General features: G+C 61.8%; 60 protein-coding genes (2 of these 60 running past the window's edge). 18 read left to right on the top strand and 42 right to left on the bottom strand.

Annotated features, from left to right (window positions below):
• The 11 genes from AB7813_RS03690 to AB7813_RS03640 form a co-directional block, all read right to left on the bottom strand.
• Positions 1-2,357: the 5' portion of a phage tail length tape measure family protein gene (locus tag AB7813_RS03690; RefSeq protein WP_441227893.1), read on the bottom strand. 580 nt of this gene lie to the left of the window's left edge; the window shows 2,357 of its 2,937 coding nt (coding positions 1-2,357); the start codon lies at positions 2,355-2,357; its stop codon lies off the left edge, out of view.
• A 265-nt stretch (positions 2,358-2,622) separates the two neighbouring features.
• Positions 2,623-3,579, bottom strand: coding sequence for a S49 family peptidase (locus AB7813_RS03685; protein ID WP_441227892.1), 957 nt, complete (start codon positions 3,577-3,579; stop codon positions 2,623-2,625).
• A complete protein-coding gene (locus tag AB7813_RS03680) occupies positions 3,576-4,607 on the bottom strand; it encodes a phage major capsid protein (protein WP_441227891.1) in 1,032 nt (343 codons plus the stop codon). The genes AB7813_RS03685 and AB7813_RS03680 overlap by 4 nt, the downstream gene beginning before the upstream one ends.
• Positions 4,604-5,200 carry a hypothetical protein gene (locus AB7813_RS03675; RefSeq protein ID WP_441227890.1) on the bottom strand — a complete coding sequence of 199 codons (597 nt, stop codon included), beginning with the start codon at positions 5,198-5,200 and terminating at the stop codon, positions 4,604-4,606. The genes AB7813_RS03680 and AB7813_RS03675 overlap by 4 nt, the downstream gene beginning before the upstream one ends.
• Positions 5,201-5,291: 91 nt before the next feature.
• Complete coding sequence (locus AB7813_RS03670) at positions 5,292-5,654, bottom strand: hypothetical protein (protein ID WP_441227889.1); 363 nt, start codon at positions 5,652-5,654, stop codon at positions 5,292-5,294.
• Between the two features lie 675 nt (positions 5,655-6,329).
• Positions 6,330-6,848: a hypothetical protein gene (locus tag AB7813_RS03665; RefSeq protein WP_441227888.1), complete on the bottom strand. Its 519-nt coding sequence runs from the start codon at positions 6,846-6,848 to the stop codon at positions 6,330-6,332.
• The gene (locus tag AB7813_RS03660; protein WP_441227887.1) at positions 6,845-7,648 is read right to left on the bottom strand and encodes a hypothetical protein; all 804 of its coding nucleotides are present in this window, start codon (positions 7,646-7,648) and stop codon (positions 6,845-6,847) included. Before AB7813_RS03660 ends, AB7813_RS03665 begins: the two co-directional genes overlap by 4 nt.
• A gap of 1 nt (position 7,649) precedes the next feature.
• A complete protein-coding gene (locus AB7813_RS03655) occupies positions 7,650-7,820 on the bottom strand; it encodes a hypothetical protein (RefSeq protein WP_175369076.1) in 171 nt (56 codons plus the stop codon).
• Positions 7,820-8,059 (bottom strand): helix-turn-helix transcriptional regulator, encoded by a 240-nt coding sequence (locus AB7813_RS03650; RefSeq protein ID WP_441227886.1) that lies wholly within the window; start codon positions 8,057-8,059, stop codon positions 7,820-7,822. The genes AB7813_RS03655 and AB7813_RS03650 overlap by 1 nt, the downstream gene beginning before the upstream one ends.
• 77 nt (positions 8,060-8,136) lie before the next feature.
• Complete coding sequence (locus AB7813_RS03645) at positions 8,137-8,736, bottom strand: hypothetical protein (protein WP_441227885.1); 600 nt, start codon at positions 8,734-8,736, stop codon at positions 8,137-8,139.
• Positions 8,733-10,010, bottom strand: coding sequence for a tyrosine-type recombinase/integrase (locus tag AB7813_RS03640; RefSeq protein WP_441227884.1), 1,278 nt, complete (start codon positions 10,008-10,010; stop codon positions 8,733-8,735). Before AB7813_RS03640 ends, AB7813_RS03645 begins: the two co-directional genes overlap by 4 nt.
• 181 nt (positions 10,011-10,191) lie before the next feature.
• On the opposite strand from AB7813_RS03640, the gene AB7813_RS03635 reads away from it, so the two are divergent.
• On the top strand, positions 10,192-10,434 hold the full coding sequence (locus AB7813_RS03635; RefSeq protein WP_439063860.1) for a hypothetical protein: 243 nt from the start codon (positions 10,192-10,194) through the stop codon (positions 10,432-10,434).
• A gap of 13 nt (positions 10,435-10,447) precedes the next feature.
• On the opposite strand, the gene AB7813_RS03630 is transcribed toward AB7813_RS03635, so the two are convergent.
• A complete protein-coding gene (locus AB7813_RS03630; RefSeq protein WP_439063859.1) occupies positions 10,448-11,038 on the bottom strand; it encodes a hypothetical protein in 591 nt (196 codons plus the stop codon).
• Positions 11,039-11,727: 689 nt separating this feature from the next.
• Between AB7813_RS03630 and AB7813_RS03625 the strand changes: the two genes are divergently transcribed.
• Positions 11,728-11,982, top strand: coding sequence for a hypothetical protein (locus tag AB7813_RS03625; RefSeq protein WP_068731748.1), 255 nt, complete (start codon positions 11,728-11,730; stop codon positions 11,980-11,982).
• Between the two features lie 167 nt (positions 11,983-12,149).
• Positions 12,150-12,953: an outer membrane protein gene (locus tag AB7813_RS03620; RefSeq protein WP_439063858.1), complete on the top strand. Its 804-nt coding sequence runs from the start codon at positions 12,150-12,152 to the stop codon at positions 12,951-12,953.
• Between the two features lie 70 nt (positions 12,954-13,023).
• On the opposite strand, the gene AB7813_RS03615 is transcribed toward AB7813_RS03620, so the two are convergent.
• Entirely contained in the window at positions 13,024-13,248 is a 225-nt protein-coding gene (locus tag AB7813_RS03615) for a hypothetical protein (RefSeq protein WP_068731744.1), read from the bottom strand.
• A gap of 201 nt (positions 13,249-13,449) precedes the next feature.
• Between AB7813_RS03615 and AB7813_RS03610 the strand changes: the two genes are divergently transcribed.
• A complete protein-coding gene (locus AB7813_RS03610) occupies positions 13,450-13,638 on the top strand; it encodes a hypothetical protein (protein WP_089264349.1) in 189 nt (62 codons plus the stop codon).
• 8 nt (positions 13,639-13,646) lie between these two features.
• Here the strand turns inward: AB7813_RS03610 and AB7813_RS03605 are convergent, their stop codons facing one another.
• Positions 13,647-13,877: a hypothetical protein gene (locus AB7813_RS03605; protein ID WP_439083462.1), complete on the bottom strand. Its 231-nt coding sequence runs from the start codon at positions 13,875-13,877 to the stop codon at positions 13,647-13,649.
• Positions 13,878-14,164: 287 nt separating this feature from the next.
• Between AB7813_RS03605 and AB7813_RS03600 the strand changes: the two genes are divergently transcribed.
• Entirely contained in the window at positions 14,165-15,040 is an 876-nt protein-coding gene (locus AB7813_RS03600; RefSeq protein WP_439077122.1) for a LysR family transcriptional regulator, read from the top strand.
• A 42-nt stretch (positions 15,041-15,082) separates the two neighbouring features.
• On the opposite strand, the gene AB7813_RS03595 is transcribed toward AB7813_RS03600, so the two are convergent.
• From AB7813_RS03595 to AB7813_RS03580, 4 genes are all read right to left on the bottom strand, one after another.
• Positions 15,083-15,466 carry a DUF930 domain-containing protein gene (locus tag AB7813_RS03595; protein ID WP_244628510.1) on the bottom strand — a complete coding sequence of 128 codons (384 nt, stop codon included), beginning with the start codon at positions 15,464-15,466 and terminating at the stop codon, positions 15,083-15,085.
• 128 nt (positions 15,467-15,594) lie between these two features.
• Positions 15,595-15,852 carry a hypothetical protein gene (locus AB7813_RS03590; protein ID WP_439083463.1) on the bottom strand — a complete coding sequence of 86 codons (258 nt, stop codon included), beginning with the start codon at positions 15,850-15,852 and terminating at the stop codon, positions 15,595-15,597.
• An 83-nt stretch (positions 15,853-15,935) separates the two neighbouring features.
• On the bottom strand, positions 15,936-16,157 hold the full coding sequence (locus AB7813_RS03585; RefSeq protein ID WP_089264703.1) for a hypothetical protein: 222 nt from the start codon (positions 16,155-16,157) through the stop codon (positions 15,936-15,938).
• 65 nt (positions 16,158-16,222) lie between these two features.
• Complete coding sequence (locus AB7813_RS03580; RefSeq protein ID WP_184519486.1) at positions 16,223-16,906, bottom strand: Spy/CpxP family protein refolding chaperone; 684 nt, start codon at positions 16,904-16,906, stop codon at positions 16,223-16,225.
• A 203-nt stretch (positions 16,907-17,109) separates the two neighbouring features.
• Between AB7813_RS03580 and AB7813_RS03575 the strand changes: the two genes are divergently transcribed.
• From AB7813_RS03575 to AB7813_RS03555, 5 genes are all read left to right on the top strand, one after another.
• A complete protein-coding gene (locus AB7813_RS03575; RefSeq protein WP_089264355.1) occupies positions 17,110-18,099 on the top strand; it encodes a hydroxyacid dehydrogenase in 990 nt (329 codons plus the stop codon).
• Between the two features lie 70 nt (positions 18,100-18,169).
• On the top strand, positions 18,170-19,594 hold the full coding sequence (locus AB7813_RS03570) for an amidase (RefSeq protein WP_439083464.1): 1,425 nt from the start codon (positions 18,170-18,172) through the stop codon (positions 19,592-19,594).
• A gap of 90 nt (positions 19,595-19,684) precedes the next feature.
• On the top strand, positions 19,685-20,170 hold the full coding sequence (locus tag AB7813_RS03565) for a hypothetical protein (RefSeq protein WP_093758593.1): 486 nt from the start codon (positions 19,685-19,687) through the stop codon (positions 20,168-20,170).
• A 217-nt stretch (positions 20,171-20,387) separates the two neighbouring features.
• Entirely contained in the window at positions 20,388-21,146 is a 759-nt protein-coding gene (locus tag AB7813_RS03560; RefSeq protein ID WP_439083465.1) for a DUF2147 domain-containing protein, read from the top strand.
• 109 nt (positions 21,147-21,255) lie between these two features.
• On the top strand, positions 21,256-22,050 hold the full coding sequence (locus tag AB7813_RS03555; protein ID WP_439083466.1) for a transporter substrate-binding domain-containing protein: 795 nt from the start codon (positions 21,256-21,258) through the stop codon (positions 22,048-22,050).
• A gap of 54 nt (positions 22,051-22,104) precedes the next feature.
• Here the strand turns inward: AB7813_RS03555 and AB7813_RS03550 are convergent, their stop codons facing one another.
• The gene (locus AB7813_RS03550; protein ID WP_068731723.1) at positions 22,105-23,118 is read right to left on the bottom strand and encodes a 1-aminocyclopropane-1-carboxylate deaminase; all 1,014 of its coding nucleotides are present in this window, start codon (positions 23,116-23,118) and stop codon (positions 22,105-22,107) included.
• A 156-nt stretch (positions 23,119-23,274) separates the two neighbouring features.
• Between AB7813_RS03550 and AB7813_RS03545 the strand changes: the two genes are divergently transcribed.
• Positions 23,275-23,739 carry an Lrp/AsnC family transcriptional regulator gene (locus AB7813_RS03545; protein WP_439064623.1) on the top strand — a complete coding sequence of 155 codons (465 nt, stop codon included), beginning with the start codon at positions 23,275-23,277 and terminating at the stop codon, positions 23,737-23,739.
• Positions 23,740-23,778: 39 nt separating this feature from the next.
• Here the strand turns inward: AB7813_RS03545 and AB7813_RS03540 are convergent, their stop codons facing one another.
• Both AB7813_RS03540 and AB7813_RS03535 read right to left on the bottom strand, forming a co-directional pair.
• Complete coding sequence (locus AB7813_RS03540) at positions 23,779-24,183, bottom strand: (R)-mandelonitrile lyase (RefSeq protein WP_439083467.1); 405 nt, start codon at positions 24,181-24,183, stop codon at positions 23,779-23,781.
• Positions 24,184-24,321: 138 nt separating this feature from the next.
• Positions 24,322-25,020 (bottom strand): ribonuclease activity regulator RraA, encoded by a 699-nt coding sequence (locus AB7813_RS03535; protein WP_089264363.1) that lies wholly within the window; start codon positions 25,018-25,020, stop codon positions 24,322-24,324.
• Positions 25,021-25,272: 252 nt separating this feature from the next.
• On the opposite strand from AB7813_RS03535, the gene pxpB reads away from it, so the two are divergent.
• From pxpB to AB7813_RS03520, 3 genes are read left to right on the top strand one after another with little or no spacing between them, the layout of a single operon-like run.
• A complete protein-coding gene (pxpB, locus tag AB7813_RS03530) occupies positions 25,273-26,004 on the top strand; it encodes a 5-oxoprolinase subunit PxpB (RefSeq protein ID WP_439063850.1) in 732 nt (243 codons plus the stop codon).
• Positions 26,001-27,047, top strand: coding sequence for a biotin-dependent carboxyltransferase family protein (locus AB7813_RS03525; RefSeq protein ID WP_439063849.1), 1,047 nt, complete (start codon positions 26,001-26,003; stop codon positions 27,045-27,047). The genes pxpB and AB7813_RS03525 overlap by 4 nt, the downstream gene beginning before the upstream one ends.
• 31 nt (positions 27,048-27,078) lie before the next feature.
• Complete coding sequence (locus AB7813_RS03520; protein WP_068731711.1) at positions 27,079-27,849, top strand: LamB/YcsF family protein; 771 nt, start codon at positions 27,079-27,081, stop codon at positions 27,847-27,849.
• A gap of 163 nt (positions 27,850-28,012) precedes the next feature.
• Here the strand turns inward: AB7813_RS03520 and AB7813_RS03515 are convergent, their stop codons facing one another.
• The 14 genes from AB7813_RS03515 to cysD form a co-directional block, all read right to left on the bottom strand.
• The gene (locus AB7813_RS03515) at positions 28,013-29,053 is read right to left on the bottom strand and encodes an aliphatic amidase (protein WP_439063848.1); all 1,041 of its coding nucleotides are present in this window, start codon (positions 29,051-29,053) and stop codon (positions 28,013-28,015) included.
• A 242-nt stretch (positions 29,054-29,295) separates the two neighbouring features.
• Positions 29,296-30,240: an ABC transporter substrate-binding protein gene (locus AB7813_RS03510; RefSeq protein WP_439063847.1), complete on the bottom strand. Its 945-nt coding sequence runs from the start codon at positions 30,238-30,240 to the stop codon at positions 29,296-29,298.
• Positions 30,237-31,331 (bottom strand): LLM class flavin-dependent oxidoreductase, encoded by a 1,095-nt coding sequence (locus AB7813_RS03505; protein WP_439063846.1) that lies wholly within the window; start codon positions 31,329-31,331, stop codon positions 30,237-30,239. Before AB7813_RS03505 ends, AB7813_RS03510 begins: the two co-directional genes overlap by 4 nt.
• Before the next feature lie 25 nt (positions 31,332-31,356).
• Positions 31,357-32,499 (bottom strand): acyl-CoA dehydrogenase family protein, encoded by a 1,143-nt coding sequence (locus AB7813_RS03500; protein ID WP_439083468.1) that lies wholly within the window; start codon positions 32,497-32,499, stop codon positions 31,357-31,359.
• A 168-nt stretch (positions 32,500-32,667) separates the two neighbouring features.
• On the bottom strand, positions 32,668-33,474 hold the full coding sequence (locus AB7813_RS03495; protein WP_439083469.1) for an ABC transporter ATP-binding protein: 807 nt from the start codon (positions 33,472-33,474) through the stop codon (positions 32,668-32,670).
• The gene (locus tag AB7813_RS03490) at positions 33,467-34,330 is read right to left on the bottom strand and encodes an ABC transporter permease (protein ID WP_439064622.1); all 864 of its coding nucleotides are present in this window, start codon (positions 34,328-34,330) and stop codon (positions 33,467-33,469) included. Before AB7813_RS03490 ends, AB7813_RS03495 begins: the two co-directional genes overlap by 8 nt.
• Before the next feature lie 25 nt (positions 34,331-34,355).
• Entirely contained in the window at positions 34,356-35,312 is a 957-nt protein-coding gene (locus tag AB7813_RS03485) for an ABC transporter substrate-binding protein (RefSeq protein WP_175369094.1), read from the bottom strand.
• 116 nt (positions 35,313-35,428) lie between these two features.
• Entirely contained in the window at positions 35,429-36,220 is a 792-nt protein-coding gene (locus AB7813_RS03480; RefSeq protein ID WP_175369095.1) for an ABC transporter ATP-binding protein, read from the bottom strand.
• On the bottom strand, positions 36,214-37,254 hold the full coding sequence (locus tag AB7813_RS03475; protein WP_175369096.1) for an ABC transporter permease: 1,041 nt from the start codon (positions 37,252-37,254) through the stop codon (positions 36,214-36,216). Before AB7813_RS03475 ends, AB7813_RS03480 begins: the two co-directional genes overlap by 7 nt.
• The gene (locus tag AB7813_RS03470) at positions 37,232-38,329 is read right to left on the bottom strand and encodes an ABC transporter substrate-binding protein (RefSeq protein ID WP_175369097.1); all 1,098 of its coding nucleotides are present in this window, start codon (positions 38,327-38,329) and stop codon (positions 37,232-37,234) included. The genes AB7813_RS03475 and AB7813_RS03470 overlap by 23 nt, the downstream gene beginning before the upstream one ends.
• 438 nt (positions 38,330-38,767) lie before the next feature.
• A complete protein-coding gene (locus AB7813_RS03465; RefSeq protein WP_439063843.1) occupies positions 38,768-40,372 on the bottom strand; it encodes a sulfite reductase subunit alpha in 1,605 nt (534 codons plus the stop codon).
• Entirely contained in the window at positions 40,369-42,156 is a 1,788-nt protein-coding gene (locus tag AB7813_RS03460) for a NirA family protein (RefSeq protein ID WP_439063842.1), read from the bottom strand. Before AB7813_RS03460 ends, AB7813_RS03465 begins: the two co-directional genes overlap by 4 nt.
• A 475-nt stretch (positions 42,157-42,631) precedes the next feature.
• Complete coding sequence (gene cysC / locus AB7813_RS03455; protein WP_439063841.1) at positions 42,632-44,554, bottom strand: adenylyl-sulfate kinase; 1,923 nt, start codon at positions 44,552-44,554, stop codon at positions 42,632-42,634.
• A 10-nt stretch (positions 44,555-44,564) separates the two neighbouring features.
• Complete coding sequence (gene cysD, locus AB7813_RS03450) at positions 44,565-45,404, bottom strand: sulfate adenylyltransferase subunit CysD (protein WP_068731681.1); 840 nt, start codon at positions 45,402-45,404, stop codon at positions 44,565-44,567.
• A 216-nt stretch (positions 45,405-45,620) separates the two neighbouring features.
• Here cysD and AB7813_RS03445 point away from each other — a divergent pair, with 216 nt between their 5' ends.
• Positions 45,621-46,322 (top strand): phosphoadenylyl-sulfate reductase, encoded by a 702-nt coding sequence (locus AB7813_RS03445; protein WP_439083470.1) that lies wholly within the window; start codon positions 45,621-45,623, stop codon positions 46,320-46,322.
• An 8-nt stretch (positions 46,323-46,330) separates the two neighbouring features.
• On the opposite strand, the gene AB7813_RS03440 is transcribed toward AB7813_RS03445, so the two are convergent.
• Complete coding sequence (locus tag AB7813_RS03440) at positions 46,331-47,500, bottom strand: CmpA/NrtA family ABC transporter substrate-binding protein (protein ID WP_439064621.1); 1,170 nt, start codon at positions 47,498-47,500, stop codon at positions 46,331-46,333.
• Positions 47,500-48,090: an ANTAR domain-containing response regulator gene (locus AB7813_RS03435; protein ID WP_089264382.1), complete on the bottom strand. Its 591-nt coding sequence runs from the start codon at positions 48,088-48,090 to the stop codon at positions 47,500-47,502. Before AB7813_RS03435 ends, AB7813_RS03440 begins: the two co-directional genes overlap by 1 nt.
• Positions 48,091-48,201: 111 nt before the next feature.
• Here AB7813_RS03435 and rimO point away from each other — a divergent pair, with 111 nt between their 5' ends.
• A complete protein-coding gene (rimO, locus tag AB7813_RS03430; protein WP_439083471.1) occupies positions 48,202-49,530 on the top strand; it encodes a 30S ribosomal protein S12 methylthiotransferase RimO in 1,329 nt (442 codons plus the stop codon).
• 107 nt (positions 49,531-49,637) lie between these two features.
• Here the strand turns inward: rimO and AB7813_RS03425 are convergent, their stop codons facing one another.
• The 3 genes from AB7813_RS03425 to pcsA are packed head-to-tail and all read right to left on the bottom strand — an operon-like array spanning position 49,638 to position 52,137.
• Positions 49,638-50,612 (bottom strand): quinone oxidoreductase family protein, encoded by a 975-nt coding sequence (locus tag AB7813_RS03425; protein WP_068731670.1) that lies wholly within the window; start codon positions 50,610-50,612, stop codon positions 49,638-49,640.
• Positions 50,613-50,668: 56 nt separating this feature from the next.
• On the bottom strand, positions 50,669-51,406 hold the full coding sequence (locus AB7813_RS03420; protein ID WP_089264384.1) for a TerC family protein: 738 nt from the start codon (positions 51,404-51,406) through the stop codon (positions 50,669-50,671).
• On the bottom strand, positions 51,403-52,137 hold the full coding sequence (gene pcsA, locus AB7813_RS03415) for a phosphatidylcholine synthase (protein WP_175369102.1): 735 nt from the start codon (positions 52,135-52,137) through the stop codon (positions 51,403-51,405). Before pcsA ends, AB7813_RS03420 begins: the two co-directional genes overlap by 4 nt.
• A 136-nt stretch (positions 52,138-52,273) precedes the next feature.
• On the opposite strand from pcsA, the gene AB7813_RS03410 reads away from it, so the two are divergent.
• Positions 52,274-53,470 carry a UbiH/UbiF family hydroxylase gene (locus AB7813_RS03410; protein ID WP_439083472.1) on the top strand — a complete coding sequence of 399 codons (1,197 nt, stop codon included), beginning with the start codon at positions 52,274-52,276 and terminating at the stop codon, positions 53,468-53,470.
• A gap of 126 nt (positions 53,471-53,596) precedes the next feature.
• Here AB7813_RS03410 and AB7813_RS03405 read toward each other — a convergent pair whose 3' ends face one another.
• Positions 53,597-54,550, bottom strand: coding sequence for an AEC family transporter (locus AB7813_RS03405; RefSeq protein ID WP_439083473.1), 954 nt, complete (start codon positions 54,548-54,550; stop codon positions 53,597-53,599).
• A 121-nt stretch (positions 54,551-54,671) separates the two neighbouring features.
• On the opposite strand from AB7813_RS03405, the gene hspQ reads away from it, so the two are divergent.
• Positions 54,672-55,004 (top strand): heat shock protein HspQ, encoded by a 333-nt coding sequence (gene hspQ, locus AB7813_RS03400; RefSeq protein WP_089264388.1) that lies wholly within the window; start codon positions 54,672-54,674, stop codon positions 55,002-55,004.
• 184 nt (positions 55,005-55,188) lie between these two features.
• On the opposite strand, the gene AB7813_RS03395 is transcribed toward hspQ, so the two are convergent.
• A protein-coding gene (locus tag AB7813_RS03395; RefSeq protein ID WP_093758618.1) for an invasion associated locus B family protein crosses the window boundary here: on the bottom strand, positions 55,189-55,535 show its end. It continues 472 nt past the right edge of the window; only the last 347 of its 819 coding nucleotides appear in the window; its start codon lies off the right edge, out of view; it ends in the stop codon at positions 55,189-55,191.

Here is a 55,535-nt window from a genome sequence, read left to right as displayed (position 1 = left end):
TCCAGCACGTCCGCGATTCCTGTGTTGAGTGTCCCAGACATGGAGTTCGCGAGCCCGCTCAAGGCCGTGTTCGTTCTCAACCCCGATGCCTCGACGCTGGCCAATGCCGTCGCGACGTCCGGATAAAGCCCTCGCAATTGTGTGGCGATCTGCACGTCCTCTGCTGAAAGGAGTGATGTGCGCCCGCCAAAGCTCACCTGGTCCGCGATACGCTTTCGTTCGGCCGCCATGGTCGCGTCGCCGAGCGCCGCTGCCTGGGCGCGGATCTGCTCGATGTCCTGCGCAGTCAGCGATTGCTTGTTACGAAGAGCCTCAGCCAGCCGAGTCTGCACAGCGGTGAATTCAGCGGCGGCACCGACCGACATTCCGATCGTTTCAGTCTGAATGCGCGTCGCATCCGTCTGCTGCTTTAGAACCGTGATCCCTAGCGCTTGCTCTCGCGCGAGGGCCAACACTGCGGCACGCTGCTTCTCGGAGATATCGACTCCGGCTAGGTGAGCCTGATCGAGGGCGATCTCTGCTGCACGAACCTGCTGGCTGGTGGTTGCTGTGACACCCAGTAGCCCGATGCGCTGCGACTCTATGCCGAGAAGTTTGGCGGTGTCGGCTGTGAGCTTCGTTCGGTTGCCGGATGCGACGCGGTCGTTCTCCGCCGTGACTAGGCTGAAGGATCCCTCGAGACGTCGCTGCGGATCGTTTGCGGCCGCGCCTGGCGCCCCGATGTTGGCGACCGTTCGGCCAAGCCCGATCAGCGGGCCGACCAATGGCAGGAATGTGCCGATCGTCAGCAGCTTCGAAAACAGCGGACTGTCGCTCAGCCGGCCGAAGCCGTCTAAGCTCTCGGCAATCCATGATCTGAACTTCAGCGAGATGTTGGTGGATGCGACGGACCAGCGCTCGTCGAATTGGGCCGCAGATCGAATGAGCTTGTCGTCAATGACGCCGCCGGCGAGTCTGGCATCTTCCATCGCCAGCTTCAGGGCCGCGCCGCCTTGCTCGAGATACTTGACCATCTCTCGCGTCGGCGAAAGTCCAAGCTGCTGCACGATCAAGAATTTGTCCTGCTCGGTCCGCGCGTTCCGGACTAGGTCCGCACCTTGGGCAAGGATGTCGGTCAAGCCCTTCGCGTTGCCGGCCTGCGTTCTCAGCGAGACGCCGTTTGAGGCGAAGAGCTGCGAGAGATCCGTAGAATATTTGAGCGCCTGGTTTAGCCCGGCGGCGAGCCCCTGAGCCGCGTTAGCGCCATCATCGGCCGAGAGCCCCTTATAGCGACCGGCGGCCAAGATCAGTTGCAGGTCGCCGCTTGACGTATTGGTGCGTCGCGCAGTATCGCCGAGATCACCCATTTCCTTGCGCAGGTTGCCGATCGCTTGGGCTGCGGCGATGACACCCGCGACAACTGTGACGCCGCCGATCGCGGCCAGTGCGCCACCGACGGTTCGGGCACCCGAGGTGAAAATTTGGCTGACCTGGGTTCCTTGTTGCGCGAGGATTGTCAGCGGGCTCTGCCCGCTCACAAGGCCACCCATTATGTCGTTGACCTGATACGAAAGCTGTCCAAGCTTCTGGGCGGCCGAGCTCCCGGATTTGCCGAGCTGATCCGTCTGATTTCCGGCGTTGCGTATCGCCACAACTTGCGAGGCGAAAGCATCCTTGGTTCGTTGCAGCGCCGCGGCCCGCTCTGTCTCGGTTAGCGCGGTTCGCGCCTCAATCGAATTCAGGTCTTTTAAGGTCGTCAGATATTGCTGCTGAGCGGCATACAGCGGAGCATATTTAGCGCGCAAATTGTTCAGGGAGACGCCAAGTGCCTCGATGTCTGCCGCGCGGGATGCTGAATTGTCGTTTGCTGAAGCTCCAATCCCGAACTGTGACTCGATACGTATCTGGACCTGCTGCACTGCCGTTAGACGTTTTACGGCGGACTCGAGGTCCGCGGCAAAACGTGCCTGGGCCTCGAGGCGCGAATTGGCCTGGTCGACCGCAGGGGCGATGGAGACGAAGCCTCTTTCCGCTAGCGCGATGGCATCGGCGGTTAACCCGAATTTCTTGTATGCCGCGTCGAGGAGCACGTTGGCCCGATCGAGTCCCATGCCGCGATCGACGGCATTGCCGATCTGCCGGATTGTCAGATCAAACTTCGAACCGGCGCTATACCCGTCAAGCAGTGAAGCGCTAAGCTTCGACATGCCGGGGACGACCTTCGCCACCGCGGCGTCGACCTGAGCCAGCGAAGCATTGCGCGCCTTGTCGGCCGCGATCATCTGCTGATCGGCGGCAACCTTCTGAGCAGCGCCGCGAACATAGCCGGCGGCGTCGAAATCAGAGGTGACCCTGAGCGAGGAAAGCGCGACTGTCATCGGGGTTGTCTCAACGACGGGAGTGCCAGCGGCCGTAGATCGAACGCTTCCGGCTTATGCGTTCTCCGGTGTGACCTGACCTTGAACTCAAAGCGGTCCCCGCGGCTGGGTAGCGAAAGTCCCGCGCCGGTGAATGTGCCTAAATGGCAAAACACGTCACGCGACCGATCAACCGCACCGTCTGGACGGATGTATCCAGAGCACTTCTCGTCGTTCCAATGGCAGATGTAACCCGCCTTCGTCGATTGTGGCTCAACGGACATTGTCACGACTGCTCCAGGATTTTGAGCCGGCGGAGCCGGTCCGCAGATTCGCGTTCCTGCGGTGTCATCGCCTCGAGCTCGAGTCGCCGGCGACGAAATGCAATCCGGTCGGCGTCGATAATCTGTGCCGTGGCGCTCGTCGACGACGATCCGCTGAGTCCGACCGCGTCTCTTAGCGTGCCGATGCGATCGACCATGCCGGCCGCGCGAGCGGCGTCTGCCCTAAGTGTACGCCCTTTGCCGAAATTGCTGCGTACAGTGGCTGCGCTGACGCGGCGCCCGCTTGCGACTGCGGAGATAAACCGGTCTGCGACTTTATCGACTCCATCTTGCATATGGGCTCGCGCAACAGCGCTGAGCGGCTCGAAGGAATTGGCTTCCACCTTGAATGGGCTGGCCCTGCTGACGATGAATGTGGGCTGGATGCCGGCGACGCCGAGTGCGCGGGAAACATCGGTGTGCAGGCACAGCACTCCAATGCTTCCAACTTCGCCGGATGTGGTCATTGTAATCTGAGGTGCTTGAGACGCGAGCCAGTATCCGGCACTTGCCGCCAGGCCATCGACAAATGCCGCCATCGGCTTGACCTTGGCCGCCGCTGCAATATCTGCACCCAGTTCGTCGCAGCCAGTAGCAGCACCACCGGGAGAGTCGACATACAACAAGATTTTGGAGACAGATCGATCGGACAGCGCTTCATACAGTTTTCCGCGAATTGCGGCGTAGTTGGAGAAGCCAAAGTAATCCGACATCATCCCGCCATTTCGCATCAGCGGACCTGTAATCCCGACGACGGCGATCCCAGCTGGGGCGCCGTTGGAATTGTGTGCCGGTGCTGCCATGCGCTCGCCCCGCGCCATTAGCGCGACCATGCCGCTAAGCCGTGTCGGCTCAATTGCCCAGGCCTGGGACTCGGCACGGAGCATCGCCCAGACATCGCCGTGGTCGCGCGGGCTCATGGACGCGCCCCCAATGCGACAAACGGCGACTGCGTATTGGCCGAGTTGTCCGGGGTTATCGTCGTCTTCCATGCCGGCGCGCCATCGACGCGATAGCGAAACTTAAATGCCGATTCATCGGTGAGAAAACGAACATGAATTGAGCTGAGTAAGTTCGGTTCTCGTTCGGCAAGAAGGTACTGACTGAAATCAGCCAGCAGAATATCCCCGCTGCCACCTAGGGCTGCTGTGTGCTCACAGAGCTCGACCGGAATTTGGTGCAGGAGCCGCTCCCGGTCCGGACCGGTCTCGATCAGGGTGGAGCCGTCCTCGCCCTCCAGCGCCATGACGCGGCCGAGCACGTCGTTGGACATTAGCCAAATTGCCCGCTGGTGCGATGGACCCCAGAGCCGGCTGACCATATTCGACAGATTCGCTACACTCACCGTGCCGGCCGCTTGGCCCGCGTCCTTATCGACGGTGATCAGTGCCGGCGACTTCATGACGCCAAGCGGCAATCCGGCGCCAGTGCCGTTTATTACTTCCTTCTCGATTTTGAATGCGGCTGCCAACCCGAAGAGGCGCTCGATCGTCGCGGCCAGAACTGGCGCGTCCTCGAGCAACTCATCAGTCGTGTAGATCAATGAAAGCATTTTGCGGAGCGAAAGCTTTATCTGCTCGATTTCGAAGCCAGTCTGAGCAATTGGCGCGGCTTCTTCTGTCCAGAACGTCTGAACTCCGCCGAACCGGGCCGCTCCCCCATCTGTGATTGCAGGCAGCCGAGCCTCTTTGCCCTTAGTCATGGGGAGCCGGTCACAGCGGGCGAGAATCGACCCGGTTGCGAATACGCGAGCCCAGAGGCGCTCTATGAAATCTTCCGGAACTAGGTACCCGCCTTGATTTCCGAAACCTTCGTGATGTCCAAGGGCAACCGCCTGCATGACTAGACGAGCATCGCGCAGATCGCCTCCATCGGCATCTTGGCGCGCGACCGCCTGCAAGAATGCTGAAAACTCGTCGAATGTCTCGGTGAGCAGCTGCCGGTTCACGCGTTGACTCCAAAATTACGCACGCGGCGAGCCCAGACAGCGGCGATGCTGTCCCATCGACTCAGATCCATCTGGCTGAGGTCGCGCGAGATATCAGGCAGGTGAATTGACGTCGGCTCCGGCGACGTTGCGGCGTATTCCGCACGGATGTCCCGTTCGGCCTGCAGCGCGGCGCTCAGTGCGTCGATCGCTGCTACGATCTGCTTGGTCGCTTCCAGGTGCCGATCGCGAAAGGTCATTGCGATCTGCGCGGCCATCGCGTTGCGCGCCGCGATGAATGCCTCATGGGCGCGCGTGTGTTTTGGTTGCAGTACGGCGAAGTCGAACTCAAGTGATTCGAGGTCAGCAGCAGCCTTGAGTGGGCTGCGCCGGGTCGCTGTGATCAGATCGATAACGGTCTCAGCTAGGTCGCGCGAGCGCTCGGGTATATCCGAGAACGGAGCGAAGTTGCTTGCGAGCTGGCGCCGTTCGATCTCAGCGCGCAGTTCACGCATCCGGGCATTGATGTCGCGCCAAGCAGACTCGGCGGCCACGTAATCGGCGGCCACATCGGGCGCCGGTGGATCTGGCTTCACGGCAAGGGCAGATTTCATAACGACCTCATCTGAACGTTGATCAGCGTCGCGACGGCGCGCTTACATCGTTCGAATCGAGATTTCGATGATTTGCTGGGTCAGCGATACGTCAACGTTGCCCCACGTCGACGGGCGGAAACAATTTTCGAATACGATCGGCGCTCAATGGCGGTCCGGACGTCAAGAGTTCGAATGCCTGGGCGAGTTTCGGATCCGACAACGCGGGGGCTGAGCGATGCCACAGTCCCAAAGCCTTCAGCCGAGCGAGATCCTTCTCAATCTCTTTGGCGGCGGCACGGCCACTGAGTTTTGGATACCAGCGAGCACGATAGGCGCCGAGCATTCGGCACCGTTCGCGCAGCATCGACGAATGCGACCGTCGGCGAAGCTCATCGATCATTCGTTGGAGATCGGCGTCCGAGATGGCATCAAGGATCATCGCGAAGATCTGCTGGAACACATCCTCGGTCATGTTGCCTCGCTGCATACGGCCCTCCGTTCTGCAATCGCGCACTTGTGAGAGCAGAATCGCCCCTCTCGGCTTTTGCCGGCGCGCGCCTGGCCGCTGGGGTTGCGCATGAGGAACGGTGCTGAGCATCCCTCGCAAACCCGCCGGCGCCGTTCATCGGCATTGCGGCGGCGCCCCATGTCCCCGTTTCGCTTCGCCAGGACACCGCCGCATGCCGGCCCGCACGCCTTCCGCTTCGCCACCACGGCCATGAACGGCTGATCGCAGATGACACAGACCTTTGGGATCTTCGGTATCCGCGGTGTCGCCGCAAGCCGCGGATAGCTGGCGTTCTGCGAGCGTTGGCGGACGCGCCGGCATTTCGGCGAGCATGTTCGGCGACGGCGGCCGCGGCCACTCTGCTCGTATCGAAACGCCGAGCCACACGTCACGCATTCCACTTCGACGATCACAACGTCCTCCGAATTTCGAAGATCGGTCAAAAATCAAGGAAATCAAAAATTCAAATGCCGCTGCGCTTCAGGGGGTTTTTCGGTCATTTGGCCGACTTTGATTAGATAAAATAAGGGTCACCAAAAAATTTTGTCTCCGTGCGATCCACAGCGGTAACTGCCCCTTCCCGACTTCGGGAACTTAGGCCCCCGCCCCTTTGTCCCGCCGCGATCATCGCGGCTGATCCTACTCGATGCGTTTAGCCATCGCCGCGCGGCGTGCCGGTAGGGTTGCGATGACGTCGCGGATGGAGTTCAGCCTACCCTGCGCATTGGCGATCATCTCGAGCACCTCCGCCGTGACCGGCATGAACTTGCGGGTATCAATGCAATCCCGCGTTGCCCACTCGATGGCGGCGAACGATGGCGCCTTGGCTATGGCACGGTCCACCATGATCGATGCGTAAGCACCGGCGGCTTTGCTATTGTGAAAATTCAACCTCATCACCGCGAGGTGGTCGCCAATCTCGACCTCGGTGGCTGGCCGAGCGATGACCGCAAAGCGGTCCCGCAGATCCGCTAGGGTCGGAAGGATTCCATCAACGTCCTGCATCAGCCGACGTAACGTATCCGGATCAGCATTGTCGTACGCGTTTGCAATGACATCGCGTCTATAGAGATCGAGCAGCCTTTCACCGGTGTTCTCGAACTCCTCGGATAGAACGCGGAGTTCGCGTTGCGATTTGTGCACCTGGAGTACGGTCATGTTGGTCTCCGGTTAAAGCCAGCAATGGATGGGTCATTCATTCCGATGGGCGACTGGAAAGAGCGCGGCTCTTCAAGCTCATCGGCCCATGCGCGGCTTCGCAACCATCGGGCTGGGTATGGAATGTACTTGCGGTCCGTAGGCGGACGACGGGAGAAGTGTTCCACCAGCCGCGCCACGCCGGCCATGATCTCAGCTTCAGTCGCCTGCTTCTTTTTCAGAACTTGACCCAGAGCAAGTTCAGCGTCTCCCGGTGCCTTCTTGCGTGGGTAGGCTGCGTAGAACCGTTTGAAGAAACTATCTGACGCGACATCGACGCCGCATGTGGGTGGCATCGGAAGAAATAGATATCCTTCTCTGTTCTCTTCTTTGTTCAATACTTCAGTGTTTGTGTGGATGGCCGTAGGTGGTTCGGAAGGCTGTTCGTAGGTGGTTGAGGTGAACGGCCGTACCGGGTTGATCTCTTTCAACCGTGTACTGCTGTCGCTGGTTGACCCTGTACGGCGGTGGGCGGTTAACCCTGTCTCGCCAGCGATTGTTGGATGATCTGTCGGCAGCGATAATTCGTAGCTATTCGAATGCCGACCTTTCGTGCTCACTCGTCGGATGTATCCCGCCTGCTCGCCTGCTTTGATTTGCTTCGGTATGGCGGTGATCTGCTGGCCTGTCCCATCGGCCAGCGTCTGATAGGACGGATTGCATTGTCCGGTCTTGAAATTCTTGTGCAGCGAGATCCGTTGCAAGAGAGTTTTCGTTGCCGGCGTGAGGCGTCGGTCAGCCAATACGGAAGCTTGCCACATGTCACGTTCTCGCAGGGTCTTCATGAGGGGAGAGCTTTCGCACGGGACGGTTCTGGACGAGCGCGACCGCTTCAGCATGCTGGCGCGATCCGAACGGGCCGGGAGCATCGTCGTGCCAGCCGATGAACCATGCGCCATCGTCGTGCTGGACGATTTCGTTGATCGAAAGCATTAGATCGCCGACCGATCACGCTGAGCGATGCGATCGCGCTGCCACTGGGCGATCTCGGAGGCAAGCCAAGCGACCGCCTTGCCGCGTTCGGTCAATTTGATCGGACGAGGGAACTGCGGCGGCTTCTCGCTCATGAGGTCGTAAATGGTGGAGCGACCTAGACCGGTCGCTTCTTTGACGGCGGCAAGCCTGAGTAAGGTATCGACCTGATTGTCTGAGCTTTGCACCTTGTTCTCCATGTTCCAACCGGATCATCCCGGGCTTGGCTGGAAGATGCAGAAGCGCTCAGCGCTCGTCGTACCAAAAATAAACGAGATTAGTTTTGCACATCGCTGGAAATGCGGAAGCCGGCGGCTTGGCGCGTTTTACATCGCTTCCGCCAGATTGACGCCACGTTCAATTCGCTCGTTGCTAAGCGGCACTCGCTAAGTGCCTCCGAAACTATGGAGCAGGCACACGGGCCCGTGCTGGCGCGGTTTCTGGTGGGCCTTAGGCCTCGGGATATCATAAGCTCCACGGCAGCAAAGATAGCTTCATCTCGATGCAGATGCGAAACGGCGTGGCTGCCTTGTCGGAAGTTCGGCGGGGTCATGGCTGCCCGGACGACGTATGCCTGCAGGGCCAATGGCAAGGAAAGGTTTCGACCTGTGCGATGCGCGGCAATTTCGCAAAGCGCTTCATGGGCGATCCGATCTCCGCTCCCTGCGAGTTCGATCAAGCGCTCGGGGTGGTCACCCGAGTAAAGAACGCGGCCCTCCATCGGCGTCGACGCGTCATCGACAAAATCTAGGCCAGCTTCGCACATCAGATTGAACCGATAAGACCGGTTACTGGCTTCCTTGTCCGCCACCCAAGGGTGCTGCAGCAGGTACGCAAGGGCAGCATCGTAAGCCGATTCAGCTGACACTTCGCTCACGTGGATGCTGCCCGAATTGGTACGACCGAAGCGTTGCGCGTTCCCCCGGCGCAGTATTGCGCCCAATCGTCCATCAGGCGCCGGCGCTTCTCCCTCATATTGCCGCGGCGATAGGCTGCTTCAACCTTGTCGGAAACTGTGTGGGCGAGCGCCATTTCGGAGACCTCGTTTGGGTATGAAGTCTGCTCGGCGCACCAGTCCTTAAACGTTGATCGGAAGCCGTGCACGGTCAGGTCGTTGTCAACCCCCTCCATACCCTGCAGCAACTCCAACATTGCCATATTTGATAGTGGGGTGCCCTCCTCTGCCCCAGGAAAGATGAACTCGCCGGTGCCGCCGGCCAACTCCACTATGTCGCAGGCGCGCTCGCAAAGCGGTACGACATGATCGTACTTCCGGGCGCCCTTTTTCCCCTTCATTCGTGCTTTAGGAACTGTCCAAAGCTTCTCCTGAATGTTGAGCTCAGACCGCGTGCCTTCGATCGTATCGCTGGTACGTGCCGCGGTAAGAATGGTGAACTCAAGCGCACGAGCACTGATGCTGTTTTTGGCGCGAAGGTGGACCATGAAGGCGGGAAGATCGGCGTACGGAAGAGCTTTATGATGCCGAACGGGGGCGACCGATGACTTGGCGGGCAGAAGCTGGTCGAGATGTCCTCGCCACCGAGCTGGATTTTCGCCATCTCTCAGCTTTCGAGCTTTTGCCCAGTCCAGTATTTTCTCGATGCGGCCTCGCACCCGGCTCGCGGTCTCGGTTTTTCCGGCCCAGAACGTCGGTGCACCAAGTTCCTCGCTCTCGGTTTGCTCAAGAATCTTCAGCACCAGATTGGTGTCGATGGCATCAACGGCCAGCCGGCCGATTGTCGGATAAGCGTAGGTTTCCAACGTGGAGCGCCATTGATCGCCGTGCTTCGCTGATTTCCAGCCTGTCTGATGAGCAGTTATGTACTTTTCGGCTGCCTGTTCGAATGTCATCAGCTTGGCATGAGCTGCGCTCGCCTGGAGTCTTTCCGCGCGTCGCTGCTCAAGCGGGTCGACACCGGTCAGAATAAGCTTGCGACCGGCACGGGCACTCTCACGAGCCTCCGCAAGGGTTACCAGGTCGACTGGGCCCAGCCCCATCTCGCGGGCACGGCCTGCGATCATGTAGCGAAGGAGCCAGCTTTTGGTGCCGGCGTTGGTCACCTGTAAATACAGGCCGCCGCCATCGGCGTATCGGCCGGGCTTCTTCTGCTTAGTGACTTCGATCGCCGTTAGGCCCTTCGAGGCTGCCATTGACCCACAATCCAACCCACAAAATAGGTCCGGATTTGGCCGGACGTGGTTGGATTTGTCCAGACGATTATCGCCAGATTGTGCCCTTTTACGTATGTTTTTGGACAGGGGCGGAATACAACGGAATCAAAATTACGGACACCCTTTCCGCCATTTGCCGCATCATCCTCTGTCGGACAACATGATCGATCAATCCGAGCAAACGACGCCCGCTGAAACACTCGCCCCTCTCAAGCCACCGCGCTGCGCGATGTGCCGGGCGCGAATGGCGTTGCTGCGAAGCGAGCCGGATCCCGGCGGCGGCGACAAGTGCACCTTCACCTGCCCGAAATGCGAATTCGTGAAAACCAAGATCGTCGGCGGCCCGCCCGATCTCAGCCGCCATCGTCCGCCCAAAAAAACACGACGGCCCCAGACGCGTTAGGCCGCTTAAGGGATCACCGCGGCGGCTGTGCTGCCGCGGGGAGCGGAGCGCCGCCGACCGAGATGGCACCGGCGGGACGATCGGCGGGTCGCTTGCGCGGCGCCGTGGGTGCCGGGCGCGCGGCCACTGGCGCAGCCGGAGCTGCCACCATGGGCGCTGGCGCCGCAGCGGCCGGAGCCGGCGGGGAGAGAACGCCCCTGCCCTGCATCGTATCGATCTTGGCGGTTAGTCCAACGACCTGGGTCGTGAGGCCCTGGATCTGATCGGACAGGCGCTTCAACTCTGTCTGCTGCGCCGTCAGCAATTCGGTAGCAGCCTGGATCGAGCTTCCGGTCTGCTGCTGGAACGCCGCGAAATCAGTCGCGCTGACGCCGCCCTCCGACGCGCTCGCCAACACCGGGGCGCTCTCTCTGGGGCCAGTGCTTCCTGTCACCGCCTGTGCCATGTCGGTCAGTGTGTCGTGGTAGTTCAGCCAGAGATATCCACCGCCGCCAGCGAGGATCAACAGCACGGCGACAACTCCGAACGGGCCGAACGACCTGCGTTTGCGCAGCGGCACAGGGGGCGGCCCGACATTGATCTCGTTATTGAACGTATCGGCCACTGGAGATCCTCACTTGCGACGTCCGATCCTGCGGCTCGGGGAGCGAGACAACCGGCGCGATTCCTTGAAGCGTATGTAAGCAAAAAATCCACTGAGGTGAACTGCTGCGACTCGGTCATCCCCCATGTCGCCTCATCATGCCCGCGCAGATACGCCTTCAGCGCCCGTTAACCCTGCGCCGGGCTGGCGTCGCCTCGCCGGCGCCGCATTGTCATCGCCGTTGCGCCGCGATCGCTCCTCGCAACCGCGTAAAATGTTGCAACGACGCATCACTACAGCTCCGAATGAAAAGCCGACCGCGAATCTCTTTGACTGTGCGGCCCCCCGTGCCGTCTGTAGTTCGCGGGGGAATAAGGACTACCACGATGATTGAGACCGTCACTGCACTCTTCGGATTTCTCAGCGCCGGCATTCTGGCCGCTCACGCCTATGACGGTTACCGCGCCCGCTTCTAAGCGCGCGACGATTTCGCGACACCGCCGCTCAATCATCTCGCAACTCGGCTAGTCGGTGCGCCTGCAGCCACTGCGCCGCCCTGATCGTAGACCCGGCTTCGATGAAGCTGTCTCCGACGAAACAAGACTGAAACACGATTCTCCAGAACCGCTTTGAACGCGCCCGACGAGGGTAGCGACTGATGGGCAGGGACACAGCAAAGCGCTCGCGCGCCCACCCAATGGAGAAGATCTATGTTTCGCAAAGTAACCCTCGGACTGATCGCTGCAGCCTCGCTCGGTGCAGCCGCCCTCGCCCCCAGCGCTGCATCGGCCCATAGCTGGCATGTCGGTGGCTGGCACGGTGGATGGGGTGGCTACGGTCACCACGCCTTCTATGGCGGGCCCACCTTCTATGTCGGCGGCCTGACCGACGGCTGCCTGCAGCGCCGCGTGGTGGAAACCCGCCGCGGGCCGCGCGTCCGGACCGTCAACGTCTGCGCCTACTGATCGCATCAAGTTACGGAAAGCCCGGCCGCCCAACGGCCGGGCTTTTTGCTGCCGTACTCAGGTATTGTTCTGCTTCTGTTGCCCCCCGGTGACAGCCAAGGTCAGCGTTTCCAGCTAAAGCTTGTGTCGAATTCGCTCAATATCTTCAGAGCGATGGAAGGTCCTGGATGCGAACCCTTTGGCTGGCCGCGATCATCGCAGCGTCGGGCGCGGTGAATGCCGCCGCTGCCGACCTGCAGTCGCGCGTCTGGACCAAGACGCCCGCGACGACCGAAGCAGGCTATAGCTGGGGCGGCTGGTATGTCGGCGGCAACGCCGGCGGTTCCTGGGGCCAGAGCAACGTCTCCAACGCTTTCGTCAATGGCACCGCGCCGATCGCAAACCAGCAGGCAATTGCGGCTGCCTCGCCGCGGCTCAATCCCGATGGCTTCACCGGTGGCGGTCAGGTCGGCTATAATCATCAGGTGGACCGCTGGTTGTTCGGCGTCGAGGCCGACGCGAACTATTTCGGCCTGAAGCAGTCGCGCGGTTTCACCGCGCCCTTCCCCGCCGGCGGATCTTTCACCACCACGAATTCCGTGACGAGCGACTGGCTGGTCACGCTGCGCCCGCGCGTCGGCTACACGGTCGATCGCACGCTGTTTTATGCGACCGGCGGTCTCGCGCTCACCGAGTTGAATTTCGCCTCCTCGCTAACCGACACGACTGGCCAGAACGAAACCGCGTCACTGTCAAAGACCGTAGCGGGATGGACGGTCGGCGCCGGTATCGAACACGCGTTCACCAAAAACTGGTCGGCGAAGGTCGAATATCTCCATACCGATTTCGGCAAGCAATCGGTCTCGGCTCCGACCTTCACCGGACCAGGCGCTGCCACCGGTATCATTGCCCACGATATCGACCTGAAGACCAATACGGTACGCGGCGGACTGAACTATCATTTCGGCGGCCCGTCGGTCGCGCGCTACTGATCGCTGCAAAGATCTCCAAACAAAAGGCCCTCGCTAGCGAGGGCCTTTTGTTTGGAGATGCGTGCGCCGGTCAGCCGGTCATCGCCAGAACGCGGCTTTCGACCGGATACGGCTCCACGGTGATCGTCCAGCGCAGTGGCCAGCAGGTCAGATCCGGACGAACGGCGTGAACATAGCCGTTGACGAAAACGCTGTCGGCATCGTCGCTGAATCGCTCGTCGATCAACTCGCCATGGAGATGCGCCATCCGGCAACGGCGCATCTGCGCGTACTTCGTCGTTTCGTATTTGGCCAAATCGGGCCTCCCCAACGTCGCAATGTCCCCATCGGGAACTCTGGGCGACTCGCGGTTAACAAAGCCTCAAGCGGATCCGCGACGGTATCGGGCTGGAGTGCGCGTATCAAAAATGCGCAAAGCCCCCGACTTTCGTCGATTCGATTCACGGCTGCTTCAAGAATGCAGAACAGTGTGGCGCCAATATTATTGGAGCGTCCCATGTTCATGATCGCGAGCATTCTGACGGTCGCTGCCGGTGTCTTTTACGCAGCGAGTATCAACAACAGCGGATGGGCGATGCAGGTGTGCCGCTATGGCGACATATTCTGCATGAACCCGTCATGGCTTGTCATCGCCGCCGTCCTGTCCATCATCTGGGCATTCTTTTTGCGCGTCGATCGACTGTAGTCGTTCGATCAGTAGACGACCTGGTCCGCAACGAGTTCAGCGGGCTTGAGGTGTTGCCGGCGTGGCGCCAAACGCAGCGATTTCGACGCGGCACAATGTGGACAGCCAAAGGTGCGAATTTCACCGCCCTCGTCGTCCGTCTCGATCTTGATCAGATAAACTTGGGTCCTGCAGCCCGAACATTTCAGATGTTCGGTTCGAATGTTATCGTTCAGATGAACTCTGCGGGTGCCGGACATCTGCAGTCTCCGAAAACCGATGACAGCCTGCCCAGACTATCGCGTTTTCACGCATGCCGAGCGCCGAAATAGACAACCTGTAATTGCTTAAAAGAAGTTCTGCTCCCTTAAGGAATCGCCGCCGTATTGAGCTACGTTGTTCCGGCAGGATTATCCAGATTGCGGGTTCCACGCGATACGTCTTTTCACGCAGTTTAGAGTATATCTAAATTCTTCGATTGCGGTTCATCATCACACAACTATAGATGTTGATGGATCGATCTGCTCGACGACCCTGGAATGTCGCAATGCACAAGCGATATCAGCCGCTCAATATCCCCATCGAGATCGTTCGCACCGTGGTGGCGATCGCGGAAACCGGCAGCCTGACCAAGGCCGCCGAACGGCTGGGCCTGAGCCAACCCGCCGTCAGTTCCCAGATCAAGCGCATTCAGACCATGGTGGGAGGCAACCTCTTCACCAAAACGGTCAACGGCACGACGGCTACCCAGCTCGGCAAGCTGGTGCTGCATCAGGCCAGACGGATTCTGGAAGCCAACGACCAGATGTTACGGATTGGCGGCGTGGCCAATCTTCCGCAGCCTATCCGGTTTGGATTGAGCACACTGTTCGTGCAGGATTTCTTCAGCCATCAGACCTCCCAAAGCCTGGCCGATCTGGTCATTCACACTGACAACTCGGTGGGCATCACCAAAGGCCTGATCGACGGCTATATCGATATCGCGTACATTCTCGAAAATCCGGAAATGAGCAGCGAGATATCGCACCTGATCGTCAACGAAGCCGATGAGGAGTTCGTGTGGGTGCGCGCAAAGGACTTCGTCCTCAGTCCGGGCGCACCGATCCCGATTCTGACCTGGCCGGGCGACGATCTGATGATCCGGACGCTGACGCGCCACGGCCTGTCCTACAAGATCGTATTCAACAGTCCCGATTATCACGCCAAGCTGGCAGCTGTTGAAAGCGGCATCGGCTTCACCGCGATTCCGAAGCGGATGATCCCGCCTGCACTTGTCTGGGCGCAGGAATATTACCTGCCGCACCTGCCGCCCGTCAAAGCGTTGCTGTGTGCGCGCTCGAACCTGGAAACAATGCAGAGCACAGAATTGCTCAACGCGATCTCGTCACGCTTTTTCAAATCGCCGGCCATGTTGAACCTGTAGCTCAGCCATGATCTTGAGCCCGGCCGTAGTCCCCATCGGCAGTCAGCGTGGCACGAGATAATGTTCGTCCCATTCGCTACGCGGCACCTCGGTGCCAAGCTGATAGGCAAAGGATTTGACGTCGAGCCCGTCAGGCGTGGTCTCGCAGACATAGGACAGCCTGTACCACTTGCCCCCGCTGCGGATGGCACCGCCCGGTGCTTTGATCTGGTTGCCTCGAATGACCGGATCGGCAAATGCATAGGCCACGAACTCGTCCGGCTTGTATCCCTTGTGCTCACGGCCCACGGAGCCCATCGCACGCGCATCGCAACGCTGCTCCAGACGGGTTTCCGGCGACAGCTTGAGCATCTGATCGGTCCGGGACGACGCTGCATGTAGGGGAGATTGGGCAGCGATGCCGATAAAGGCAACAACTGCGAACACTAGTTTTCTCATTGCCTTAGGCCAATTACCTTATTTGACTTGCGAGGATTTTGTGGCGCGAACCTACCATGTTCGCACATGCAAAAAACCCCGCTCGTGTTACCGGCGGGGTTTCAAATTCGGGACCGTCAGCCGATCCGTTTGAATGTCAGCAACTGATGAAATTCCGAGGGCGAGAACCGGCGGCCGCCGAGACCGGAGATACTGACCCGCCAACCCGCATCATTGAGCGTCCGGGCCTGCGCGACGGCGACGTCCGGAATGATCCGGTGCGTCACCATGCTCTGATCATTGCGCGTCGCGTGGATGGTGAAGATATCGCCCCGCCGTGAAGCCGCAGGGATATCGGCTGCTTCAAGATTACTGTCAGAGAACACGGTCGCCAACGCCAGCCTCCATCATCAGTCAAAGCCCGATGTGATTGTGCAGCGCACGTGGTTAACTAATTATTACAGCAACGCGCGCGCCGTCAGGATTTGAAGACACCCGTGATCTTGTTCCAGAGCGATGAGCCGTCGTCGTTATCGTGTTTCGACCGGTCCGGCTGCGTCACACTCACAGGATCCGAAGCCGGGAAACTGTCCTTCAGGCCGGTCTTGAGTTCCTCAGACGTTTTGCGATCAGCACGCGCTGCCTCCTTCACGCCAACAGCGTATTTGTCGTGGGGTGCGGGATCGAATTTCTCAGCCATGATCGTCTCCTTCATCTGATGAAGGAAAAACGTCCCCGTGGCCAAGAGGTTCCTCTCTGCGGCGATTAGTCGAGACCGCGCTCGCGGCTGAGGCCGACCATCTCCTGGATGAACAGCGCCTTCTGCTTGTCATCCAGCGTAGCGAATAGCGGCTCCGCGGCATCGGCAACGGCGCGCTGATCGACGGCCCGGTCGTTGAGGAACTGAGCCTCGTTGCGCATCTGCTCGATGATGTCATCCGGCGGATCGCGCTTGGCGCGGGCGATACGCAGTTTCAGACGCTCCGCGCCGTTATTGCCGAGCGTATGCATGGCGTTGCTAAAACCGGCCCAGTTCTTTTCCTGCTCCGGCGTCAGGTTGAGCGACGTCTTGATACGGCTAGTGTTGGCGTCGCTACTCGCGACGATCTGCTCGGCGGTGAGTTCCGGCTCCGCCGCGGGTTGAGCGCCCTTCTTGCCCTTCTTGGCGGCCTTGGTTTGTTTGGCGCTCGACTGCCCGCCCACGGGACCGCGAACATTGCTGTTCGAGGGCACGCCCAGTACGCCGCCGACAACGCCCACGACGCCGCCGATCGCTCCGCCGAGAACGCCCCCGATCGGCCCAGCCGCACGATTGCCGTCTCTTGCGCCCTGCTGCACGCCCTGCACCAGTCCCTGCGCGTGGACCGCTGCGGAATTTCCGAGCAGCATAACGGCGGCGACGCACAGCACATGGCGCAATGGTCGATGCGTGCGCTTGGGCAAATTCATTCTGGTCATCATCGTCTCCTCACCGCAATTTCGCGGCGCAGCAAATCACTTGTGATCATCAGCGACCATAGTGGCTTCAACACGGCCAAGTCCACACGCCACGTCTCCGCCAATGGTAGACCTCATCGAGCCAAGCCTGTTAGATAACGCCCGCGCGGCCATTGGCAGGTGCGCAACAACGTAGAATGCTTCAAGGGGTGGAAATGGCGACCAACAAGAAGAAACTTCTGATCACCGAGTCGATGTCGACCCAGGGAATGGACCTGTTCAATGCACGCGATGACATCGAAGTGGTCAAGTTCAGCAATCTGATTTCCGCTGCCGACTACATCAAGCTGATTGAGCAACACGCACCGGTGCACGGCACCGCGCTCGGCGCCACGCGGTTCGGCGAGTCCGAACTCGAAGCCTGCAAGGACATGAAGGTGGTGGCGCGCATCGGCGTCGGCTACGACGCGGTCGATGTGCCGGCGCTGTCCAAGCGCAAGGTGCCGCTGATGATTGCTGGCACAGCCAACTCGCCTTCGGTTGCGGAACAGGCGCTGTTCATGATGTTGACGCTCGCCAAGCGCGCAGTCGAGCTGCACGCCATGGTCAAGGAAGGCAAATGGGCATCGCGCTTTGGAGCGCTGCCATTCGACCTGTTCGGCAAGACCGTGCTGGTGGTCGGCTTCGGCCGCATCGGCACCCGCACCGCCAAGCGCTGCCAGGCGATGGAAATGAACGTGCTGGTCTATGACCCCTATGTCTCAGCCGATACAATCAAGGCTGCCGGCTGCGAGCCTGTCAGCGATCTCGACGCGGCCCTGCCCCGTGCCGATTTTGTCAGCCTACATTGCCCGAAGACTCCGGAGACGACCGGCCTGTTCAACGCTGCGCGGATCGCCCGCATGAAGCCGTCGGCCTATCTTATCAACACCGCGCGTGGCGGCATCATCGTCGAAGCCGCGCTGCATGACGCGCTGGTCTCGGGCAAGCTCGCCGGCGCTGGCCTCGACGTGTTCGAGGCGGAACCGCCGCCGCTCGGTCATGCGCTGTTCGAACTGCCGAACGTGATCATCGCGCCGCACGTCGCCGGCGTGACCCGCGAAGCACTCGACCGCATGGGCGCGCAGACCGCGCGCAACATGCTGAGCGTGCTCGACGGCGAGCCGATCAAGCAAAATGCCGTCAACGCGGACGTGTTCGGCTGAACCGTCGATTGCTGGCGCGGATGATTGATCCGCGCTAGCACGTCCGCAGTCCTCACCAGAGTACCCCGCGATGGCATTCAAGGAATATGGCGATCACGATGCGCTCGGCCTTGCCGGGCTGGTGCGTAGCAAGCAGGTCAGCCCGCGCGAACTGCTCGATGAGGCGGTGGCGCGCACCGAGCGCGTCAATCCCCGGATCAACGCTGTCGTGGTGCGCCATGAGGACTATGCGCGGCGCCAGATCGACGAGGGGTTGCCCGACGGGCCGTTCACCGGTGTGCCATTCCTGCTGAAGGATCTCGAACTCCTCGACGGCACGCGTACGACCTTCGGGGCGAGTGTCTACAAGGACTTCGTCGCCGATCACACCGGCACCCTCGCACAGCGCTTTCTCAAGGCCGGCCTGACGATATTCGGCAAGAGCGCGAGCCCCGAATTCGGGCTGATGCCGACGACCGAATGCCGGCTACACGGACCGACGCGCAATCCGTGGAATACCGATCATGCATCGGGCGGCTCGTCCGGCGGCGCGGCCGCTGCCGTGGCTGCACGGATCCTGCCGGTCGCCCATGCCAGCGATGGCGGAGGTTCGATCCGTATTCCCGCCTCGGCCTGCGGCGTGTTCGGTCTGAAGCCGACCCGCGCGCGCAATCCGACGGGTCCTGACAAGGCCGAAGGCTGGGGCGGCTTTTCCTGCGGCCACGTCGTCAGCATCAGCGTACGCGACAGCGCCGCGATGCTCGATGCTGTTCACGGGCCTGAACTGACCAGCCCCTATATGGCGCCCGCACCGGAACGTCCCTTCCTCGATGAAGTCAGCCGTGGTCCCGGCAGGCTGCGCATCTTCTTCACCGACAAGTCGCCCTATGGCGATGCAATCGATCCCGAAGTCGCCGCCGCCGTCCGCGATGTCGCCAGGTTACTCGAAGCACAGGGGCATCATGTCGAAGAACGCGCGCCGGCGTTGCCGCTGGACCCTGCACAAGTGATTGCGGCGATCGTGTCGGCCAATACGGCGGTTACCGTGCAGTTCGCGGAGAAGAAGTTCGGCCGCCCGATGACCTCCAATGATTTCGAGAAACTCACACTCGGCAGCGCACACAATGCCCGCAAGGCAAGCGCAGTCGACTACGTGACAGCACTGCAGAACGCATTCCAGATCTCCCGCAGCGTCACCGAATTCTTTACCGGCTGCGATATCTTCCTGTCGCCGACGCTCTGCACGCCGCCGATCAGGATCGGTGAGATCGACACGATGTCGGACGATCTCGGCCATGTGGCGCCTTTGCTGCGCCGCTACATGCCAGGCACCAGTATGGCCAACATGACCGGCCAGCCGTCCATGTCGGTGCCCCTGGCCGGGAGCAGCAAAGGCCTGCCGATCGGTATGATGTTCACGGCGCATTTCGGCGACGAGGCCATGCTGTTCCGTCTGGCTGGGCAACTCGAGCAGATCCGGCCCTGGAAAGACAGGCGTCCGCCGATCTCTGCCTAAAAACAGCCACAGCGATTACCAAAATGAAACCACAGCCGATTACATATCGGCGTATGTGGACGTTGCGTAATTGCGGGGAGGCGCATTTCAATGACCCAGAACGATCCGACCGATCACGCCCTTGCGGCCATTGCGAGCATTCTCGACCGCAAGGAAGCGGAATCGCAAGTGGCCGAACACGGCGACACCGAACCCGCTTCGATTACCGTCGTCACTGAAACCGTGGTCACCGAGACTGTATCCGTCATGGTCGCCGCCGAGCCCGAAGCGCCGCTCGTCGAACACGAGTCGCCCTCCACGGTTCCAGAGGCCCTCGAGGTCGATGGCTACTCTCGTCTCGGCCCCGGTCCGCTCGATGCCATCCGCTTTCGCTGGACCGCTCGCCGCGACGACGACGGCCAGTATTTCGTCGATGAAACCATCGGCAGTTCACGACCGATTTCGTCAGGCCCGATGCCGCGTGACGAAATCATCGATTTCATCGATGGGCGCGAGCGCGCCGCCCGCGATCGTTTCGAGACGCTGAAGAGCCAGATGACCGTGGGCAGCAGCGCCTCGCGTTACAGCGACTACTGACGAAAGCCGGTTTCAGGCGACGCCGCCGTCCAGCGGCGGCGTTGGGGCCTATCACGCTGCCTCAAACAGAAGATGTCCGGCGCAGGATTGAACCACTTCTTCAGTCGGCGCCACACACCAAAGCAATTGCAATTCCCCCTGAGTGACGCGGATCACAGTGTTCCGGCGCATCCGCGGCTCGGTTCAGGGGCGGGATTTCAACCGCTTTGGAGGACACATGAAGCCGCTCTTCGCCCTCGCCGCTATCCTGCTGGCCAGCACCGCCGCTCAGGCCGGCGACAGCTACTCGTTCGACATCGGCGGTCGCACCATTACCATCGAAGCGCCAAGCGACTGCAACTCGACGGACTGCATCTCGGTTTCCATTCCCGGCGTCTACGAATATGGCACCAAGCGCAGCAAGCGCGAGCGTGACCGCGAGACGCGCGAGCAGGCCCCCAACACTCCGCGATCCGAACAGACGGCCAAGCCTGTGGAGACGCAGAAGCCCGTTGTCGCCCCAAAGGAGGCGGCAGCTCCGGCGACACCTGTCACGCCATCCGTCGCGGTGGTCCCGCAGCCTGCCCCGGCTCCCGCGCCTGCCGAGAAATCTGCGCCCCCTACGGTCATCGCCAACGCACCGCCCACAGATCCAGTCAACAAGCAGGATGCGCCCGCACCGGTTACGTCTGCCGCCGCGGCAACGCCGCTCGGCATCTGGATGACCGAGAAGAAGGAAGGCAAGGTTCGCATCGAACAATGCGGCGCCAATCTGTGCGGCTATTCGATGAATGCCAAGACCGAGGCCAATGGGGAGAAGGTGCTGATCAACATGAAGCCCGGCAACAACAAATGGGCGGGAAAGATCTTCGATCCGAACAGCGGCAGCACCTACGAATCGACCATCGCTCTGAAGGGCAGTGACACGCTGCGTGTTCAGGGCTGCGCCTTCGGTGGCATGTTCTGCGGCGGACAGACCTGGACGCGGGTGAACTGATCCCAGCAGACGCGCTCGTCGATTGAAAGGTCCGACATCCCCTGTAAGCTGATCGTAACGCGGTGCGCCCCTTAACGGTGCGCTTCGCGATACAAACGGGGGAGACGTCATGATCCGGATCATCGCCGCCTGGCTGGCGGCCTGTCTGCTGCTTGCCGCGCCCTTGCAGGCACAGACGCCGACCCCTGCGCCCTCACCGTCCCGCCTCGACGATATCATTGCCCGGGGGACGCTGCGTATTGGATTGACCGGCGACTACATGCCGTTCAGCGCGTTCGATCCTGTCACGACATCGTTCAAGGGCTTCGACGTCGAGATGGCGGAGGCGCTCGGAAAAGCACTCGGCGTCAAGGTCGACTATGTGAAGACCAGCTGGCCAAAACTGTCAGCGGACTTTGCGGCAGACCAGTTCGATGTGGTGATGGGCGGCGTGTCGATCACCCTGGACCGGCAGAAGAAGGGCATGTTCTCGATACCCATCATGCGCGAGGGCAAGACGCCGATCGCGCGCTGCGCCGATGCAGGGAAATTCGGCACGCTCGCGGAGATAGATCGGCCAGGTATCAAGGTGATCGTGAATCCAGGCGGCACCAATGAGCGCTTTGCACGGACGCATATCAAATCAGCCGAGATCACCGTCTTCAACGACAATACCCGCATCTTCGACGAGATCGCACAGGGCCGTGCTGACCTGATGATGACCGATGCGTCAGAGACCCGCTATCAGCAGAAGCTGCATCACGGTGTACTCTGCGCCGTGCATCCCGACACGCCGTTCGATTTCGCCGAGAAGGCCTATTGGCTGCAGCGCGATGTGGCGCTGAAGGCCTTCGTCGATCAGTGGCTGCACATCATGCAGGAAGACGGCAGTTTCCGTGCGACCGTCAACCGCTGGTTCGAGTGACCGGAGGTAATCGGTGCGCCGGACACCAAGCCGGCGCACGCGATGTGACGACAGCTATCCATTACGGAACGCGTAGCCATATCCATTCAGCGCCGGCGCGCCGCCGAGATGTGCATAGAGCACCTTGGATCCTTCAGGGAAATAACCTTTCTGCACGAGGTCGATCATCCCCTGCATCGATTTCCCTTCATAGACAGGGTCGGTGATCATGCCCTCCAGACGCGCGCAGAGACGGATGGCGTCCTTGGTCTCTTCCGATGGCACGCCATAGACGGGATAGGCGTAGTCCTCGATCAGCACCACATCATCCTCGACGAGGTCTTTGCCTAATTTGACCAGCTTGGCAGTGTTCTGCGCGATCTCAAGTACCTGCGCCTTGGTCTGAGCCGGCGTGAAAGATGCGTCGATACCAATGACCCTGCGCTGACGATCGTCCTTGGCGAAGCCCACCAACATGCCGGCATGGGTCGAGCCGGTCACAGTGCAAACGACAATGTAGTCGAACGCGAAGCCGAGTTCCTTCTCCTGCGCCCGGACTTCTTCGGCAAAGCCGACATAGCCGAGCCCACCGAATTTGTGCACGGAGGCACCGGCTGGAATGGCGTAGGGTTTGCCGCCCTTGGCCTTCACATCCTCGATCGCCTCTTCCCAGCTATGGCGAATGCCGATGTCAAAGCCTTCGTCGACGAGCTGCACATCCGCGCCCATGATCCGGCTGAGCATGATATTGCCGACACGGTCGTAGACGGCGTCCTCATGCGGCACCCAGCTCTCCTGCACCAGCCGGCACTTCATGCCGATCTTGGCCGCAACGGCCGCAACCATGCGTGTATGATTGGACTGTACGCCGCCGATCGATACCAGCGTATCGGCGTTCGACGCGATGGCATCGGGGATAATGTATTCGAGCTTGCGCAACTTGTTGCCGCCATAGGCTAGCCCGGAATTGCAGTCCTCGCGCTTGGCGTAGAGTTCGACCTTACCGCCGAGATGGGCCGAGAGCTTCTCCAGCTTCTCGATATAGGTGGGTCCAAAGGTGAGCGGATAGCGTTCGAAGCCTTCGAGCATGTGACACCTGTTGTCGTGAAAACTGGCGGTACACCTAGCATTTTCGGTGCGGAAGGTGCTTTCAAAGATATGGCTGCTATCTGCTGTATGTCGTATTATATCCATATAAACTGGAAGTATGACGCATTAAATTCCAAAAATTCGGAAGATTCTTTCATGGCTCAAAATCTAGATAAAATCGGACTTCGCATGCTGCATTTGCTGCAGAAAGACGGACGTCTGAGCAATGCCGATCTGGCCGCGAAGGTGAATGTCAGTCCCGCCACATGTCATCGCCGCACTCAGCAGCTGTTTGACGAGGGCTATATCCGGAATACGCGCGCCATCATTGCGCCCGAGAAGGTCAACCGCGGCGCGCTGGTCATGGTCGGTGTCGTGCTCGATCGTTCGACGCCGGAAAGCTTTGCAGTGTTTGAAAAGGCGGTGGCCAAACTGAAATTTGTTCTCGATTGCCACCTGGTCGCCGGCGACTTCGACTATTTCCTAAAAATCCGCGTCGGCGACATGGCCGATTTCAATCGTATCCACGGCACGCAGCTCATCGCGCTGCCCGGCGTCCGCCAGACCCGAACCTTTTTCGTTATGAAAGAGGTGGTGGACAATGCGCCGCTAGACTTTTGAACCCAGCGTCGTCCTCGTACCCGGCAATGCCTGGCCGTCCTAGCCGACCGGCTTCGCATATTGTTCGGCGCTGACCTTTTCCATCCAATCCGCGGTCTTGCCGTCGAGCGCTTCCTGCATGGCGATATGGGTCATGCCAATGGTCGGCGCCGCGCCGTGCCAGTGTTTCTCGCCCGGTGGAATCCAGACGGTGTCGCCCGGCTTGATCTCAACGACCGGCTCGCCTTCGGTCTGAAAGCGCCCGACGCCCGCGATGACATAGAGCGTCTGCCCGAACGGATGCGTGTGCCAGGCGGTGCGTGCGCCGGGCTCAAAGCTGACGCGGAATGTCACAAGCCGCGCCGGCGCTTCGGCGACAATGACCGGATCCTGCCAGACCGTGCCTGTGAAGTATTCCTCTGGCGCCCTTTTGGTCGGGCGCGAACCTGCGGGGAAAAGCTTCATGGCACGGTCTCCAGTCTCTGGCCCTCATGGTGAGGAGGCGCGCAGCGCCGTCTCGAACCATGAGGGATGAACACTCCCTCGCCCTTCGAGACGCGGCCAAGCGGCCGCTCCTCAGGATGAGGGTATTGAGTTGGTTGATTACTTCTTCGACGCGGCGTAGCGCGCCTTGGTCTCGGCATTCATCGGATACAGGCCGGGCAGCGTGGCGCCGTTATTCACCTCGTTGACGATCCAGGCTTCCATGCGCTCCTGCTCGGCGCCTTCGGCGAGGATTAGATCGAGGAAGGCCTTCGGGATCACGACAGCGCCGTCCTGGTCGGCAACGATGACGTCGTCCGGGAAGATGGCAACGCCGCCGCAGCCGATCGGTTCACCCCAGCCGACAAAGGTCAGGCCGGCAACCGACGGCGGAGCGGCATAGCCGTCGCACCAGACCGGTAGATTGGTGCCGAGCACGCCTTCGATGTCACGCACCACGCCGTCGGTGATCAGCGCAGCGACGCCGCGCTTCTGCATGCGGGCGCAGAGGATGTCGCCGAAGATGCCGGCGTCGGTGATGCCCATGGCGTCGACCACGGCGATGCAGCCTTCCGGCATGGCTTCGATGGCGGTGCGGGTCGAGATCGGCGACGACCACGATTCCGGGGTCGCGAGATCCTCGCGCGCCGGCACAAAACGGAGGGTGAAGGCCGGACCGACGAGACGGGGCTGACCGGGGCGCAGCGGCTTGGCGCCGCGCAGCCAGACATTGCGCAGGCCCTTCTTCAGGAGAACGGTGGTGATGGTCGCGGTGGTGACCTTCGACAGGGTGGCAATGGCTTCGGGTGTCAGGGACATACGCAGGGCTCTTCAGGTCAGAGGGTGCAGGACGTTGGACTTACGGCGGCGCATCTTGCGGTGGAATGCCAGCGCGTCAAGGGCTGCTGCTTCAAAGCGCCATGCAATGTGATGAAACCTCTGCGATCAGTACGGCTTATCGCCAACATGCGTATTAATTTATTGAAGATGCACGGCTATTTTCAGATTGCGAATTCCACTCGCTGGTAAAACGCGCTATGCATGGTCGTCCAATACTGACGTTGTGAGGCCATGGTCGCAGCTCTCTCCCCGCCCCGCATCCTCCCCAGTGGCGATGCTGCCATCACCGTCGAATTCAGCCGCACCATCGACGAGGAAGCCAACCGCCGGGTGCTGGCGCTCGACAAACTCGTCGCGTCGGCCGGCCTCGCCGCCGTCACCGAAACGGTCCCGACCTATCGTTCGCTGCTGGTGCATTACGATCCGCTACAGATCCGCTTCGATGCTTTGGGTGAAAAGCTGACCGAACTGGCACTCCAGCCGCTACCCGAGGCCAAGGCGGCCCGGCGCTGGCGCATCCCGGTCGCCTATGGCGGCGAAAACGGCATCGATCTCGAAGACGTCGCGAAGGCGCTGAACATCACGCCGGACGAAGTGGTCGCGCGCCATGTGGGCGGCGACTACAAGGTGGCGATGATCGGTTTCACGCCGGGCTGGTCCTATCTCAGCGGGCTGCCGAGCTCGATGCAGATGTCACGCCGACAGAATCCCCGGCTGCTGACGCCGCCCGGCACGATCTCCATCGGCGGCATCCAGACCGGCGTGCAATGCCTTGCCGGCCCCAGCGGTTGGCATCTGCTCGGACGGACCGCCGTGCGCACCTATCAGCTCGGCCGCGATCCCATCTTCCTGCTTGAACCCGGCGACGCCATCACCTTCGCCGCTGTCGACGAGAAGACATTTGCCGAGCAGGACCGCGCGGCCGAAGCCGGTGCATTCGTCGCGGAGCTGATCGCATCATGAGCAAGCTCATCGTCACTTCCGTGAGCCCCGGCACGTCAGTGCAGGATGTCGGCCGGTTCGGCGCACAGCGCTATGGCCTGGTGCCATCGGGTGCCGTCGATCGACTGGCGATGGCCGCCGCCAATGCCCTGCTCGGCAACACGCTGTTCGCCGCCACCATTGAACTCGGCCCGCTCAATTCAGTCTTCACCGCCAAAGGCGGCGCCGTGCGTGTGTCGCTGACCGGCGCGACGCGGCCGGCCGATATCGCGGGCACCCCCTTCAACGTCAATACATCCGTCACGCTGGCCGACGGCGAGAGCCTCAATCTCGGCGTCGCTCGCGCCGGCACCTTCGGCTATCTCGCCATCGAAGGCGGCGTGCGCGGCGAACCGATGTTCGGCAGTCTCGCCGTGAATGCCCGCGCCGGTCTCGGCAGTCCCTATCCGCGCCCGCTGCAGGCCGGTGACGAATTGCTGGTGGCGGCTGCCAGCAGCGCCAACGAGAAGCGCATCGATTTGCCTGCGCCGGCCGAAGGTCCGATCCGCGTGGTGCTTGGACCACAAGACGATGAATTCGGTGACGCCAAGGATCTGTTCCTGAACAGTGATTGGAAGATTTCGGCGACCAGCGACCGCATGGGCTATCGCCTTGAAGGCCCCGTCATCAAACATCTGCACGGGCACAACATCGTTTCCGACGGCACCGTGAACGGCTCGATCCAGGTACCCGGCAACGGCCAGCCCATCGTGCTGATGCCCGACCGTGGCACATCAGGCGGCTATCCGAAAATCGCGACCGTGATCTCGACGGATCTCGGCCGGTTCGGCCAGACCCAGCCGGGCCGCGCTTTCCGCTTTAAAGCCATCACCATGGCCGAGGCGCAGGCCGAATATCGTGCCTTCGCCGAACTGCTGCAGAGCCTGCCCGGCCGTGTCCATGATTCCAACATCCTGATGTTGGACATCAAGGCGCTGCTGTCGTCCAATGTCGCTGGTGTCGCCGTCAGTGCAACCGATGACAATACGTGGCAGGCACCGCAGACGGCAGACGCGCAAGACTGATTTCGAATCCTACTCACGAAAGAGCACGACTATGGCGACCATCGATCTGAACTGCGACCTCGGCGAAAGCTTCGGCATGTGGGAGATGGGCAACGACGCCGCGATGATCGACCTCGCGTCCTCCGTGAACATCGCCTGCGGCTATCATGCCGGCGATGCCGATGTGATGCGCAAGACGGTGCAGCTTGCGAAGGCGCGCAACGTCAGGATCGGCGCCCATCCCGGCTATCGCGACCTGCACGGTTTCGGCCGCCGGCCTATCGTCGGTCTCACCGCGCTCGAGATCGAGAACCTGATCGCGTACCAGATCGGCGCCTTGCAGGCGATCGCCGCCATGGAAGGCTACAAGGTCACCCATGTGAAGGCCCATGGCGCGATCTCCAACGTCGCCTGCGAGGACGACATGACCGCCCGCGCCATCGCCGCCGGCATCAAGGCGGTCGACCGAAATCTGACCTTCGTGGTGCTGGCGAATTCCAAGCTCGTGACCGCAGGCGAAGCCGCCGGCCTCCCCTTGGCACATGAAGTGTTCGCCGACCGCGCCTATGAGGACAACGGCAATCTCGTCTCGCGCAAGAAGCCCGGCGCGGTGCTGCATGATCCGGTGATGGTTGCTGATCGTGTGGTGAAGATGGCACAGACCGGGGAGGTCATCTCGATCACTGGCAAGGTGATCAAGATGAAGATGGACACCGTGTGCATTCACGGCGACACGCCGGGAGCCGTCGAACTTGGCCGCCATGTGCGCGATGGATTGAAGGCGGCGGGGATCGATGTGGCGCCGTTCAAGACGGCGCTTTAGAACTCCACCGTCATTCCGGGGCGCGTGCGACTTCGCGCGCGACCCCGGAATCAAAATGTTCATCACCTCTAACATGACGGGGGCGGACAGTGGGGACTCATCTTGAGATTCCGGGTTCGCATGCGCAAAGATGCGCACGCGCCCCGGAATGACAGTGAATTCATCACCGATCGTTCAACATCCCCTCATGCGGCAGTCCCTCGATCGGGCATTCCTCGACACCGACCGTCGGCCGCGTGAAGGCTTCGACATTCTCCCGCGCCTTGTCGGGATTGTTGACCCAGTTCGCATAGAAATCGAACGGGCACGCCGCGACACCCTTGTTGCTTTCGCCGGAATTGATCGTGCCGGTATAGCCGCGATGCAGCAGCTTGAAGAGATGGTTCTCCGACTGTCCAGTGCGGCGCGCATCGCGGATCAATGATTTCGACAGCGCCGCATATTGAATGCCGTAATCCTCTTCGCCGCATTCGCCGAGCGTGCGGCCATCGAAACCGATGATCGCCGAATGGCCGAAATACGAATAGACGCCGTCGAAGCCTGAGGCATTGGCAACGGCAACATAAGTGTTGTTGGCCCAGGCCATCGCCTTGGCCATCAGCACCTGCTGGTCTTTCGCCGGATACATGTAGCCCTGGCAACGCACGATCAGTTCGGCGCCCTTCATGGCGCAGTCGCGCCAGATTTCGGGATAGTTGCCGTCGTCGCAGATGATCATCGAGATCTTCAGGCCCTTCGGCCCCTCGGAGACATAAGTGCAATTGCCGGGATACCAGCCTTCGATGGGCACCCATGGCATGATCTTGCGATATTTCTGAACGATCTCGCCCTTGTCGTTCATCAGGATCAGCGTGTTGTACGGCGCCTTGTGCGGATGCTGCTCGTGCCGCTCGCCGGTCAACGAGAACACGCCCCAGACCTTGGCCTTGCGGCAGGCTGCCGCGAAAATCTCTGTCTCGTCGCCGGGCACGATCGAGGCGGTCTCGTACATCTCCTTGGAGTCGTACATGATGCCCTGGGTCGAATATTCCGGGAACACCACCAGATCCATGCCGGGCAGACCGATCTTCATGCCGACGATCATGTCGGCGATCTTCTGCGCATTGGCCAACACCTCGGCCTTCGTGTGAAGCCGCGGCATCTTGTAATTCACGACGGCGACGCCGACCGCGTCCTTGCTGGATGAAATATCGCCGTGATGCATCTGCGCAGGTCTCCGTTGCCGGGCGATGGTGGGCCGACGGAGGGAGACCGGGAATACGTGGATTTACGGATGTGCGGGTTGTGGCTCTGGCGACAGCGAGACGTCCTCGATGCAAACACCGTCATGGCCGGACTTGTCCCGGCCATCCGCGCCTTTACTGCTTGCGGCACAGACGTGGATGCCCGGGACAAGCCCGGGCATGACAGAGTTTAAGTAGCAATTGCCGGGTCTGGATCGAGAGTCTACAGGCCCGCACCCTTCCCGATGGCATCGTTGAACGATCGATCCACAATCGCATTGGCATCGAGCTTCTGCTTGATCAGTCCGCTGCGCAGATAGAGATCGATGGTCTTCTGCTCATCCGCGGCGACGCCATCGTCGATCGGTGCGATGCGGATTTTTGCGCGTGTCAGCCAATTCAGCGGCACCGACGGCGCCACGTTCATCAGCTTGCCCCAGGTCTGCGCGTAAGCATCCGCGTTCTTCAGCGCCCAAGCGCGCGCCGCAGTGAGGCGGCGGAGATAGTCCTCGAGTTCGGCATGCTTGTCGCGGATCGCATTCGGCGTCGCCACGACAAAGCTCAGCCCCGATGTCAGGCCCTCGGCATTCAGCAGGACACGCGACTGGAACAGCACCTCTTCCTGGCTCACATAGGGCTCCCAGGTCGACCACGCATCGACTGAGCCGCGGGTATAAGCGACCTTGGCATCCGACGGAGCGAGGAACACGATCTGCACATCGCTCGCCGTCCAGCCCTTTTGTTCCAGCGCGGCGAGAATGAGCTGATGCCCGATCGAGCCGCGGCCGGTGGCGATCTTCTTGCCCTTCAGATCGTCGAAGCTCTTGATCGTCGAGTCCTTCGGCACCAGCACGGCGAGACCATCGCCGGTCTGCCGGATCGCACCGATTGCCTTGACCGGCACGTTGGCCGCTGCGGCAAAGGTGAAGGGCGCATCGCCGACCAGCCCGCTATCGAGCGCGCCGGCACCGAGCGCTTCCAGCAGCGGCGCTGCCGCCGCGAATTCCTTCCACTCGATCTTGTAAGGCACGTCTTTCAGCACGCCGGATGCTTCCATCACGGCGCGCGCATTGCCTTTCTGGTCGCCGACGATCAGCGTCGTCTCGGCATGCGCCGAAGATGCGAAGGCCGCGAGGATCAGGCCGGCGGCGAGGATGAGCCGTTTCATGCTGCGACAACTCCCTTGGCGGCATCACGCGCCGCAATCAGTTCGCGGGTGCGCGGGATCAGTTCGCGGCCATAATCGATGGCGTCGATCAGGGGATCGAAGCCGCGGATCAGGAAATGGCTGACGCCGAGATCGTAGTAATCGGCGAACACTTCGGCGACCTGCTCAGGCGTGCCGACCAGCGCGGTGGTGTTGCTGTTGGCGCCGGTGAGCGCCGCCATCTCGGTCCACAGCCGCTTGTCGATGCGGGTGCCCTGCTCGGCCAGCGCCAGCAGACGCTTCGCACCGGCGGTGGCATGGCCATCGGCCGGCTTGCGATAGCCGGTCTTGTCCTGCAGCGCGGTGGCGCGGGCGAGAATGTCGTCGGCCTTGGCCCAGGCCTTCTCCTCGGTGTCGGCGATGATCGGGCGCACCGACAGGCTGAAGCGCGGCGCCGGACGGCCGTATTTCGCAGCAGCAGCACGTACGCGGCCAGTGACGTCGCGGACCTGCGCATAGGATTCACCCCACAGCGCAAACGTATCGGCATGCTTGCCGGACACGTCGATGGCCGCATCTGACGCGCCGCCGACGAAGACATGGATCGGCACGGTCGGCTTCACCTGCGAGAAGCCGCCCTCAACCTGATAGTATTTGCCGTTGTAATCGAATGGTTTCTCGCTGGTCCATTCCTGCTTGATGATATCGAGCCATTCGCTGGTGCGGGCGTAACGCTCGTCCTTGTCGTCGAGCGTATTGCCGTCCTGCCGCAGCTCCTTGGCATTGCCGCCGGTGATGACATGCAGCGAGACGCGGCCATGGTGGAAATTCTCGATGGTGGCCAGTTGGCGGGCGATAACGGTTGGCGCAGTAAAGCCTGGACGCTGTGCGATCATCACCTTCAGCTTCTCGGTCACGCCGAGCGCATGCTGCGCGACCTGCAGACCGTCCGGCGAGGTCGAATGGAAGGCGAGCAGCGCGCGGTCGAACCCAGCGAGCTCATGCGCCTTCGCGACGGTTTCGATATAGCTGGGATCGAGCACCGGGCCGGAGCGCACGCGGGTCTCGGATGCGTCATTGTTGGTGATGAAGCCGATGAATTCGACGGACATGGGTCTCTCCACTTCCTGCTGTTGTTCAGATGCCGAGCGCGATGCGTCCGGCGGAAATCTTGGTGCTGTCGTCCTGCGGTGTGTGCACGCGGCCGCACAGAACGTCGCGATAATGCCGCTCCAGCGGATTGGCGCGGGTCAGTCCGTGATTGCTGGTCAGCGACAGCGCATCCTCGACGACGGCCACGGCATTATTGGTGAAGGTGAGCTTGAGGATATTGGCTTCGACCGGCGTCAGCGTAACACCGTCATCGATGTCCCGTGCGAAAGTGTCGAGCAGGCGCGCATTGACCGCGAGCTTCGCCTCGATGCCGCCCACGATCTCCTGCGCCCGCGGCAGCGTCGCCAGCGGCGCGCCGAGGCTTGAGGGCGTGCGGGTCTTGAGAAAGTCGATCAGCCAGTCACGCGCCGCCCGCGCCACGCCGTCATAGACCGCACCGACGAGCACGGCCTGGACGGTCGCCTGAGACACATCCGGCGCGCCCCACTCGCCGGGACGGCGCAGATCCACCTCGTTGTCGAGCGGAATGAGCACGTCGTCGAACACGACGTCATGGCTGCCGCTGGCGCGCAGACCGAGATGATCCCAGGTCTCGACGATCTCGGTGCCCGGCAGACCCGCCGGCACCAGAAAGACGCCGACGCGCACATCCGGCTCGTCTGTCTTGGCCCATACAGTGTACCATTTGAGGATCGGCGCACCGGTCGAATAAATCTTGCGGCCGGTCATGCGCCAGCCTTGGGCCGTGCGCTTCGCTGTGGTTTGAGGCAGACCGCCCCGCGATGGCGATCCCTGATCGGGCTCGACGCGCAATGCGTTGATCAGCGCCAGACCATTCACGGCGTCGCGCGACACGCGCTGCGCCAGATGCGCGGGCCAGTTGCCATTCCGCGTGATGACCAGATGGTGGATATAGTGCATCGCCAATACAAGCGCAGTCGCGGCATCGGCCTTGCCAACCGCGTTCACGACGCGCGCAGCCTCGCGCACCCCGACGCCCGCGCCGCCCAGGGCCTTTGGCACCGGCAGCGCCAGAAGGCCCGCCTCGGACAGTTCCTGAAAATTCTCGAATGGAAAACTTGCCGCACGATCATGCGATGACGCACGTTCCGCAAAGCCCGGAACGAGCAAATTAACTCTGTCGATTATGCTGGGAACCGCGTCCATATCGTATTGCTTTCGGCTTCTCTAACCCTAGAGAATGCCGTTCGGCAGGCGTTACAAGCGGTACCCGGAAATAACGACAGCGGGACTGATGGGCCTCAGACCCACAGGTGAAAATTCTCCCCGATGACCTCAGGCGAGAATTTTATTCGCGCGATTTTGAAGCCCGATTCAGGAATCTGCCGCCTTGGCCCGACTGCCGGCGATATGGCTCGTGAGCTTCTGCGTCACCTCGCGCCGCAAAGCGTTGAACTCCGGCGATGCGACGTCGCGCGGGCGCGGCAGGTCGACCTCGATTTCGCAGTCGATACGGCCGGGTCCCGCGGACATCACGATGACGCGATCCGCCAGCATCACGGCTTCCTCGACCGAATGCGTCACGAAAATCACTGTGAGGCCGGTGGTACTCCAGATCTCGACGAGCTCCTCCTGCAGCTTGCTGCGGGTCAACGCATCGAGCGCACCGAACGGTTCGTCCATCAACAGCACATCGGTGTCGTTGCTCAGCACGCGCGCGATGGCGACGCGCTGCTTCATGCCGCCGGAGAGTTGGTGTGGATAGCGATCGGCAAAGGCCGTTAGCCCGACCATGGCCATGAACTTGTCGGTGAGTTCGTCCACAACCTTGCTCGCGACACGGCGATGTTTGGGGCCGAAGCCGATATTGTCGCGCACGGTCAGCCACGGAAACAGCGCATAATCCTGAAACACCATGCCGCGATCCGGGCCCGGCTTGTCGACCGAAAAGCCGTACATGGTCACCGAGCCCTGAGAAGCTTTCTCGAAACCGGCGACGATGCGCAGCAATGTGGATTTGCCGCAGCCCGAGGCTCCGAGCAGACAGACGAACTCGCCCTTGCGGATGGTGAGGTTGACACCGCGCAACGCCTCGACCGGACCGTTGGAGGCCTGATAGACTTTCTCGACGTCGCTGACCTCGAGGATATCAGGCGCAATTGTGGTTGGTCGATCAAGCATGATGCTGTGGGCTCCAGCGAAGGAAGTAGTTGCTGAGCATCAGCAGGATGCGATCCGACACGAAGCCGGTGATGCCGATGATGATCATGCCGGTGATCACGAGATCGGTGCGCGACAGTGTGCGGCCATCCATGATGACAGCGCCGAGCCCTTCGGGCACGCCGGTCATCTCGCCGACCACGATCAGTATCCAAGCGAAACCGGCACCGAGACGAAGGCCGTTGAAGATGCTCGGCAGCGCTGCCGGTAAAACGACGGAGCGGAACTGCTGCGCGCCGCTGCAGCCGAGCATTTCCGCAGCCTCGAACAGCCTGATATCGACGGATCGCACCCCGAACACGGTGTTGAGCAGGATCGGAAAGAACGCGCCGAGGAATACCAGGAAGATCGCCGCGCGCGGGCCGAGGCCAAAGAAGATCATCGACAGCGGCAGCCATGCCGTCACGGGGATCGGTCGCAGTAGTGACAGCGTAGGGTCGAGCAGCTTGCGCAACAGCGGCATGCGCCCGATCATCAGCCCGAGCGGAATGCCGACCGCCGCCGCACAGAGAAAGCCGCCATAGACACGCTGCACGCTTTTCCAGAAATGGATCGGCAGGCTGGCGCTGTACGCGTCGTCATAGATTCCGCCGAAAGCAAAATCCCACATCATCACGGCGACGCCATAGGGCGACGGCACCAGCCGCGTGCCTGTCCAGCGCACCATGACGTCCCAAATCACCATCAGGCAGACCGGCACGATCAGCGCGAGTGCGACTGTGCGCGCCCGCTGCACGCCCTGCCCGCGCTTACCGGCCGCAGGCACCGGGATTTCCGCTGCCGGCGCAAGCTGGACCCTGTTGGACGTATCGTCCATCGTGCTTTGCAGGCTCACGATGCGCTCACGTGGCCGCCAGCGCCTTCACGAAGCTAGCATCGATGAAGGTCTTGTAGTCCGGCAACTGCCGGATCTGCTTCTTGGACAGCATCTGGCCACCGTAATATTCCGCCTGCTTCATGAACTGGTCGTCGATATTCCAGGTCAGCTCTACATTCGGCGCTGCCTTCTCGATCGACGGCTTCTGCTGGCCGAGCTTCTGCATGGCGATGGCGATAAAGGCCTCGCGGTCCTTCATGGCATATTCGCTGGCCAGGCGGTGGGTCTTGAGCAGCGCCTTGATGAGCTCGGGATCTTTCTCGATCAGTTCGCGGCGCGTGGCCAGCACCATGTTCAGCGAACCGGTCGGCGTGGTGTAGGGATATTCGACGATCTGGCCGACGCCATTGGCGAGGCTGATGCCCGGGCCGGGCTCGGCGCCCACATAGGCGTCGATGTCGCCGCGGGCTAGCGCCGGCGCCATGTCGCTGAACGACAGACGCACGGACTCGACGTCCTTCACCGTCATGCCTTCGGCGGAGAGGCGATCGAGGATCACGACTTCCTGGGTCGAGCCCGGCAGGATCGCGACCTTCTTGCCCTTCAGGTCCTTGATCGTGTTGATCCCGGAATCTTTCTTGGCGACGACCGCCATGCCCCGATTGCAGGCAGATGCGATGACGACAACCGGCTCGCCATTGGCGCCGCCGAGCGTCGCCGCGGCAAAACCGAAGATGCCGAAATCGACGGTGCCGGTCACGACGGCATTCTTGCCGTCGGTCGGGGTTTCGAACGGGATCACCTCGAACTTGACGCCATCAGGCGCGAATTTCTCGTAGAAATACGGCGTGACGCCGTGGATGAGCTTCAGCGTTCCGATCTTGACCACGCGGTCAGCGGCGAAGGCCTTGATGCTGGTCGTGGACAGCGCCGCGGCAATGGCCGTCAGGCGGATGAAATCACGTCGGTTGGTGCTGTACATGTCATTCCCTTGGGCTGAACCGTGTGTCAGCCCAAAAGGAATGCAATAACCGTGCCTCGTATACAGCTATCGGTGGAGTGTGCCCTCACCCGCAACGGATCATAATCGGGAGGAGCTCACCACGTCGCGTCCAGCCCGAGCAGTCGCAGGATCTGCCGTCGCAGCTCGGCCAGATGCGGATCGCCGCGATGGCGCGGATAGGGCCGGTCGACCGTGATATCCGCCGTTACCCGCGCCGGACGATCGCTGAACACGATGACGCGATTAGCGAGGAACAGCGCCTCCTCCACGTCATGGGTCACCAGCAGTGCCGTGAAGCCGTTGCGCTGCCACAGCGACACCAGTTCGGCCTGCATGGTGATGCGTGTCAGCGAATCCAGTTTGCCGAGCGGCTCGTCGAGCACGAGGATGCGCGGATCGTTCACCAGCGCCCGCGCCAATGCCACGCGCTGTGCCATGCCGCCCGAGAGCTGATGCGGATAGGCCTTCCGGAAGGCTCCGAGGCCGACGAGATCGATCGCCGCATCGACGCGGTGACGCTGCGTCTTGAGTACGCCCTGCGCTTCCAGCCCGAGCGCAACATTGTCCCACACCGTCCGCCACGGAAACAGCGTCGGGTCCTGAAACACGACAACGCGGGACGGGTAAGGGCCGGTGATGGCGACGCCATCCTCATCCAGCGTGCCGGCACGCGGCGGCTCGAGACCCGCCACCAATCGGAGCAGCGTGGACTTGCCGCAGCCGGACGGGCCGAGCAGCGCCACGAACTCTCCGGACGCAACGCTGATGCTGACATCGTCGAGCACCGGCAGCACGCTGCCATCGATGTCGAAGGCGTGGCTGACGCCCTTGACGTCGAGCGACGCGCCCGTCGCCGCTGGCTTGAATGCTGTCGCCAGCGCTACCATTTGACGACACCCTTCTGCCAGACCAGCAGCCGGTCACGCACCTTGAACAGCAGCGTGATCGCGCCGGAGCACAGCAGCGACATCACGATCAGTGCCGCGTACATGTTGTTGTAGGACGCCCAGCCCTGCGCCCATTGCAGATAGAAGCCGAGGCCCGCCTTCACGCCGATCATTTCGGCCACGACCAGCACCGCGAAGGATGCGCCGAGCCCCATGAACAGACCGACGAACACATGCGGCAGCGCCGCCGGGATCGCGACCTTGGTCACCAGGAAAGACGGTTTTGCGCCAAGCGTTCGTGCGACGTCGTAATAGGCGGTGCTGACGCTGGCCACGCCCGACCAGGTCAGCACTGTCACCGGAAAGCCGGTGGCCAGCGCGATCAGAAACGTGCTGGCGCTCCAGGCGGACGGGAACGTGAAGAACGCAATCGGCAGCCAGGCAGTCGCCGGCAATGGTCCGATGAAGCGCAGGATCGGATGCACCCAGTAACCCGCGAGCCGCGACCAGCCGATGGAGACGCCGGTGAGGAAGCCTACGACCGCGCCGATGAAGTAGCCGCCAAGCTGCAGCTTCACCGAGGCGAAAGCGCTATCGAGCAGCTTCGGCAGGTCGTCGGTATAGACCTCGACGATCGACTGCGGCGGTGGAAAGAACGGCAGCGGCAGCCAGCCGAATTTCGCCGTCGCAAGCTCCCACAGCGTCAGGAACACTCCCAAGGCAAACAGCCAGGGCGCGCGTCGCTGCACGCCGTCGCCGAATTTGCCGAGTGCTGCCTGCGCCGTGGTCGCAATCGCGATGCCGCCAGCAATCGCGAATGCCGTATAGGCTACAGCCTCGGTGCGTGGCCAGTCGCCGATATCCGGCCATCGCAGGCACGACAGGCCGAAAGCCAGCCAGGCGAGCCCTGCCCCGATCCCCGTGATGCTGAAACGAAGCTTGTTGACGAATTGAAGTCCACCATCGCCAGCAATAAGCGCGGTCTCGCGGTCACCGCCAAGCGATGAGATCTCAGACGCGGAATACGTCGGCATAGATGCGCTCCGCGAATTTGGTGGTGTCGGTTGACGGCTTGAACACGGAAACCGTCTTGAGATCGTCAGCGTAGGATTTCAGCTCGCGCTTCAGCGCATCGCCCACGGGGTGATGATGATGGGTGTGATACTTCACCATACCCAGCAGATCTTCGACGGTGGCATTCTTCGGCGCATAGGGCTGGAACGACTTCGCAGCCTTCTCAGGATTCTGCGATGCGAACATTGCGGCATCGAGCAATGCCTGCGTCAGGCCGCGCGCGACCAGTGGATCGTCACGCAGTAGGCTGCCACGCACACCGACGATGCAGCAGCTGATATCCTTGTAGGGGCCATCGAGATTGGAGCCGACTTCCTTCAGCTCGCCATCCTTGAGCCAGAGATAGGCCAGCGGATCGGAGGCGAGCCCGATTTGTGCTTCGCCCTTCTCCACGGCGAGCCGCACGAGGTTGCCGGGATATTGCCGCCACTCGACGTCCTTGTCCGGATTAAGTCCGGCTTTCGCGAGCTGGATCGAGAAGAAGTTCTTGTCGGGGCCGGCCATATCGCCGACGGCGATGGTCTTGCCCTTGAAATCCGCAACGCTCTTCACCTCCGACTTCGCCGGCGCCAGCGCGCGCAGGCAGCCGCCATGGGTACCGGCGACGATCTTGACGTCGAAGCCCTGCTCCAACGGCTTCAGCCAGCGCAGCGCCATACCCAGGCCCGCATCGGATTTCCCCGTGGCGATGGCTTCGAGAAGCTGGTCCGTCGAGCCGCTGTAATTGACCAGCTCGACATCGAGGTTCTGCTTCTGGAAGAAGCCATGATCGATGGCGACCGGCAGCGGCGCAAGGCAGACCGCGCCGGCATTCCAGGAGAGCTTCAATTTACGCGGTGCACCGGTGAGCGCGGGCGCCTCCGATGCGGTCCTGCAGATTGGAAATTCGGAAAAATCGATGGGTGACGCCTGCCGGAACGGGAACGCCTGCGCGCCCCATACGCCGAGTGGTGCGGCCAATGCTGCTGCAGCGCCGCCGCGCAGCAGCGACCGGCGATCCATCAGCGGCTTGCGGTTGTGATCATCGTTCGACATCTGGTCTCCTTGCGATCGGCACAGCGCTGCCCATGGCCGCAACGGATGGTGTTGCGGCTCGCGCTGATGCGATGGTCAATGTGTTGAGTGGAAGCTCAGCCGTGAGAGTCCGCCGACTCCCGCCCCTGTGATTTCGATGGTACGAGGATGCGCAGCGCGGCGGCTTCGGTCAATAAAATGGAATTTTGAATGTCGCGCAGGTTGGAGAGATTATCTCCAATGAGAGCAGCGCCGGGAGAGAACGCAATTTATCGCTGAGGAAGCGTTCTACTGATGACGCAGTTGAAGCAAAACAGTTCTCTCGCAAACGCGCGCTCCCCTCATGGTGAGGAGGCGCGAAGCGCCGTCTCGAACCATGAGATGCCGGCGCTCCGAGTCTGCGGCCATCCTTCGAGACGCCCGCTAACGGCGGGCTCCTCAGGATGAGGGCTAGAGATATCAATATACGTCGAGCTGAAACCGCCCCTTCTTCTTCAGCTCACTGACGAACGTCACCGCTTCATCAGTCGAACGCGCGCCATGCTGGGCGGCGATATCGACCAGAGCCCGCTCCACATCCTTGGCCATGCGCTTGGCATCGCCGCAGACATAGACATGAGCGCCTTCGGCGAGCCACGTCCAGACGTCGCGGCCGACCTCACGCATGCGATCCTGCACGTAGAATTTCTCACCGGCGTCACGCGACCAGGCCAGCGACAACCGTGTGAGGAAGCCTTCGGTCTTCATGCCATTGAGTTCGTCGGCATAGAAGAAATCCGACCCGCTGCGCTGATGGCCGAAGAACAGCCAGTTCTTGCCCGGCGCCTTGGTGGCCTTGCGGTCGTGCAGGAACGCCCTGAATGGCGCGATGCCGGTGCCCGGCCCGACCATGATGATCGGCGTCTCCGGATTTTCCGGCAGCGCGAAACCGTGCGCCTTCTGGACATAGACCTTGAGCTCGTCGCCGGGCTGAATGCGATCGGCGAGGAAGCTCGAGGCCAGACCATGGCGCTTACGCTTGCCGACCATATAGCGAACGATATCGACTGTCAGCGACAGTTTGCCGGGCGTGGCGTTGTGCGATGACGAGATCGAGTAGAGCCGCGGCTGCAGTGGCTCAAGCGCCTCGATGAAAGCTTCCGGGTGCGGCCGCACGCCGGAGAATTTCTGCAACGCAGCCATCACGTCGAGCGTCGCGGCATCACCATCGGGGTCCTCGCCCTGGGCCAGTGCGCGTGCCTTGGCGCGCTGCGCTCCGCCGGTGAGATAGGACATCAGCTCGAACAGCGAGTCCGGTGCCGGGGCCAGCGAGACGTCGTATTGCAGCACTTCACGCAGCGTCTTGCCACGCACCTCCGTCGTATGCGACGCGCCGAGCAGAGCGATGATCTGGTCGACGTGACCGAGATCGTTCGACGCAAAGATGCCGAAACTGTCGCCGACGACGTAATCGAGGCCGCAGCCCGACAGATCGAAATCGATATGCCAGGTCTCCTTTTCGGAGCCTTTGCCATTGAGCAGGCGGCGGCCGAGAAACACGGCGGATGCGGGATTGTCGCGCGAGCGTCCGAGCGTCGACGGATCCGGCACAGCAACTTCGGCCGGCTCCGCAGCAGTCGTCGCTGCTGCCGCGGGCGCAGCACCGGCCGGTGCTTTGTCGAGCTCTTCATAGAGCGACTTCAGCATCCGCGCGGTTTCCTTGCCGCCCGGCACGCACAGGTTCAGCCGCGCCTCGGCTTTCGAGGCAATCGCGTCGGAATAGTCGTTGCAGTTATAGCCGCACTGGCCGCAGTCCTGCTGCGCCATCGCCGCCATCATCTTGCGACGAACCGGCTTGCCTTCGGCGAGCTTCATGCGATCGGCGATCGGCATGGTCTGGTCATGCCACGGCGCGCCGTCGTCTTCCTCCATGATCGCGGCGCCCTGCTCGGCAGAGAGCGGCGTCGCCGGCGCATCGGACAGCAGGCCGGCGAAGAAGCCGTTCAGCCAGGAGCGTTGCGCTTCCGAGAACGGCGCAGACGCAGGAATGATCTCGAGTTTGGGCGGCGGCGTCATCTGGTTCATGCGGACACCTGTTCATCAGCGAGCTTACGCAACGAAGCCGCGTCGTGACGGCGCGAGAAAGTGAGGAACGTCTCGTCCGGCGACGCGCGGTGGGCGAGATAGGCTTTCAGCAGCCGCTCGACGACAACAGGCGCGTCCTCGGACTTCACGTTCTGATAGACCTCCTGCCCGACATCGGCCTGCGGGCCGAAACCGCCGCCGGTGAAGATGTGAAAGCCATCCACGGTGTCGTCGCTATCGTCCAGCGCCACGCGCGCGCCGATCATGCCGATGTCGCTGATGTAATGCTGCGCGCAGGAATGATGGCAGCCGGTGAGATGGATGTTGATCGGCGTATCGACCTCGACGCGCGTATCGCACCATTCGGCGATGGTTGTTGCCGTGCGTTTGGTATCCGCATTGCCGAACTTGCAGCCGGCGCGGCCGGTGCAGGCGATCAGGCCGGCGCGGATCTCGGTGGTCTTGATGGCAAGGCCGAGGGCTTCGATGGCCGCAGTCGCCAGCGCGACATTCGCGTCTTTCACGCCGGGGATGAGCAGGTTCTGCCACACCGTGAGGCGGATATCTCCGTCGCCGAGATCGGCCGCAATCTTCGAAAGCCCCCGCATCTGATCGGTCGTCACCTTGCCCAGCGGCAACACGACGCCGATCCAGTTCAACCCGTCCTGCTTCTGTCGGTGCACTCCGATATGCGCCGTGCGGTCGACGCTTGGGCGCGGCAGCAACGCGTCCGCCGGAACGCGGGTAAACGGCGCGCCGAGCTTCTCCTCGACGATGGTCAGAAACTTCTCCATGCCCATGCCGTCGATGACGTATTTCAGCCGCGCTTTAAGCCGGTTGGTGCGGTCGCCGAGATCGATGAAAACGCGCACGATAGCGTCGGAGACCTTGGTGGAGTCCTCCGGTCTCACGATGATGCCGGTATCGGTAGCGAAATCCTTGTGGCCAGTGATGCCGCCGATGCCGAGCTTGAACCAGACGCCGGGCGCGGCGCCGAAACCATCTTTCACTTCGACTGCCTGGAAGGCGATGTCGTTGGTGTCCTCCAGCACGGCGATCTTGCCGGCGCCGTCGAAGGCAACGTTGAACTTGCGCGGCAGGCCGGTGAGCGTGCGGTCATTGAGGATGTGATAGTGCCACTCGCGCGCATAGGGGCGCGTGTCCAGCAGTTCCTGCGGATCGATGCCCGCGGTCGGCGTGCCCGTGACGTTGCGGATGTTGTCGGCCCCGGAGCCGCGTGAGCACAGACCGAGATCCTGGATACCTTCGATCAGTTTCACCGCATTTTTCGGCGGAATCTCGCGCACCTGCAGATTGGCGCGCGTGGTCACATGCGAGAACGGACCGCACAACTCGTCACTAAGATCGGCAAGACCCGCAAGCTGCCAGTGCTTCATGATGCCGTTCGGGATCCGAAGCCGGCACATATAGGAGTCCTGCGTCGGACCCACATAGAAGATGCCGTAATAGCGCCACCGAAAATTGTCGGCCGGCGATGGCCGCGCATCGATCGCGGCCTGATCGCGCAGCCGCGGATAAGCGTCGAACGGATGTTCCTCGCGCTTCCATTTCTCCTGCTCAACCAGCTTCTTGCCCGATGCAATCGTGCGATCCTGCGCCTTGATATGCGGCGCATCCGGTCCGGTCGGCTCCGCATTGGCTTTGGCTGACGCGCCGCCGCCGAGACCCTTGCCGACACGGTTGATCTGCAGCCCCGTCGAGAAGCCTTCGAGGTAGCGCTTCTGTTCGTCAGTAAAGTCGATGGAGAGCGTTTCAATTTTCATGCGGGACGAAGCTCCTGCGGGCCACAGCGTGGCTTCAACGGGGATAAGGATCGCGGACCGCACAGGCTCAGGTCAGCGCGTCGCGCCGGCTTGAATTCTGGAAGCGATCCGATCAGCCTCGTTGCTGCGGAAATCCATCTGAACTGGCCGGCGGGCATCAGCGAACGCCGGTCGACTAGAGACATTCAAGTCTCGTGCCAGATTGTCCTCGGAGGAAAAACGTCAAGAAATCAGGGGATTGAGGTCGAGGTCGGGCCGAACCCGGCCGTTCGGTGCCAGCGTTTGTGCACCGCACGCTCAATAATTAGACGGTGGGAACGTCAATGGCAGCTATCGTTGCGAAGGCCCCGCGCGACGAAGCGATCCAGCCTGGGCTCGTGGGCATTCGGATTGCCGCCTCGGTAAGAGGAAAGCTGGCGAACCAGCTTTCCTTGACCTCATCATGAGATGCAAAAGTGAGGGCGGGCCTAAGCCGTTAGACCGCCTCGAACGCCGCCAGATCAGCGGCTCCGTCGTCCAGCACTTGCGTCTGCCGCAGCATGTCCTCGATGCCATCTATCGCGCGACCCACATCGACCGTCGACGTGTCGATCCGCAGCTCGACCGTCTCCGGCGCCTGATAGTCGTTGGCGATACCGGTGAAGCCCGGCAGGTCGCCCGCGCGGGCCTTGGCGTAATGCCCCTTGGGATCGCGCTGCTCGCAGATCTCCGCCGGCGTCGCGACATAGATCTCACGAAATGCGGTATCGACCGCGCTGCGGGCCTCGGCGCGGTCGCCGCGCGAGGGTGAGACAGCCGCAACGATGGCAATATGACCGTTGCGGGCGAGATGGCCGGCCATCTCCGCCAGGCGCCGGACATTCTCGCTGCGATCGGCGGCGGAGAAGCCGAGGTCGCGATTGAGTCCGGCGCGCAGCGTGTCGCCGTCGAGCAGGATCGGCGAACCGCCTTTGGCGAACAGACGGTGCTCCAGCGCCCGCGCCAGCGTCGACTTGCCGGATCCCGGCAATCCCGTGAACCACACAACTGCGCCTTGATGGCGATAGCGCGCCGAACGTTCCTCAGGCTGCAGTGCCGACTGCACCGGCACGATGTCCGATGACACGACGCGTTGGGCAGCATCGATGGACAGGACGAGACCGCCACCGGCGATCCGGCCGCCGACCTCGATCACGAGACGTCCGGTGCGCGGATTGTCGACATAGCGATCGGCCGCGACCGGTTGCGACAGTGCGATCTCGATTTCGCCGACGTGATTGCGGGCGATCTGTTTGGTCTCGACACTGGCCAGTTCGCCGGGATCGATTGCCTTCTCGATCGCGACCACACGGCCGCGCACTTCGCGCACGCCGAGCCGCACCAGGATCGACGATCCCTCTGTCAGCGGCTGATCGTGCAGCCAGAAGATCCGCGCCCGCAGTCGTCGTGTATCCGATGGCACCGCGCCAGCATGCGCGATCACGTCGCCGCGCTCGACGAACAGTTCGCGGTCGAGCGTGATACCGACGGATCGCCCTGCCCCGTGCTCGCCTTCCAGCGGCATCGCCGACCAGCGCTCCACGCTCTTGATCTTTGCCCGCTTGCCGGCGGGCATGATCACCACGTCGTCGCCGACAGCCAGATGACCGGCCTCGATACGCCCGGCCACGATGCGCCGGTCGTCGAACTTGTAGATCGCCTGTACCGGTAGCCGCAGCGGCAATTCATCAAGCGCGAGTGCCGGCTTCAACGCATCGAGAGCCCCCACAACTGTTGGCCCGCGATACCAGCCGATACGGTCGGTATGGGTGGCCACGCCATCGCCATCCCGCGCCGAAATCGGAATCACCGCGGCGGGCGTGACGCCGAGTTCGATGAGATGCGCCGAAATTTCGTCGCTGATCGCCTGGAAGCGCACAGCGCTGAAATCGACGCGGTCCATCTTGTTGACGACGACGGCGACCTGCTTCACGCCCAGCAGATGCAGCAGATAGGCATGGCGCCGGGTCTGATCGCGAACGCCTTCCAGCGCATCGACGATCAGCACGGCGCCATCGGCCTGCGATGCACCGGTGATCATGTTACGCAGAAACTCGGCGTGGCCGGGCGCGTCGATCAGAATGACGTCGCGCAATTTGGTGCGGAAGCGGATCTGCGTGGTATCGATGGTGATGCCCTGGTCGCGCTCGGTCTGCAGTGCATCGAGCAGGAACGACCATTCGAACGGCATGCCGCGCCGGGCGCTAACCGCCTTCAGCATCTCCAGCTTGCCATCCGGCAAGCCGCCGGTCTCGTGCAGCAGGCGACCGACCAGCGTCGACTTGCCATGGTCCACATGGCCGACGATGACGATGCGCAATTGCGGGCGCGTGGTGCCGTTGGGCATTCCGAGCGAGGTCGGATTGACGGGTTTGGTCATGGCATCACCTCTACAGATAGCCGGCGACGCGCAGTCGCTCGAAGGCGTCTTCGGTCTCATGATCGAGTGCGCGGCCGGCGCGTTCGGGAATCGTGGTGCCGTCGAGCTCGACCAGGATTTCGGCAATCGTGCTGGCGGTGGATGCGACGGGATTGGTGATGTCGGCATCGCCCAGCGAGCGGTAGCGCTTGCCGTCTTTGGCCAGATAGAGCGGGATGATCGGGATGTTTTCCCGCGCCGTGTAGGCCCAGATGTCGGCTTCGGTCCAATGCAGGATCGGATGAATGCGCAGATGCGCACCGGGCGGCGGCGATGCGTTGAACTGATCCCAGAATTCCGGTGGCTGGTCGCGCACGTCCCATCCGCCCTCGACACCGCGCGGCGAGAACACACGCTCCTTGGCGCGGGTCGCCTCTTCGTCCCGCCGAATGCCGGCGATCAATCCGTCGAAGCCGTGCTTCGCCAGCGCAAGCTTGAGACCTTCGGTCTTGCGCGCTGCGGAGCGCGCCGCTGGCGGCAGTGTCGGATCGACGCTATCGATCGACGGGCAATATTCCACGGTGAGGTCGAGTCCCCACTCCTTCGAATAGTGATCGCGGAAGGCGTACATCTCCGGAAACTTCTTGCCGGTATCGACATGCAGCGCGGGGAACGGTACGTGACCGAAGAACGCCTTGCGCGCCAGCCAGATCATGACATTGGAGTCCTTGCCGAGCGACCACAGCAAGGCCAGCTTCTTCAGCCGGGCGAAGCCCTCGCGCAGGATGTAGATGCTCTGCGCTTCCAGTTGATCGAGGTGGTCCATCGATACCACGTCCGATCGGACGCGTTCGAGATTGGTCGACGTCATACGCCTTCTCCAGGTCCTCAAAACCGCCGTGAGATTCGCCGTTGCTCACGAAGCGGATACGCTCGGAGAAAGTGCATCTCTGGAACTCGATTTATGGGGTCAAAAAATCTAAACTGCGCTTCTCAAATAGAAAGAATATTTTTCTATTAAGTGGCGACAAACAACTGATATATAGAATCTTATTCCAGTCAAGCTGGATGTGTTGAGGAGTTCGAGATGTTGTCGCCCGGAGCCGTCGCAAGTGCTGTCCAATACGATCAGGCGCTGCAATCCGCCTCGCCCGCCGAGGTGATCGCCGCGGCGCTTGATGTCGCGGGCCGCGATGGACTCGCGCTGGTATCGTCGTTTGGCACGGAGTCCGCGGCATTGCTGAAGGTGATGGCCGATGTCGATCCCGCCATCCCCGTGCTGTTTCTCGACACCGGCTGGATGTTCGAGGAGACACTCGCGTATCGCGACCAACTGATCCTGACGCTGGGCCTGCGCGACGTGCGAACGATCCGCCCCGCAGTAGATGCGCTTGCCGCTCACGACTGCGATGGGGATTTGTGGTCGTCCGATCCCGACACCTGCTGCCGGATCCGGAAGGTCGAGCCGCTGGCGCAGGCACTGACGCCGTTCAGCGCGTGGATCAACGGCCGCAAACGATTTCAGGGCGCATCGCGCGCCGTCATTCCCGTCGTCGAGGACGATGGTTCAAAATTGAAATTCAATCCATTCGCCAATGTCACGCCGGACGAGATCGGGCTGATCTATGCGTCGGCGAAGCTGCCGCCACATCCGCTCATAGCCTCAGGCTTTGCGTCGGTCGGCTGCATGCCCTGCACGTCCCGCACCGCGCCTGGCGAGGACCCCCGCGCCGGCCGCTGGCGCGGCCGCGCCAAAACGGAATGCGGCATCCACACATCGGCGAACTGACGCCGCCGCTATGACTTCATATGCGCAATTTCGAACGCCGCGAGATGGGCAGCGATATTACTCGGATCGAATGGCGGTCCGGCGAAGGCGCCAACCGCGTCGGGCACATCGGTCGGAGCACTGCCGGTGATACCGAGCGCGGCATCGTAGAGGTCGGGGCGGAACACACCCTGTGCGATCTTCAGCGCCTCGGGGCTGATCGCGGCCTGTCCCCAGCGCACCATCTGGGCATAGAGCCAGGCGGCCTGAACGGGATCAGGACGCCCGGCTCCTTCGCGGCCGACCAGCAGATAGCGCCCGCTCTCGCGCATGGTGCCATCCGGTGAAATCTTCAGCCGGCCATCCAGCGTCCGCAGCAGGACCTCCGGCGAGACGCCGATATATTGGGGCTTGGCGAGAATCGCCGCGATCTCATTGCGGTTCTCCGGGGCCTCGATGAAGGCAGCCGCGCTCACATGCGCCCGGGTGAGTGCCGCCACGGTGTCCGGGTTCTTCTCCGCCCAGTTCTGCCTCATCGCCAGCACCTTCTCGGCAGCGCGCAGCAGGATGTCGGAGACAAAATGCAGGATATGGCCGACGCCGAGATCGACCGCGACAGAATTCCAGGGCGCGCCGACACAGAACGCATCGACGTGACCGTTGGCGAGACTGTCGACCATGTAAGGCGGCGGCAGCACCACGAGGCGGACGTCCTCATCGGGATCGACACCGCCGGCGGCCATCCAGAAACGGAGCTGGTAATTATGCGTCGAGAACGGAAACGTCATGCCGAAGGTCAGGGGATCGGCGCCGGCGCGGGCACGCGCGACGACCACGCGGCGCAGCGCCTGCGCGGTGGCCATGGGATCGGTCGGGTCACCGTCGAGTTCCGACATCAGCGCTGCATGCAGCGCCGGCGAAACGGTGATGGCATTGCCGTTGATGCCGAGATTGAACGACGCCACGATCGGCACTTTCACATGCCCGAGCCCGAGGCTGGACGCGATGGCAACGGGCGCCAGCAGATGCGCCGCTTCGAACAGGCCGATATTCAGCTTGTCGCGGACATTCGACCACGACACTTCCCGGACCAGTTCGACGTTCAGCCCCTCGGCCTTCGTGAACCCCTTGTCGACCGCGACAATCAGAGCGGCGGCGTCGGCCAGCGGGATGAAGCCGATGCGAAGCGGGTGGTCGATCATTTCAGCAACTCCGCTGCGGTGATGATCGACTGCGCGATCTCGCCGATTTTCTTCTTTTCACGCATCGCCGTGGATCGCAGCAATACGTAAGCCTCTTCTTCATTGAGGCCCTTGAGCTTCATCACGATGCCCTTGGCGCGGTCGATGATCTTGCGCTCCTCCAGCGCCGACTTGGTGCGCTCGAGCTCGTCCTGCAGTTTGGAGAAGGCGTTGAAACGGGAGATGCAGAGATCGAGGATCGGCTTGATCCGCTCCTTCTTCAGCCCGTCCACGATGTAAGAGGATACCCCCGCCTCGACCGACGCCCGTGCCGACTCGGCGTCGCTCTGGTCGACGAACATGGCGACTGGCCGGCGCACCGCGCGGGACACCTGGAACATTTGTTCCAGCACGTCGCGGCTGGGGTTTTCGAGGTCGATGACGATGACGTCAGGGTCCAGGGCGTAGATCCGGGCCAGCAGGTTATGCATCTCCCGGATATGCTGGACGTCCACATAGCCAGCCTCCCGCAGCCCTTCCTCAAGGATCGCGGCCCGGATCGGGCTTTCGTCGACAATGACAATTTTGGGCGACTGGTCGGCAGGCATCGGGCACTCACATGGATGCAGCATACCCATAGCACGCCCGCGCACGGCTTAAAGCCTTGTAATTATGGGCAAATGGGACTACCTGCTGCCTCTCAATAAGGCAGATCGAATATGCAACAGGCCGCCGCGCCCAAAATCTCCTTTGTCTCGCTGGGATGCCCGAAGGCCCTGGTGGATTCCGAGCGCATCATCACGCGCCTGCGGGCCGAAGGTTACGAACTCGCCCGCAAGCACGACGGCGCCGACATCGTCATCGTCAACACCTGCGGCTTTCTCGACAGCGCCAAGGCAGAGTCGCTAGGCGCCATCGGCGAAGCCATGGCGCAGAACGGCAAGGTCATTGTCACCGGCTGCATGGGCGCCGAGCCCGAGCAGATCGAAGCCGCCTATCCCAACCTGCTGTCGATCACCGGCCCGCAGCAATACGAAAGCGTGCTCGACGCCGTGCACCGCGCGCTGCCGCCGGTGCACAATCCGCATATCGATCTCGTGCCGCCGCAGGGCATCAAGCTGACGCCGCGGCACTACGCCTATCTGAAAATTTCCGAAGGCTGCAACAACCGCTGCACCTTCTGCATCATCCCGAAGCTGCGCGGTGATCTGGTCTCGCGTCCGGCCAACGAAGTCCTGTTAGAGGCCGAGAAGCTGGTGAAGGCGGGCGTCAAGGAATTGCTGGTCGTGTCGCAGGACACCTCGGCTTACGGCGTCGATATCAAATATGCGACGAGCCCGTGGAAGGATCGCGAGGTCCGCGCCAAGTTCTACGATCTGGCGAAAGAGCTCGGCGAACTCGGCGCCTGGGTGCGGCTGCAATATGTTTACCCGTATCCGCATGTCGACGAAGTCATCGGCTTGATGAATGCCAACAAGAATGTGCTGCCCTATCTCGACATCCCGTTCCAGCATGCCGCTCCGGACGTGCTCAAGGCGATGAAGCGCCCGGCGGCGCAGGACAAGACGCTCGGCCGCATCAAGAAGTGGCGCGAGGAATGCCCCGATCTCACACTGCGCTCGACCTTCATCGTCGGCTTCCCCGGCGAGACCGAAAGCGATTTCCAGTATCTGCTCGACTGGCTGGAAGAGGCACAGATCGACCGCGTCGGCGCGTTCAAATACGAGTCCGTAGCGGGCGCGACTTCGAACGCCATCGCCAATGCGGTGCCGGAAGAGATCAAGCAGCAGCGCTGGAATGCGCTGATGGAGCGTCAGCAGAAGATTTCCGCGCGCCGTCTGAAGCGCAAGGTCGGAACGCGCCAGCAGATCATCATCGACGAGGTCGGCCCGACCGTGTCGAAGGGCCGCTCGAAGGCGGACGCTCCCGATATCGACGGATCGGTCTATATCACCGCACGCCGGCCGCTGAAGGTCGGCGAGATCGTCACGGCGAAGATCGAACGCGCGGACAATTACGATCTGCACGGGACCGTGGCGGGATTCTAAAGCGATACTGTCTCAGCCGTCATTGCGAGGAGCACTTGCGACGAAGCAATCCAGCACTTTCTCGTCGCACTGGATTGCTTCGCTGCGCTCGCAATGACGACGATCGTTTACACCTTCAAAATCACCGCGCCCGTGGTCTTGCGTGCTTCCAGGTCCACATGCGCCTTGGCCGCATCCTTCAGCGCATAAGCGTGATTGATCGGCACATGCAGCTTGCCGTCGATCACAGCCGAGAACAGCGTGTCGGCGCCCTCCAGCAATTCCGAGCGCTTGGCGACATAGTCATTCAGCTTCGGACGCGTCGCGAACAGCGAGCCGTGATTGTTGAGTTCGGCGATGGCGAATGGCGGCACAGGACCCGACGCGTTGCCGAACGACACCCACATGCCGCGTGGCTTCAGGCATGACAGCGACCCCGGATAGGTAGTCTTGCCAACGCCGTCATAGACGACATCGCAGAGTTCGTTACGGCTGATCTGCTTCACGCGATCGACGAAGTTCTCTTCGTTGTAATAGATGACGTGATCGCAGCCATTGGCCAGCGCCAACTCGCCCTTCTCTTTCGAGCCGACGGTGCCGATCACATGCGCGCCCATGGCCTTGGCCCACTGGCAGGCGAGCAGACCGATGCCGCCCGCTGCGGCGTGGATCAGCACGCGGTGATGCGGCTCGACCTTGAAAGTCTTGTGCAGCAGATACCAGACCGTGAGGCCCTTCAGCATCAGCACGGCTCCCTGCTCGTGGGTGATACGATCGGGCAGCTTCACCAGCCGGTCGGCGGCAAATACGCGCTCGGTGGCATAGCTGCCGAGGGCCGAATAATAGGCGACGCGGTCGCCGGGATGAAAGCCGGTGACGCCCGGACCGACCTCGATCACTTCGCCGGAGGCTTCGTTACCGGCGATGAACGGCAGCTGCGGTGCCTTGTAGAGGCCGCTGCGGAAGTACGTATCGATAAAATTGACACCAATGGCATGCTGGCGGATGCGCACCTCGCCCGCAGCCGGTGCCGGGACTTGCACGTCTTCATAAGTGAGGACTTCGGGTCCACCGATCTCGTGGACGCGGACGGCTTTGGTCATCGTTCAATCTCCCTGAGTGACTTTGGTCTCAAGCGATAACCGACAGTCGCGTGATGTCAACCGGTGCCCGGCTGAGCCCGCTTCCGGCGGTTGCGCTTCGCCAGCACATTGAACAGCTCGACCGCCGCCGAGAACAGGATAGCGAAATAGATGTAACCGCGCGGGATGTGGAATTTGAATCCATCCGCCATCAGCGAGACGCCGATCAGCACCAGGAAGGCCAGCGCCAGCATCTTGGTGGTCGGATATTGCGCTACGAAGCGTGCCACTGGTCCGGACGATACATACATCACCGCACAGGCGATGATGACGGCGGCAACCATGATCTCGATGTCCTGCGCCATGCCGATCGCCGTAATGATGGAGTCGAGCGAGAAAACGAGATCAACGACGATAACCTGCAGGATCACCCACGCAAAGGCGTTCGGTGCCGGCTTCTCGTTGCCGGGTCCCTCGCGCGCCTCGACCTCGGCATGAATCTCGTGCGTTGCCTTGGCGATCAGGAATAGACCGCCACCGATCAGGATCAGATCGCGCCAGGAGAATGCGAGGCCTCTCACCGTGATGACGGGTTCGGTCAGGCCGATCAGCCAGACGAGGACACTCAGCAGGATGATGCGGAACACCAGCGCCAGCGCGAGACCGATCTGGCGTGCGCGGGTGGCCTGCGGCTCCGGCAGCCGCGACACCAGCACCGACAGGAAAATCACATTGTCGATACCAAGTACGATTTCGAGCGCGGTCAGCGTCAAGAGCGCGGCCCAGGCTTCAGGGCTGGAAAACAGTTCGATCATGATTTGGAGGGCCTCATGAGGCGGATGACGGCGTCACCGCAGACAATGTAAAAAGCGATCGCGCAGAGCGCTACCGTAATAGGCAAAGCAACAGCGAAGTTCTGTATCAGCGTGATGACGGCCAGCACAGCCCATATCGCCATCAGCGACAGGTTCAACCGGCGCAGACGCGTCACGCGAACGGGATGCAGCACATGCACCGGCACAAAGGTCAGGACAATCAGCGCCAGCATCGCAAGGCTGGCTATGACGGGTGATGGTTGCAGCAGGAACAGATAGAACGCCGCCCCATTCCACAGTGCCGGAAAACCGCGAAAGTGGTTGTCGTCGGTCTTCATGCGTTTGTCGGCGAAATATAGCGCGCTGGTGACGACGATCCCGGCACCGAGCAACACCGCCGTCCACGGCACCAACAGACCGGAGGCCGCGATCGCATAGGCCGGCACGAACACGTAAGTGAGGAAGTCGACCACGAAATCGAGCGCATCGCCCGACCAATCCGGCAACACGCGGCCGACGTCGAAGTGTCGGGCGATCGGGCCATCGAGCCCGTCAATGATCAGCGCCAAACCGAGCCAGCCGAACATCACAGCCCATTCGCCGCGCACGGCGCTCATCATGGCAATGAGTGCCACGCCGGCACCGAGCGCAGTAAAGATGTGAACCGAGAACGCCGCCGCGCGCGCGGATCGTGATGACGATGGGAGTTGGTCCGGACTCGAAGCGGTCATGTGCCAGGAATTGCTAGCAGGAATCCGCCCGATTTGCACAGGCGCCGATGCGGCACTCGGCCGCCCGACACTGCGGGAACGATTCCGCGGCGCGTAACGGCTTGAAAATACCGGGCCAAAGGCCGATGGTCCGGCCATGACCGAGACCCCTGTTTCCACCTCCATTTATGATGTCGCCGTTGTCGGCGGCGGTCCTGCCGGCCTTGCTGCTGCCCTCGCGCTGGCCGAGACCGGCGCCCGTACCGCCCTCGTCGCCCGCCGCGTCCCCTATGGCGACAACCGCACCACCGCGCTGCTGGGCGGCTCCATCGCGTTTCTGGAAAGCCTCGATGTCTGGCGCCGCTCCGCCGACAAGGCCGCCGCGCTGACGACCATGCGGCTGGTGGACGACACGGGCCGGCTGATCCGCGCGCCCGAAGTCAAATTCGTCTGCAGCGAGATCGGCCTCGAGACCTTCGGCTACAATATCGAGAACCGCGAATTGATGATCGCGCTCGAGGCGCGCGCCGCGGAATTGACCAATCTCATTCGCATCGATGATGAAGCCGATACGGTCACGCCGGATGAGATGCAGGTTCAGGTCCGCATGCGGCAAGGCCAGGTCCTGGTGGCGCGGCTGATCGTCGGCGCCGATGGCCGCCAGTCCCTGTGCCGCGAGGCAGCGGGCATTTCAGTCAAGCGACGCGCGCTTGACCAGACCGCGCTGACCTTCAACATCGCGCATAGCCGGCCGCACAAGAACATGTCGACGGAGTTTCACACCCCCGCCGGTCCCTGCGTGTTCGTGCCCCTGCCCGGCAATCGCTCCAGCGTCGTCTGGGTCAACAAGCCCCGGGATGCCGAGCGCCTGATGGCATTGAGCAACGAGGCATTGTCGGACGCCGCCGAGAAACAATCGCATTCGATCCTCGGCCGGGTTCAGGTCGAGCCGGGTCGACACACGTTCCCGCTGGCAATCGAGCAGCCCGCACAGCTAGCAAAGAACCGCATCGTGCTGGTCGGCGAAGCCGCCCATGTGGTGCCGCCGATCGGTGCGCAGGGTCTAAATCTTGGCCTGCGCGACGCCGGCGATATCGCTGACGTCGTTCGCGATGCCGGCATGAATGGCGCGGATATCGGGGCAGCGCCGGTGCTGGCGCGTTTCGAGCAGATACGCCGCAGCGATATCTCCTCGCGCACCTTTGCCATCGACATGGCCAATAGCTCGCTGCTGAGCGATCTCCTGCCGATGCAGGTGATCCGCGCGGCCGGCATGCATGCGATGGGGTCTATAGGCCCGTTGCGGCGGCTCGCGATGCGCGAGGGCCTGTCGCCATCGTGGCGCAAGAGCTGACGTAACTTGTCTTTCGTAGGATGGGTATAGCGTCTTCGCGAAACCCATCATTCACACGTGCGATAGGTGATGGGTTTCGCTCCGGCGCTTCGCGCCTCCGCTCTACCCATCCTACAAGCGGCTATCCTACGGGAACGCGATCTGGCCGGACTTCAGGAAGTACATCACCGACGTCAGCGTCAGCACGGACACGAAGGTGCCGAGCAGCACCGCGACCGATGCAGGCTCGATCCAGCTGTCGTATTGCCGCGCGATCACGAACACGTTCAGCGCCGGCGGCAATGACGCGAGCAGCACGGCCGTCGCGGCCCATACCGGCGGAAACGGCCCGAGCAATAGCATCAGGCCGAACACGATTAGCGGATGGATGAGCAGCTTGATGAAGATCAGGCCAGGCACCTCCCACGGCACGCGCCCCAGCGGCCGCAAGGCAACCGTCACGCCGAGCGCGAACAACGCAACGGGTGCAGCAGAATTCTGCAGGAACAGCAGCATGCCGTCGACCGCGACTGGCATCTGGATGTGAAACGCCGCAACGAAGGCGCCGAGATAGGCTGCCACGATCAAGGGATGCAGCACGATATGCTTGATGACGATACCGATGGTCGGCAGCAGCGGGCGCTTGTCGCCTGAGGTCAGCGCCATCATCAGCGGCGCGATCGAGAACAGGAAGATGCTGTCGAAACAGAACACCAGTGCGGTTGGCACGGCCGCTTTCGGCCCGAGCACCGCCAGCGCGAGCCCCGGTCCCATATAGCCGATATTGCCGTAGCCGCCGGCGAGCCCCGCCATTCCGGCCTCGCGCATGGTCAGCCGGCCCAGGAATTTACCGGTGCCGACCGACAGGAAGAACGCCGTCGCAGTCGCCAGCGTGGTCCCGATCACAAAGGGCAGATTGTTGAGTTCCTCGAACGGCGTCTTGGCCATGATCCGGAAGAACAGTGCCGGCAGCGACACATACAGAAGGAAAAAGTTCATCCAGGCGAGGCCCGTTTCGGGCAGGTTCTTCACCTTGCCGCAGGCGAAGCCGATGAAGATCAGCCCGAAATACGGCAGTGCAAGATTGAGGACGTCCATCATGTCAGGCGTGTTTTTCTTGGTTCTTGGCCCGGCGGGCGGGATAGCGGGGAGCGGCCTGCGGCTGTCTTAATTCCGTCGTTTGCCTCTAGCATCGGCCACAATCCTGGTCTATTCGACCAGAATGATTAAAGCGCGGACCGCCAAATTCCAGATTGGACAGATCGTCCGCCACCGGATCTTTTCGTTCCGGGGGGTGGTGTTCGACATCGATCCGGAATTCAACAACACCGAAGAATGGTGGCTGTCGATCCCCGAAGACGTCCGTCCGAACAAGGACCAGCCATTTTACCATCTGCTGGCCGAGAATTCTGAGTCGGAATACGTCGCTTATGTCTCCGAGCAGAACCTGCTCCCCGATGAATCCGGCGAGCCGATCCGGCACTCCCAGGTCGCCGAAATCTTCATCAAGGACAAGTCCGGCAGCTACCGGCCGCGCAATCCGTCGCTGAATTAGCCGCTTAACGTTTCACGCGTCTCCCTCGTCCGTCATTGCGAGGAGCACTTGCGACGAAGCAATCCAGCTTTTGGCTTGCTGGATTGCTTCGCTGCGCTCGCAATGACGTGGATGGGTCAACACCTCAACCCAACAAAAAAGGCGCTCATTTCTGAGCGCCTTTTCGTTCGTCTGTTGAACCAGCTTACTTGGCGGCCGGATTGGCCGGAGCCGCCGGTGCTGCACCAGCTGCCGGCTGCTGGGCTTCGAGCTTGGCGCGGGCTTCCGCAGCGCGCTTCTGCAGCTCTTCCTGCAGCTTCTTCTGGGTTTCTTCGAACACCTTCGGATCGGTCGGCGGGCCGTCATAGGCCTTGGCGAATTCGGCCAGCGGCAGCGGCAGCGTCAGCGGTGCGCCGTTGGAGTTGATCGCCTGCACGATCAGGTTCTGGCCCTTCTTCAGATTGGCCAGAAGCTCCGGGGTGACTTCGTAATCGGACATACAGCCGTTGGCGAAGCAGATCACATAGGGGCTCTGCGCCGGGGCATTGCTGT

The organism is Tardiphaga sp. 20_F10_N6_6, from assembly GCF_052076045.1.
GTDB lineage: Bacteria > Pseudomonadota > Alphaproteobacteria > Rhizobiales > Xanthobacteraceae > Tardiphaga > Tardiphaga robiniae.
This window is presented reverse-complemented; position numbering and strand designations above follow the sequence as displayed.

Excerpts from the sequence above, each read along its gene's own strand:
- AB7813_RS03685 (WP_441227892.1), bottom strand. The coding sequence starts at position 3,579 with ATGAGCCCGCGCGACCACGGCGATGTCTGGGCGATGCTCCGTGCCGAG.
- AB7813_RS03675 (WP_441227890.1), bottom strand. The coding sequence starts at position 5,200 with ATGAAATCTGCCCTTGCCGTGAAGCCAGATCCACCGGCGCCCGATGTG.
- AB7813_RS03670 (WP_441227889.1), bottom strand. The coding sequence starts at position 5,654 with ATGACCGAGGATGTGTTCCAGCAGATCTTCGCGATGATCCTTGATGCC.
- AB7813_RS03665 (WP_441227888.1), bottom strand. The coding sequence starts at position 6,848 with ATGACCGTACTCCAGGTGCACAAATCGCAACGCGAACTCCGCGTTCTA.
- AB7813_RS03660 (WP_441227887.1), bottom strand. The coding sequence starts at position 7,648 with ATGTGGCAAGCTTCCGTATTGGCTGACCGACGCCTCACGCCGGCAACG.
- AB7813_RS03655 (WP_175369076.1), bottom strand. The coding sequence starts at position 7,820 with ATGCTTTCGATCAACGAAATCGTCCAGCACGACGATGGCGCATGGTTC.
- AB7813_RS03650 (WP_441227886.1), bottom strand. The coding sequence starts at position 8,059 with ATGGAGAACAAGGTGCAAAGCTCAGACAATCAGGTCGATACCTTACTC.
- AB7813_RS03640 (WP_441227884.1), bottom strand. The coding sequence starts at position 10,010 with ATGGCAGCCTCGAAGGGCCTAACGGCGATCGAAGTCACTAAGCAGAAG.
- AB7813_RS03635 (WP_439063860.1), top strand. The coding sequence starts at position 10,192 with ATGATCGATCAATCCGAGCAAACGACGCCCGCTGAAACACTCGCCCCT.
- AB7813_RS03625 (WP_068731748.1), top strand. The coding sequence starts at position 11,728 with ATGTTTCGCAAAGTAACCCTCGGACTGATCGCTGCAGCCTCGCTCGGT.
- AB7813_RS03620 (WP_439063858.1), top strand. The coding sequence starts at position 12,150 with ATGCGAACCCTTTGGCTGGCCGCGATCATCGCAGCGTCGGGCGCGGTG.
- AB7813_RS03610 (WP_089264349.1), top strand. The coding sequence starts at position 13,450 with ATGTTCATGATCGCGAGCATTCTGACGGTCGCTGCCGGTGTCTTTTAC.
- AB7813_RS03605 (WP_439083462.1), bottom strand. The coding sequence starts at position 13,877 with ATGTCCGGCACCCGCAGAGTTCATCTGAACGATAACATTCGAACCGAA.
- AB7813_RS03600 (WP_439077122.1), top strand. The coding sequence starts at position 14,165 with ATGCACAAGCGATATCAGCCGCTCAATATCCCCATCGAGATCGTTCGC.
- AB7813_RS03585 (WP_089264703.1), bottom strand. The coding sequence starts at position 16,157 with ATGGCTGAGAAATTCGATCCCGCACCCCACGACAAATACGCTGTTGGC.
- AB7813_RS03580 (WP_184519486.1), bottom strand. The coding sequence starts at position 16,906 with ATGAATTTGCCCAAGCGCACGCATCGACCATTGCGCCATGTGCTGTGC.
- AB7813_RS03575 (WP_089264355.1), top strand. The coding sequence starts at position 17,110 with ATGGCGACCAACAAGAAGAAACTTCTGATCACCGAGTCGATGTCGACC.
- AB7813_RS03570 (WP_439083464.1), top strand. The coding sequence starts at position 18,170 with ATGGCATTCAAGGAATATGGCGATCACGATGCGCTCGGCCTTGCCGGG.
- AB7813_RS03565 (WP_093758593.1), top strand. The coding sequence starts at position 19,685 with ATGACCCAGAACGATCCGACCGATCACGCCCTTGCGGCCATTGCGAGC.
- AB7813_RS03560 (WP_439083465.1), top strand. The coding sequence starts at position 20,388 with ATGAAGCCGCTCTTCGCCCTCGCCGCTATCCTGCTGGCCAGCACCGCC.
- AB7813_RS03555 (WP_439083466.1), top strand. The coding sequence starts at position 21,256 with ATGATCCGGATCATCGCCGCCTGGCTGGCGGCCTGTCTGCTGCTTGCC.
- AB7813_RS03550 (WP_068731723.1), bottom strand. The coding sequence starts at position 23,118 with ATGCTCGAAGGCTTCGAACGCTATCCGCTCACCTTTGGACCCACCTAT.
- AB7813_RS03545 (WP_439064623.1), top strand. The coding sequence starts at position 23,275 with ATGGCTCAAAATCTAGATAAAATCGGACTTCGCATGCTGCATTTGCTG.
- AB7813_RS03540 (WP_439083467.1), bottom strand. The coding sequence starts at position 24,183 with ATGAAGCTTTTCCCCGCAGGTTCGCGCCCGACCAAAAGGGCGCCAGAG.
- AB7813_RS03535 (WP_089264363.1), bottom strand. The coding sequence starts at position 25,020 with ATGTCCCTGACACCCGAAGCCATTGCCACCCTGTCGAAGGTCACCACC.
- pxpB (WP_439063850.1), top strand. The coding sequence starts at position 25,273 with ATGGTCGCAGCTCTCTCCCCGCCCCGCATCCTCCCCAGTGGCGATGCT.
- AB7813_RS03525 (WP_439063849.1), top strand. The coding sequence starts at position 26,001 with ATGAGCAAGCTCATCGTCACTTCCGTGAGCCCCGGCACGTCAGTGCAG.
- AB7813_RS03520 (WP_068731711.1), top strand. The coding sequence starts at position 27,079 with ATGGCGACCATCGATCTGAACTGCGACCTCGGCGAAAGCTTCGGCATG.
- AB7813_RS03515 (WP_439063848.1), bottom strand. The coding sequence starts at position 29,053 with ATGCATCACGGCGATATTTCATCCAGCAAGGACGCGGTCGGCGTCGCC.
- AB7813_RS03510 (WP_439063847.1), bottom strand. The coding sequence starts at position 30,240 with ATGAAACGGCTCATCCTCGCCGCCGGCCTGATCCTCGCGGCCTTCGCA.
- AB7813_RS03505 (WP_439063846.1), bottom strand. The coding sequence starts at position 31,331 with ATGTCCGTCGAATTCATCGGCTTCATCACCAACAATGACGCATCCGAG.
- AB7813_RS03500 (WP_439083468.1), bottom strand. The coding sequence starts at position 32,499 with ATGGACGCGGTTCCCAGCATAATCGACAGAGTTAATTTGCTCGTTCCG.
- AB7813_RS03495 (WP_439083469.1), bottom strand. The coding sequence starts at position 33,474 with ATGCTTGATCGACCAACCACAATTGCGCCTGATATCCTCGAGGTCAGC.
- AB7813_RS03490 (WP_439064622.1), bottom strand. The coding sequence starts at position 34,330 with ATGGACGATACGTCCAACAGGGTCCAGCTTGCGCCGGCAGCGGAAATC.
- AB7813_RS03485 (WP_175369094.1), bottom strand. The coding sequence starts at position 35,312 with ATGTACAGCACCAACCGACGTGATTTCATCCGCCTGACGGCCATTGCC.
- AB7813_RS03480 (WP_175369095.1), bottom strand. The coding sequence starts at position 36,220 with ATGGTAGCGCTGGCGACAGCATTCAAGCCAGCGGCGACGGGCGCGTCG.
- AB7813_RS03475 (WP_175369096.1), bottom strand. The coding sequence starts at position 37,254 with ATGCCGACGTATTCCGCGTCTGAGATCTCATCGCTTGGCGGTGACCGC.
- AB7813_RS03470 (WP_175369097.1), bottom strand. The coding sequence starts at position 38,329 with ATGTCGAACGATGATCACAACCGCAAGCCGCTGATGGATCGCCGGTCG.
- AB7813_RS03465 (WP_439063843.1), bottom strand. The coding sequence starts at position 40,372 with ATGAACCAGATGACGCCGCCGCCCAAACTCGAGATCATTCCTGCGTCT.
- AB7813_RS03460 (WP_439063842.1), bottom strand. The coding sequence starts at position 42,156 with ATGAAAATTGAAACGCTCTCCATCGACTTTACTGACGAACAGAAGCGC.
- cysC (WP_439063841.1), bottom strand. The coding sequence starts at position 44,554 with ATGACCAAACCCGTCAATCCGACCTCGCTCGGAATGCCCAACGGCACC.
- cysD (WP_068731681.1), bottom strand. The coding sequence starts at position 45,404 with ATGACGTCGACCAATCTCGAACGCGTCCGATCGGACGTGGTATCGATG.
- AB7813_RS03445 (WP_439083470.1), top strand. The coding sequence starts at position 45,621 with ATGTTGTCGCCCGGAGCCGTCGCAAGTGCTGTCCAATACGATCAGGCG.
- AB7813_RS03435 (WP_089264382.1), bottom strand. The coding sequence starts at position 48,090 with ATGCCTGCCGACCAGTCGCCCAAAATTGTCATTGTCGACGAAAGCCCG.
- rimO (WP_439083471.1), top strand. The coding sequence starts at position 48,202 with ATGCAACAGGCCGCCGCGCCCAAAATCTCCTTTGTCTCGCTGGGATGC.
- AB7813_RS03425 (WP_068731670.1), bottom strand. The coding sequence starts at position 50,612 with ATGACCAAAGCCGTCCGCGTCCACGAGATCGGTGGACCCGAAGTCCTC.
- AB7813_RS03420 (WP_089264384.1), bottom strand. The coding sequence starts at position 51,406 with ATGATCGAACTGTTTTCCAGCCCTGAAGCCTGGGCCGCGCTCTTGACG.
- pcsA (WP_175369102.1), bottom strand. The coding sequence starts at position 52,137 with ATGACCGCTTCGAGTCCGGACCAACTCCCATCGTCATCACGATCCGCG.
- AB7813_RS03410 (WP_439083472.1), top strand. The coding sequence starts at position 52,274 with ATGACCGAGACCCCTGTTTCCACCTCCATTTATGATGTCGCCGTTGTC.
- AB7813_RS03405 (WP_439083473.1), bottom strand. The coding sequence starts at position 54,550 with ATGATGGACGTCCTCAATCTTGCACTGCCGTATTTCGGGCTGATCTTC.
- hspQ (WP_089264388.1), top strand. The coding sequence starts at position 54,672 with ATGATTAAAGCGCGGACCGCCAAATTCCAGATTGGACAGATCGTCCGC.